Annotated in this window: 46 protein-coding genes and 7 tRNA genes; 17 read left to right on the forward strand and 36 right to left on the reverse strand. The window is 53.7% G+C overall.

Annotation, left to right across the window (positions count from 1 at the left end):
- Position 1: 1 nt before the first annotated feature.
- The 20 genes from ACCW76_RS19650 to sdhC all read right to left on the reverse strand — a co-directional run bounded on the left by ACCW76_RS19650 (position 2) and on the right by sdhC (position 19516).
- A tRNA-Lys gene (locus ACCW76_RS19650) sits at positions 2–74 on the reverse strand.
- Positions 75–239: 165 nt separating this feature from the next.
- Positions 240–1043 carry a cell division protein CpoB gene (cpoB, locus tag ACCW76_RS19655; protein ID WP_436339866.1) on the reverse strand — a complete coding sequence of 268 codons (804 nt, stop codon included), beginning with the start codon at positions 1041–1043 and terminating at the stop codon, positions 240–242.
- Positions 1044–1052: 9 nt separating this feature from the next.
- Positions 1053–1568 (reverse strand): peptidoglycan-associated lipoprotein Pal, encoded by a 516-nt coding sequence (gene pal, locus ACCW76_RS19660; protein ID WP_039330408.1) that lies wholly within the window; start codon positions 1566–1568, stop codon positions 1053–1055.
- A 64-nt stretch (positions 1569–1632) separates the two neighbouring features.
- Complete coding sequence (gene tolB / locus ACCW76_RS19665) at positions 1633–2928, reverse strand: Tol-Pal system beta propeller repeat protein TolB (protein WP_160867858.1); 1296 nt, start codon at positions 2926–2928, stop codon at positions 1633–1635.
- A 116-nt stretch (positions 2929–3044) separates the two neighbouring features.
- Positions 3045–4331, reverse strand: a complete 1287-nt coding sequence (gene tolA / locus ACCW76_RS19670; RefSeq protein WP_436339868.1) for a cell envelope integrity protein TolA — start codon at positions 4329–4331, stop codon at positions 3045–3047.
- A 25-nt stretch (positions 4332–4356) separates the two neighbouring features.
- Complete coding sequence (tolR, locus tag ACCW76_RS19675) at positions 4357–4785, reverse strand: colicin uptake protein TolR (RefSeq protein WP_034829164.1); 429 nt, start codon at positions 4783–4785, stop codon at positions 4357–4359.
- 13 nt (positions 4786–4798) lie between these two features.
- Entirely contained in the window at positions 4799–5485 is a 687-nt protein-coding gene (gene tolQ, locus ACCW76_RS19680; protein ID WP_034829162.1) for a Tol-Pal system protein TolQ, read from the reverse strand.
- Entirely contained in the window at positions 5482–5886 is a 405-nt protein-coding gene (ybgC, locus tag ACCW76_RS19685) for a tol-pal system-associated acyl-CoA thioesterase (protein ID WP_436339870.1), read from the reverse strand. The genes tolQ and ybgC overlap by 4 nt, the downstream gene beginning before the upstream one ends.
- Before the next feature lie 195 nt (positions 5887–6081).
- Entirely contained in the window at positions 6082–6375 is a 294-nt protein-coding gene (gene ybgE / locus ACCW76_RS19690) for a cyd operon protein YbgE (protein ID WP_045833524.1), read from the reverse strand.
- A complete protein-coding gene (cydX, locus tag ACCW76_RS19695; RefSeq protein ID WP_058962355.1) occupies positions 6375–6488 on the reverse strand; it encodes a cytochrome bd-I oxidase subunit CydX in 114 nt (37 codons plus the stop codon). Before cydX ends, ybgE begins: the two co-directional genes overlap by 1 nt.
- 15 nt (positions 6489–6503) lie before the next feature.
- Positions 6504–7643, reverse strand: coding sequence for a cytochrome d ubiquinol oxidase subunit II (gene cydB, locus ACCW76_RS19700; protein WP_045816494.1), 1140 nt, complete (start codon positions 7641–7643; stop codon positions 6504–6506).
- 11 nt (positions 7644–7654) lie between these two features.
- A complete protein-coding gene (cydA, locus tag ACCW76_RS19705; RefSeq protein WP_058962353.1) occupies positions 7655–9226 on the reverse strand; it encodes a cytochrome ubiquinol oxidase subunit I in 1572 nt (523 codons plus the stop codon).
- 706 nt (positions 9227–9932) lie between these two features.
- Positions 9933–10808, reverse strand: coding sequence for a succinate--CoA ligase subunit alpha (gene sucD, locus ACCW76_RS19710; protein WP_034829155.1), 876 nt, complete (start codon positions 10806–10808; stop codon positions 9933–9935).
- A complete protein-coding gene (sucC, locus tag ACCW76_RS19715; protein ID WP_034829153.1) occupies positions 10808–11974 on the reverse strand; it encodes an ADP-forming succinate--CoA ligase subunit beta in 1167 nt (388 codons plus the stop codon). The genes sucD and sucC overlap by 1 nt, the downstream gene beginning before the upstream one ends.
- 61 nt (positions 11975–12035) lie before the next feature.
- Positions 12036–13256 carry a 2-oxoglutarate dehydrogenase complex dihydrolipoyllysine-residue succinyltransferase gene (gene odhB / locus ACCW76_RS19720; protein WP_038648204.1) on the reverse strand — a complete coding sequence of 407 codons (1221 nt, stop codon included), beginning with the start codon at positions 13254–13256 and terminating at the stop codon, positions 12036–12038.
- A gap of 15 nt (positions 13257–13271) precedes the next feature.
- The gene (gene sucA, locus ACCW76_RS19725; protein ID WP_038648207.1) at positions 13272–16079 is read right to left on the reverse strand and encodes a 2-oxoglutarate dehydrogenase E1 component; all 2808 of its coding nucleotides are present in this window, start codon (positions 16077–16079) and stop codon (positions 13272–13274) included.
- Between the two features lie 208 nt (positions 16080–16287).
- Entirely contained in the window at positions 16288–17004 is a 717-nt protein-coding gene (locus tag ACCW76_RS19730; RefSeq protein WP_166933041.1) for a succinate dehydrogenase iron-sulfur subunit, read from the reverse strand.
- 14 nt (positions 17005–17018) lie between these two features.
- The gene (sdhA, locus tag ACCW76_RS19735) at positions 17019–18785 is read right to left on the reverse strand and encodes a succinate dehydrogenase flavoprotein subunit (RefSeq protein WP_034829148.1); all 1767 of its coding nucleotides are present in this window, start codon (positions 18783–18785) and stop codon (positions 17019–17021) included.
- On the reverse strand, positions 18786–19133 hold the full coding sequence (gene sdhD, locus ACCW76_RS19740; protein WP_034829147.1) for a succinate dehydrogenase membrane anchor subunit: 348 nt from the start codon (positions 19131–19133) through the stop codon (positions 18786–18788).
- The gene (sdhC, locus tag ACCW76_RS19745) at positions 19127–19516 is read right to left on the reverse strand and encodes a succinate dehydrogenase cytochrome b556 subunit (protein WP_034829146.1); all 390 of its coding nucleotides are present in this window, start codon (positions 19514–19516) and stop codon (positions 19127–19129) included. Before sdhC ends, sdhD begins: the two co-directional genes overlap by 7 nt.
- 632 nt (positions 19517–20148) lie before the next feature.
- Here sdhC and ACCW76_RS19750 point away from each other — a divergent pair.
- Positions 20149–21432 (forward strand): citrate synthase, encoded by a 1284-nt coding sequence (locus ACCW76_RS19750; protein WP_038648210.1) that lies wholly within the window; start codon positions 20149–20151, stop codon positions 21430–21432.
- Between the two features lie 93 nt (positions 21433–21525).
- Here ACCW76_RS19750 and nei read toward each other — a convergent pair whose 3' ends face one another.
- The 11 genes from nei to ACCW76_RS19805 form a co-directional block, all read right to left on the reverse strand.
- Positions 21526–22314 carry an endonuclease VIII gene (nei, locus tag ACCW76_RS19755; protein ID WP_436339874.1) on the reverse strand — a complete coding sequence of 263 codons (789 nt, stop codon included), beginning with the start codon at positions 22312–22314 and terminating at the stop codon, positions 21526–21528.
- A 15-nt stretch (positions 22315–22329) separates the two neighbouring features.
- Positions 22330–22977 carry a pyroglutamyl-peptidase I gene (gene pcp, locus ACCW76_RS19760; protein WP_038648216.1) on the reverse strand — a complete coding sequence of 216 codons (648 nt, stop codon included), beginning with the start codon at positions 22975–22977 and terminating at the stop codon, positions 22330–22332.
- 7 nt (positions 22978–22984) lie between these two features.
- On the reverse strand, positions 22985–24001 hold the full coding sequence (locus ACCW76_RS19765; RefSeq protein ID WP_045833520.1) for a DUF979 domain-containing protein: 1017 nt from the start codon (positions 23999–24001) through the stop codon (positions 22985–22987).
- Positions 24001–24729, reverse strand: a complete 729-nt coding sequence (locus ACCW76_RS19770) for a DUF969 domain-containing protein (protein ID WP_038648224.1) — start codon at positions 24727–24729, stop codon at positions 24001–24003. Before ACCW76_RS19770 ends, ACCW76_RS19765 begins: the two co-directional genes overlap by 1 nt.
- 60 nt (positions 24730–24789) lie before the next feature.
- Positions 24790–25527, reverse strand: coding sequence for a 5-oxoprolinase subunit PxpA (pxpA, locus tag ACCW76_RS19775; RefSeq protein ID WP_436339875.1), 738 nt, complete (start codon positions 25525–25527; stop codon positions 24790–24792).
- The gene (gene pxpC, locus ACCW76_RS19780; protein WP_436339876.1) at positions 25517–26449 is read right to left on the reverse strand and encodes a 5-oxoprolinase subunit PxpC; all 933 of its coding nucleotides are present in this window, start codon (positions 26447–26449) and stop codon (positions 25517–25519) included. The genes pxpA and pxpC overlap by 11 nt, the downstream gene beginning before the upstream one ends.
- Entirely contained in the window at positions 26443–27099 is a 657-nt protein-coding gene (gene pxpB, locus ACCW76_RS19785) for a 5-oxoprolinase subunit PxpB (RefSeq protein ID WP_045833517.1), read from the reverse strand. The genes pxpC and pxpB overlap by 7 nt, the downstream gene beginning before the upstream one ends.
- Positions 27100–27248: 149 nt before the next feature.
- Positions 27249–27992, reverse strand: a complete 744-nt coding sequence (locus ACCW76_RS19790; RefSeq protein ID WP_045816500.1) for a type 2 GTP cyclohydrolase I — start codon at positions 27990–27992, stop codon at positions 27249–27251.
- A gap of 22 nt (positions 27993–28014) precedes the next feature.
- Positions 28015–29442 (reverse strand): deoxyribodipyrimidine photo-lyase, encoded by a 1428-nt coding sequence (phrB, locus tag ACCW76_RS19795; protein WP_436339878.1) that lies wholly within the window; start codon positions 29440–29442, stop codon positions 28015–28017.
- 12 nt (positions 29443–29454) lie between these two features.
- Positions 29455–30411, reverse strand: a complete 957-nt coding sequence (locus ACCW76_RS19800; RefSeq protein ID WP_038648241.1) for a YbgA family protein — start codon at positions 30409–30411, stop codon at positions 29455–29457.
- Positions 30412–30563: 152 nt separating this feature from the next.
- A complete protein-coding gene (locus tag ACCW76_RS19805) occupies positions 30564–30764 on the reverse strand; it encodes a YbfA family protein (RefSeq protein WP_038648244.1) in 201 nt (66 codons plus the stop codon).
- Between the two features lie 245 nt (positions 30765–31009).
- Here ACCW76_RS19805 and kdpE point away from each other — a divergent pair, with 245 nt between their 5' ends.
- Entirely contained in the window at positions 31010–31684 is a 675-nt protein-coding gene (gene kdpE, locus ACCW76_RS19810; RefSeq protein ID WP_038648247.1) for a two-component system response regulator KdpE, read from the forward strand.
- An 83-nt stretch (positions 31685–31767) separates the two neighbouring features.
- Here the strand turns inward: kdpE and pgm are convergent, their stop codons facing one another.
- Together pgm and seqA are read right to left on the reverse strand one after the other, a co-directional pair.
- Positions 31768–33408 carry a phosphoglucomutase (alpha-D-glucose-1,6-bisphosphate-dependent) gene (gene pgm, locus ACCW76_RS19815; RefSeq protein ID WP_038648250.1) on the reverse strand — a complete coding sequence of 547 codons (1641 nt, stop codon included), beginning with the start codon at positions 33406–33408 and terminating at the stop codon, positions 31768–31770.
- A gap of 25 nt (positions 33409–33433) precedes the next feature.
- A complete protein-coding gene (gene seqA, locus ACCW76_RS19820; RefSeq protein ID WP_038648252.1) occupies positions 33434–33979 on the reverse strand; it encodes a replication initiation negative regulator SeqA in 546 nt (181 codons plus the stop codon).
- A gap of 248 nt (positions 33980–34227) precedes the next feature.
- Between seqA and ybfF the strand changes: the two genes are divergently transcribed.
- The 4 genes from ybfF to fur all read left to right on the forward strand — a co-directional run bounded on the left by ybfF (position 34228) and on the right by fur (position 36907).
- On the forward strand, positions 34228–34992 hold the full coding sequence (ybfF, locus tag ACCW76_RS19825) for an esterase (RefSeq protein ID WP_045833513.1): 765 nt from the start codon (positions 34228–34230) through the stop codon (positions 34990–34992).
- A gap of 168 nt (positions 34993–35160) precedes the next feature.
- Positions 35161–35436, forward strand: a complete 276-nt coding sequence (gene ybfE, locus ACCW76_RS19830) for a LexA regulated protein (RefSeq protein ID WP_034829114.1) — start codon at positions 35161–35163, stop codon at positions 35434–35436.
- A gap of 135 nt (positions 35437–35571) precedes the next feature.
- On the forward strand, positions 35572–36102 hold the full coding sequence (gene fldA, locus ACCW76_RS19835; protein ID WP_034829111.1) for a flavodoxin FldA: 531 nt from the start codon (positions 35572–35574) through the stop codon (positions 36100–36102).
- 355 nt (positions 36103–36457) lie between these two features.
- Positions 36458–36907 carry a ferric iron uptake transcriptional regulator gene (gene fur / locus ACCW76_RS19840; RefSeq protein ID WP_058962149.1) on the forward strand — a complete coding sequence of 150 codons (450 nt, stop codon included), beginning with the start codon at positions 36458–36460 and terminating at the stop codon, positions 36905–36907.
- A 61-nt stretch (positions 36908–36968) separates the two neighbouring features.
- Here the strand turns inward: fur and ACCW76_RS19845 are convergent, their stop codons facing one another.
- From ACCW76_RS19845 to nagE, 3 genes are all read right to left on the reverse strand, one after another.
- Positions 36969–37364: a hypothetical protein gene (locus ACCW76_RS19845; protein WP_034829107.1), complete on the reverse strand. Its 396-nt coding sequence runs from the start codon at positions 37362–37364 to the stop codon at positions 36969–36971.
- 234 nt (positions 37365–37598) lie between these two features.
- Entirely contained in the window at positions 37599–39266 is a 1668-nt protein-coding gene (glnS, locus tag ACCW76_RS19850; RefSeq protein WP_038648266.1) for a glutamine--tRNA ligase, read from the reverse strand.
- Positions 39267–39417: 151 nt separating this feature from the next.
- Complete coding sequence (gene nagE, locus ACCW76_RS19855) at positions 39418–41442, reverse strand: N-acetylglucosamine-specific PTS transporter subunit IIBC (RefSeq protein WP_045816530.1); 2025 nt, start codon at positions 41440–41442, stop codon at positions 39418–39420.
- A 342-nt stretch (positions 41443–41784) separates the two neighbouring features.
- Between nagE and nagB the strand changes: the two genes are divergently transcribed.
- The 11 genes from nagB to ACCW76_RS19910 all read left to right on the forward strand — a co-directional run bounded on the left by nagB (position 41785) and on the right by ACCW76_RS19910 (position 48587).
- Positions 41785–42585 carry a glucosamine-6-phosphate deaminase gene (gene nagB / locus ACCW76_RS19860; protein ID WP_034829102.1) on the forward strand — a complete coding sequence of 267 codons (801 nt, stop codon included), beginning with the start codon at positions 41785–41787 and terminating at the stop codon, positions 42583–42585.
- A gap of 60 nt (positions 42586–42645) precedes the next feature.
- Positions 42646–43794, forward strand: coding sequence for an N-acetylglucosamine-6-phosphate deacetylase (gene nagA, locus ACCW76_RS19865; RefSeq protein WP_436339881.1), 1149 nt, complete (start codon positions 42646–42648; stop codon positions 43792–43794).
- A 7-nt stretch (positions 43795–43801) separates the two neighbouring features.
- Positions 43802–45022 carry a DNA-binding transcriptional regulator NagC gene (gene nagC, locus ACCW76_RS19870; protein WP_224930088.1) on the forward strand — a complete coding sequence of 407 codons (1221 nt, stop codon included), beginning with the start codon at positions 43802–43804 and terminating at the stop codon, positions 45020–45022.
- A gap of 39 nt (positions 45023–45061) precedes the next feature.
- On the forward strand, positions 45062–45814 hold the full coding sequence (locus ACCW76_RS19875) for an HAD-IIA family hydrolase (RefSeq protein ID WP_034829095.1): 753 nt from the start codon (positions 45062–45064) through the stop codon (positions 45812–45814).
- A 330-nt stretch (positions 45815–46144) separates the two neighbouring features.
- A complete protein-coding gene (gene asnB, locus ACCW76_RS19880) occupies positions 46145–47812 on the forward strand; it encodes an asparagine synthase B (RefSeq protein ID WP_436339884.1) in 1668 nt (555 codons plus the stop codon).
- Positions 47813–48027: 215 nt separating this feature from the next.
- A tRNA-Met gene (locus ACCW76_RS19885) sits at positions 48028–48104 on the forward strand.
- Positions 48105–48111: 7 nt separating this feature from the next.
- Positions 48112–48196, forward strand: a tRNA-Leu gene (locus tag ACCW76_RS19890).
- 21 nt (positions 48197–48217) lie between these two features.
- Positions 48218–48292, forward strand: a tRNA-Gln gene (locus ACCW76_RS19895).
- A 34-nt stretch (positions 48293–48326) separates the two neighbouring features.
- Positions 48327–48401, forward strand: a tRNA-Gln gene (locus tag ACCW76_RS19900).
- Between the two features lie 28 nt (positions 48402–48429).
- Positions 48430–48506 (forward strand) — tRNA-Met (locus ACCW76_RS19905).
- A gap of 6 nt (positions 48507–48512) precedes the next feature.
- Positions 48513–48587 (forward strand) — tRNA-Gln (locus tag ACCW76_RS19910).
- Position 48588 lies beyond the last annotated feature (1 nt).

A 48588-nucleotide genomic window follows, 5' to 3' on the forward strand; every position in this document is an offset into this window, starting at 1 on the left:
GTGGGTCGTGCAGGATTCGAACCTGCGACCAATTGATTAAAAGTCAACTGCTCTACCAACTGAGCTAACGACCCATCTTCAGGCTGCCGGACGCTTTGTTAAACTGCCCGGGCAACGGCGGCATATATTACTGATTTAGCGGGAGGGCGCAACCCTTATTTATCACCAAATCACTCAATTGCTTACCTTTCATGCTGCAAGACCAGAAATCATACGAAATCCGGTCTCTGCTGCACAAATTACATCCCAGCCAGACGCTTTTGCGCCAGCTTAGCAGACTCGCTGGTCGGGAATTGTTTGATCACTTGTTGATAGACCGCTTTGGCTTTCGCCGTATCGTTCTTCTCTTGCATGATCACACCAACCTTAAACAGCGCTTCCGGGGCTTTCGGCGATTTCGCGTAATTTTTTACCACAGTGGCAAAATAGTAAGCGGCATCATCTTTCTTGCCCTTGTTGTAATACAACTGACCGAGCCAGTAATTGGCATTGGGCTGATAGGTGGAGTCGGGATATTTCTTCACCCACGCCTGCAGGGCCGTAATGGCCTGATCGAACTGCTTCTTCTCAAGAATCAGCGCGACTGCTGCGTTGTAATCGGTATTCGCATCGCCGGTTTGTGCAGGGGCAGCGGCACTTCCACTGGCATTGCTACCACCTGCATCAGCGTTTCCCGCTGCTGCACCAGCCGCTGCGGCATCACCGCCACCACTCGCCTGTGCACCCGCATTACCGCTGCTCAACGTATCGATCTGCTGATAGAGCTGCTTTTGGCGCTCAATCACCTGATTCAGTTGATAGCTGTTCTGCTGGATTTGGCCGCGCAGCGAATCGATATCGCTTTGGTTGTCACTCATCTGCTGCTGCAACTGCTGCAGAAGCTGAGCCTGGGCATTGGAGATACGTTCAAGATTGGTGACACGGTCTTCGACCGAGCCAGAGCCAACGCTACTGATTGACGCCTGGGCATTAGCGGCCCAGGGGGCCGCTACGCCAACCAGTAACGACAGACTCAATAGATGAAGTCTGAAGTTACTCATCATGTAATGCTCTTAGTAAACCAGTACGGCACGACGGTTTTTAGCGTAAGCCGCTTCGTCATGACCCAGTACAGCTGGTTTTTCTTTACCGTAAGATACGATAGACATCTGGTCAGCAGAAACGCCTTTACCCTGCAGGTACATTTTAACGGCGTTAGCACGACGTTCGCCCAGGGCGATGTTGTATTCTGGAGTACCGCGCTCATCCGCATGACCTTCGATGGTCACTTTGTAAGACGGGTTGCCACGCAGGAATGCTGCGTGCTGATCCAGCATCTGAGCGTAGTCAGAAGCCACATCATACTTATCCAGACCGAAGTAAACGATGTTGTTCTGCTGCAGCTGCTGCATCTGCAGACGCGCTTGCTCATCAGAAGACATGTTACCGTTCTGGCCAGCACCGTAAGCGCCGTTGTCTGCGCCCATACCAGTCTGGTCGTTGTTGTTGTTTTTGTGCGAGCTACATGCAGCTACCGCGATTACCGGCAGAGCCAGCATCAAACCCTTCAGCACTTTGTTCAGTTGCATTTCTTTATCCTATTATTTTGTTTGCTATACATTGTCATCCCCCGCTATGCAGGGGACTCATGCATTACAGATACGGCGACCAGGCAGGGAATTTGACCTGTCCATCAGTTGCCGGAAGACGCGCTTTGAAACGCCCATCTGTTGAAACCAACTGCAACACGGAACCCATCCCCTGAGTAGAGCTATAGATTACCATCGTGCCGTTAGGCGCCAGACTTGGCGTCTCATCCAGGAACGTGTCCGTTATTGTTTGAACGGCTCCCGTTACCAGATCCTGTTTGGCGACATGCTGAGCGCCACCGGCGCTGCTGATCATCACCATGGTTTTGCCGTCAGTTGACACATCCGCATCCTGGTTCTGAGAACCTTCCCAGGTAATACGTTGTGGCGCACCGCCGTTGATACCCACTTTATAAATCTGAGGCGCACCTGCCTGATCCGAGGTATAGGCCAGTGTCTGGCTATCCGGGAACCAGGTCGGTTCGGTGCTGTTGTAGCGACCGTCGGTCACCTGACGCGTCTGACCTGAGGCCAGATCCATCACGTACAAGTTCAGGCTGCCAGTTTTAGACAGCGCGAACGCCAGTTTTGAACCATCCGGCGAGAAGGCCGGTGCACCGTTGTGGCGCGGGTAAGAAGCAACCTGACGAATGGCACCGTTTGCCAGCGTTTGTACCACTAACGCCGACTTACCGCTTTCAAAGGTCACGTAGGCCACTTTGCTACCGTCTGGAGACCAGGCCGGTGACATCAACGGTTCTGGTGAACGGTGCACGGTAAACTGGTTGTAACCATCGTAGTCAGATACGCGCAATTCATACGGGAACTGGCCGCCGTTGGTTTGCACCACATACGCGATACGCGTGCGGAATGCGCCTTTGATACCGGTCAGCTTCTCAAACACTTCATCACTGGCGGTGTGGCCTGCATAACGCAGCCATTGCTTGGTGACTTTGTAAGAGTTCTGCGCCAGCACCGTGCCCGGTGCACCGCCGGTGTCCACCAGTTGGTAAGCGATCTGGTAGCTACCATCCGGGTTCGGCGTGACCTGACCCACGACAACCGCATCAATACCCAATGCGCTCCAGGCAGCAGGTTGCACTTCCTGCGCGCTGGTCGGCTGCTGCGGCAGACGTGAGCGATCCAGCGGGTTGAATTTACCGCTGTTGCGCAAGTCAGCCGCCACGATGCCGCCAATGTCTTCTGGCGCCGCGCCTGGGCCTGCCCATTTGAACGGCACCACACCAATTGGGCGTGCGGTATTCACGCCCTGCGTAATTTCAATGCGCACTTCTGCGTGCAGCATCGCCGCCCACAGCAGTACAAAAAAACCTAAGGTTACACGAAGTGCCTGCTTCATCTTTTCTCCCTTATCTGAACCTGAGTCCACGATAATTCGCACAGTTCCTGAAAAAACACGAGTACTCATAAAATACAGCAAGCTAACCTTAGTTCAACCTGCCGTGGGTTACTGCATTATTCCGGTTTGAAACGCATTGGGGCGTTTTTAAACACTTCATACACCGCTTGCGATGGCGGCTTAGGAATATGAGCCTGTTTTGCAGCCGTGATAGCAGCCTGGCACAGAGCCGGATCACCACCTTCTGCTTTCACATCAATCAGCAAACCATCCGGCGCCAATTTGATACGCAGGTTACACTCTTTTCCCTTATACGTATCCGCATCATAGAAGCGACTTTGAATCGCGCCAACGACCTGGCCCATATAAGAGTTAATCTCTGCGCCTGACGCACCCGCTTTCTTCTGATTCCCCTGCCCTGCCGCACCGCCAGAAGCCGTGCCACTTTTCGGTGCATTCTTACCAGACGAGAGTCCACCTAACAGGTCATCAACGTCACTTTCATTCTTCGCTGCCTCAGCTGCCGCTTTCTTTTTGGCATCCGCTGCGGCTTTTGCTTTTGCCGCTGCATCGGCTTTCGCTTTCGCCGCAGCATCTGCTTTGGCTTTCGCATCGGCAGCCGCTTTCTCTTTTGCTGCCTCAGCGGCTTTTTCTTTCGCTTCTGCCGCTGCCTGCTCTTTAGCTTCTTTCGCTTCCTGAGCCGCTTTCGCTTTAGCGTCCGCAGCAGCCTGTGCTTTGGCCTCGGCGGCAGCTTGCGCTTTCGCTTCGGCGGCGGCTTTGGCTTGCTCTACTGCTTTCTCTTTCGCCGCTTCAGCAGCCGCTGCTTTGGCCTGCTCATCCGCTTTCTTCTTCGCGTCTGCCGCTGCCTGCTTCGCCTCTTCTACCGCTTTGGCTTTGGCATCTGCAGCCGCTTTAGCTTGGGCATCTGCTTCTGCTTTCGCATCGGCTTTGGCTTTTGCCGCAGCAGCTTCCGCCGCTTTCTGCTGGTCTTGAGCCTGCTTGGCTGCTGCTTCAGCGGCTTTCTGTTGCTCAGCCTGCTGTTTCGCCTGTTCTTTGGCGTCCTGCTGCGCCTGTAAACGCTCTTTTTCCAGCTCTTTCAGACGCTGCTGCTCAGCGGCTTGCTTCTGCTGCAACTCTTCAGCCTGCTGCTGCGCCTGCTTCTGGCGCTGTTGTGCCGCACGCTGGCTGTCACGCTGTTGATTCTGCTGGCGATTGTACTGTTCAACCACCGCGCCGGAATCGACCATCACGGCATCAATGTCACTGCCGCCGCCACCGCCGCTGGATTCGATCTTTTCGTTAAACGAGCTCCAGATCAGCAGGGCGATCAGCACGATGTGCAGAATCACCGAAATGATTATCGCGCGTTTTAACTTGTCGTTCTGCTCGGTTACCTTCGACACTCTCGGATCCCAAAAACGGTTCGCTTTAAATCGGCTGTGTCATCAAACCGACAGATTTCACGCCTGCCTGATGTAACAGGTTCAACGCCTTGATGATTTCGTCGTAAGGCACGTCTTTCGCTCCACCAATCAGGAACACCGTCTTCGGATTGGCTTCAATGCGACGCTGTGCTTCACTCACCACCTGTTCCGGCGGCAGCTGCGTCATACGATCGTGATCCACTACCAGGCTGTATTGCCCGACGCCAGCCACTTCAACAATGACCGGAGGATTATCATCCGTTGAGACCGTTTTCGAATCGGTCGCATCAGGCAGATCCACTTCCACGCTCTGCGTAATAATCGGCGCGGTTGCCATAAAGATGAGCAGCAACACCAACAGCACGTCCAGCAGTGGAACTATGTTGATTTCCGACTTAAGGTCGCGGCGCCCGCGACCACGGGTTCTGGCCATCGTTAACCTCGACTTACTTCGTGTTGTCGGTGGAGAAAGCCTGACGATGCAGGATAGCCGTGAACTCTTCCATAAAGTTGTCGTAGCCCTGCTCCAGCTTATTGACACGCTGGTTCAGACGGTTATACGCCATAACGGCAGGAATGGCCGCGAACAAACCGATTGCCGTGGCGATCAACGCTTCGGCAATACCCGGGGCAACCATCTGCAACGTCGCCTGCTTCACCGCGCCAAGCGCGATAAAGGCGTGCATAATCCCCCACACCGTACCGAACAGACCGATATACGGGCTGATAGAACCGACGGTGCCAAGGAAAGGAATGTGGTTTTCCAGCGCTTCCAGCTCACGGTTCATTGAGATGCGCATCGCACGGCTGGCACCCTCTACCACCGCTTCGGGTGCGTGGTTGTTTGCACGATGCAAACGGGCGAACTCTTTGAAGCCCGAATAGAAAATTTGCTCAGAACCGCCCAGTTCATCGCGGCGCCCCTGGCTTTCCTGATACAGGCGCGATAATTCGATACCTGACCAGAACTTATCTTCAAAGGCTTCGGCTTCGCGACCCGCTGCATTCAGGATGCGCGTGCGCTGAATAATGATCGCCCATGAGGCAATAGAAAAGCCGATCAAAATCAACATGATAAGTTTGACCAGAAGGCTCGCCTTCAGGAACAAATCAAGAACATTCATGTCAGTCACTGCTTGAACTCCGCGACAATAGACTTGGGAAGCGCAATCGGCTTCATTAGATGTGGGTTGATGCAGGCAATCAGGACTTCTGCTTCATTCAGCACTTTGCCTTCTGCATTCACGATACGCTGCGAGAACGTCATGGTGGCGCGAGTCATGGCGGTCACTTCACTCTGGATATCCAGAAGATCGTCAAGACGTGCTGCGGCAACAAAGTCTATCGTCATGCGTCGTACCACAAACGCCACCTGTTCTTCCAACAGGGCTTGTTGATTGAAATGGTGCTGGCGCAACATCTCGGTACGTGCTCGTTCATAGAAAGCAAGATAACTGGCGTGGTAAACCACACCACCGGCGTCGGTGTCTTCGTAATAGACCCGAACCGGCCAGCGAAACAGCGTTTTACTCACTCTACATCCCGGTCTCATTTTAAACGTTGCTACTATACGCAAGTGAGATCGGCTTGGGAATGGTCCGCCAGAGCCAGGAGAAAATAATTATCACACGTTAACAACTGGAAGGAATTTCAGGATATTTCTTGACCAGGCACTGACATAAACTCACGTCAGCGCCCGAATAAAGCGGATAAAAACAGCATCGGGGACTCAATGATAGAACCAATAGATTCCCAGAATCAGTACGATCATCGCGGGCAACGGTGAAAACACGGCTCGCCAGCGCGTTTGCAATGGACGGAAGCCCGTACCATGAATCACCCCAGTGCACACCGCCCAAATCATCAATAATCCATGCCAGATGGCTAAGTCGCTGGTGCGGGCGGCAAAGCGTGACGGTTGCCAGATAACACAGCCCGCCAGCCACAGCGCCAGTATCAGCGAAAGGGCCCGTAACGGGCCCTTGTCCATCAGACGATACAGCGTCTGAATCAGTGTGCGCATCAGTGTTGTTTATCCTTTGCGCCACTCTCTTCTGCTTGCTCAATCGCCAGCGCCGTGATCACGCCAAACGCACAGGCCAGCAAAGTGCCAAGAATCCAGGCAAAATACCACATGCTCAATCTCCTTAATCAGTACAGGGAGTGCGTATTGCTCTCAATGTGTTCTTTGGTGATACGGCCAAACATCTTGTAATAACACCACGCGGTATAGGCGAGGATAATCGGGACAAAGATGATGGCGGCGAAGGTCATCACTTTCAGCGTCAGCAGGCTTGAGGTGGCATCCCACATGGTCAGGCTAATGCCCGGCACGGTGCTGGAAGGCATAATGAACGGGAACATCGCGATGCCTGCGGTCATGATGACGCATGCCAGCGTCAATGAAGAAAAGACAAACGCCCAGGCGCCCTTCTCCATGCGCGAACAGAGCACTGTCAGCAGCGGCAGTACCACGCCAAGCAGCGGGAACAGCCACAGGATTGGCGTCTGCTCAAAGTTCACCATCCACGCACCGGCTTCACGCACCACTTCTTTACCTAGCGGGTTGGATGCAGCGTGATGATCGATGACGCTTTTCACCACATAGCCATCAATACCGTATTTCACCCACACACCGGCTAATACGAAGCACACCATCATCACCAGCGCACTGATTTGCGCAGTGCCACGCGCACGCAGATGCAGTTCGCCGTTGGTACGCATCTGCAGATAGGTCGCCCCTTGCGTCAGGATCATCGCGACGCTGATCACCCCCGCCAGCAAACCAAACGGGTTCAGCAACTGGAAGAAGTTACCGGTGTAGAACAGGCGCAGATACTCATCCGCATGGAAAGGTACCCCCTGCAACAGGTTGCCGAAGGCCACGCCAATCACCAGCGGTGGAACGAAGCTGCCGATGAAAATGCCCCAGTCCCAGGTGTTACGCCAGCGCATGTCCTCAATCTTCGAACGGTAGTCAAAACCCACCGGGCGGAAGAACAGCGAAGCCAGCACCAGAATCATCGCCACATAGAAGCCGGAAAACGCTGCGGCATACACCATTGGCCAGGCGGCAAACAGCGCGCCACCAGCGGTGATCAGCCACACCTGGTTGCCGTCCCAGTGCGGGGCGATGCTGTTTATCATGATGCGGCGTTCGGTATCGGTACGGCCGAGAATGCGAGTGAGCATACCCACGCCCATATCGAAACCGTCGGTGACCGCAAAGCCAATCAGCAGCACGCCAATCAGCAGCCACCAGACAAAGCGCAATACTTCATAATCAAACATGGTTGCTCTCCTTATCCACGCACGGGCTGAGCAGCCGCTTTCACGGTCTCATGATGGTAGCGACCTGTTTTCAGGCTGCTAGGACCCAGACGGGCGAACTTGAACATCAGGTACATTTCCGCCACCAGGAAAAGGGTGTAAAGACCGCAAATCAAAATCATCGAGAACAGCAGATCGCCGACCGTCAGTGATGAGTTCGCCACCGCAGTCGGTAGGACTTCACCAATTGCCCACGGCTGACGACCATACTCAGCGACAAACCAACCTGACTCGATGGCAATCCACGGCAGCGGAATACCGTACAGCGCCGCCTTGAGCAACCAGCGGCTCTTGCCGATGCGGTTACGAATCACACTCAGGAATGAGAGCGCGATAATGCCGAGCAGCAGCACGCCACACAGCACCATGATGCGGAAGGCGAAATAGAGCGGAGCCACACGTGGAATCGAATCCTGCGTGGCCTTCTGAATCTGCGCTTCGGTCGCATTGGCGACATCCGGGGTATAGCGCTTCAGTAGCAAGCCATAACCGAGATCTTGTTTGCTGGCTTCGAACTGGCTACGCACCGCCGGGTCTTTGCTCCCCGCACGCAGTTCGTTCAGCAACGCGTAAGCTTTCATGCCGTTGCGGATACGCACTTCATGTTGCGACAGCAGATCTTTCAGACCGGTAACCGGCGTATCCACCGATCGCGTCGCAATCAACCCGAGCAAATACGGGATTTGAATGGCGTACTTGTTCTCCTGCGAATCCTGATCGGGAATACCAAACAGCGTGAAGGCCGCAGGTGCAGGCTGCGTTTCCCACTCAGCTTCAATTGCTGCGAGTTTGGTTTTCTGTACGTCACCCATTTCATAACCGGATTCATCACCCAGCACGATCACGGACAGGATCGCCGCCATGCCGAAGCTGGCGGCAATACCGAATGAGCGCTTAGCGAAAGCCACATCACGGCCTTTCAGCAGATACCAGGCACTGATGCCCAGCACGAACATCGCGCCAGCGGTGTACCCTGCCGCCACGGTGTGAACAAATTTCACCTGCGCAACTGGGTTGAGCACCAGCTCGGAGAAGCTCACCATCTCCATGCGCATGGTTTCGAAATTGAATTCAGAGGCGATCGGGTTTTGCATCCACCCGTTTGCCACCAGAATCCACAGTGCGGACATGTTAGAACCGAGCGCCACCAGCCAGGTCACCGCCAGGTGCTGGACTTTGCCGAGGCGATCCCAACCGAAGAAGAACAGACCAACAAAGGTGGATTCAAGGAAGAACGCCATCAAGCCTTCAATGGCGAGCGGCGCACCAAAGATATCGCCGACGTAGTGGGAGTAATATGACCAGTTGGTCCCGAACTGAAACTCCATGGTGAGACCGGTTGCGACACCCAGCGCAAAGTTGATACCGAACAACTTGCCCCAGAACTTGGTCATATCTTTATAAATTTGCTTACCCGTCAGGACATATACGGTTTCCATGATCGCCAACAAAAACGCCATACCCAGCGTTAAAGGGACGAACAGGAAATGGTACATCGCCGTCAGGGCAAACTGTAAACGCGACAGCTCGACAATATCTAACATGATGACTCCTTGCTCCTCGCATGAATTTACTCTGCGGCTGACAACGGTAAACAACGAACATTGACGTGCAGAATAAGATCCAGGAACGACTGATTATTGATTCCAGTTTTATTACTGACAGAACAGAGAAATCTGTAGCCCGAAATGAGTGAGTAACAGTGTTGAAAATTTCCCGAAAAACCGATCGCTTCAATCTGTTTCGAGCGGGAGTGTGATGCAAGGAGGCGACAGAATTGCGCTAACAACGCCTGGCTCAAACTCCTGAAAATTCGCGGAAAAGACTGAATTGATGCAGCGCAATTTATACCGTTTGTCGTGCGTGATGCCAGCAGTAAAGTTTGTTATATCTCACGCTTTATTGATCTGGATTAAGACAATATTTTTTCAGATATGTAGTGTTAGCGTTGTTGTTAATTAGTTGTCATGAACGCGTGATGCAATTAAGGAAATAATTACTTCTCCCGTATTTTTTTAACGTAAATACCGGATGCTAAGGTTTAATTTCTCATGTGAAATCACGCACATTTTCCTATCTTTACCTTACCAACTCAGTAAGCATAGCCGCAGATTTTATCTCCGTTACGGTTTTTCCCTGCTTTTTGTATGACTCTGCACAGGGCGTTGTTGCCACTGGCTTCCCCTGCCCTTTCAGGCATAAAAAAAAAAGCCACCCGAAGGTGGCTTCATGCGCATCACAAGTGACGGCTTATTTGATTGGCAGAACCGCTTTAACGGCGTCGCCGATGTCAGCCAGGCTGCGCACGGTTTTCACACCGGCCGCTTCCAGCGCTGCGAATTTCTCGTCAGCGGTGCCTTTACCACCGGCAATGATGGCGCCTGCGTGGCCCATACGCTTGCCTTTCGGTGCAGTCACACCTGCGATGTAACCGACAACTGGCTTGGTCACGTGCTCTTTGATGAAGGCTGCAGCTTCTTCTTCAGCGCTACCACCGATCTCACCGATCATCACGATCACTTCGGTCTGTGGGTCATCCTGGAACATTTTCAGGATATCGATGAAGTTGGAACCTGGGATCGGGTCACCACCGATGCCCACGCAGGTTGACTGGCCGTAGCCGATGTCAGTGGTCTGCTTAACGGCTTCATAAGTCAGGGTGCCTGAACGGGATACGATACCGACACGGCCTGGCTGGTGAATGTGGCCCGGCATGATACCGATCTTACATTCGCCTGGGGTGATCACGCCTGGGCAGTTCGGGCCGATCATGCGCACGCCAGCTTCATCCAGTTTCACTTTCACGGTCAGCATATCCAGCGTTGGGATACCTTCGGTGATGGTGATGATCAGTTTGATGCCTGCGTCGATGGCTTCCAGGATACCGTCTTTGCAGAACGGAGCTGGAACGTAGATCACGGTCGCGGTCGCGCCTGTGGCTTCTACCGCTTCACGCACGGTGTTGAACACTGGCAGACCCAGATGCGTGGTGCCGCCTTTGCCTGGCGTGACACCGCCAACCAGCTGCGTACCATAGGCCAAAGCCTGCTCAGAGTGGAAAGTCCCCTGGCCACCGGTGAAACCCTGGCAAATGACTTTGGTGTTTTTGTCGATAAGAATGGACATTATTTACCCTCCGCGGCAGCAACAACACGCTGCGCAGCGTCTGTCAGGCTGGTTGCTGCAATGATGTTCAGACCGCTGTCGGCCAGTTTCTTCGCGCCCAGCTCGGCGTTGTTACCTTCCAGACGTACCACTACTGGCACGTTCACACCCACTTCTGCAACTGCACCGATGATGCCGTCTGCGATCAGGTCGCAACGCACGATGCCGCCGAAGATGTTAACGAATACCGCTTTAACAGCATCGTCAGACAGGATGATTTTGAAGGCTTCGGTTACGCGCTCTTTGGTCGCGCCGCCGCCGACATCGAGGAAGTTAGCAGGCTGGCCACCGTGGTGTTTCACGATGTCCATGGTACCCATTGCCAGACCGGCACCGTTTACCATACAGCCGATGTTGCCATCCAGCGCAACGTAGTTCAGTTCCCACTGAGTTGCGTGTGCTTCACGTGGGTCTTCCTGGCTTGGATCGCGCATTTCACGCAGCTCAGGCTGACGGAACAGTGCGTTACCGTCGGCGCCCAGCTTGCCATCGAGGCAGATCAGATCGCCCTGCTTGGTGATCACCAGCGGGTTGATCTCAACCATCGCCAGGTCGCGCTCCAGGAACATGGTCGCCAGACCCATGAAGATTTTGGTGAACTGGCTAACTTGCTTACCGGACAGACCCAGTTTGAACGCCAGTTCACGACCTTGATAAGGCTGAGGACCGGCCAGTGGATCCAGCGCCATTTTGTGGATCAGGTGCGGGGTTTCTTCCGCCACTTTCTCGATTTCCACGCCGCCTTCAGTTGAAGCCATGAAGATCACGCGACGGGTAGCACGGTCAACCACCGCACCCAGATACAGTTCCTGGTCGATGTCAGTCGCTGCTTCAACCAGAATCTGGTTTACCGGCTGGCCATCAGCATCAGTTTGGTAGGTCACCAGACGCTTGCCCAACCAATGCTCAGCAAATGCACGGATATCTTCCTTGCTGTTCACCACTTTCACGCCACCCGCTTTACCGCGGCCACCGGCATGTACCTGACATTTTACTACCCACGGACCTGCGCCAATTTTAGAGGCGGCTTCTTCTGCTTCACGTGGCGTAGCGCAGGCGTAACCAGTTGGAGCTGGCATGCCATAGCGAGCAAACAACTGCTTCGCCTGGTATTCATGTAAGTTCATGATGTTCTATCCATTCAGATATGAGTTTGGGCGCACCGTTGTGCGATGCGCCCGGCGAAAATTAGACGTCCAGCAGCAGACGTGCTGGATCTTCCAGCATCTCTTTCACCGCGACCAGATAGCCAACGGATTCACGGCCATCGATCAGACGGTGGTCGTAAGAGAGAGCCAGATACATCATTGGCAGGATGACAACCTGACCATTGACCGCCATCGGGCGCTCTTTGATCGCGTGCATGCCCAGAATCGCGCTCTGCGGTGGGTTGATGATCGGGGTAGACATCAGGGAACCGAACACGCCACCGTTGGTGATGGTGAAGTTACCGCCGGTCAGCTCGTCAACCGTCAGCTTACCGTCACGGCCTTTCACCGCCAGTTCTTTAATTTTCTTCTCGATGTCAGCCATGCTCAGCGCATCAACATCTTTCAGCACTGGGGTTACCAAGCCACGCGGCGTAGAAACCGCGATGCTGACGTCGAAGTAGTTGTGGTAAACCACATCTTCGCCATCGATAGAAGCGTTCACTTCTGGATAGCGTTTCAGGGCTTCAACCACCGCTTTGATATAGAAGGACATGAAGCCCAGACGCACACCGTGACGTTTCTCAAACGCGTCGCCGTACTGCTTACGCAGATCCATGATCGGCTTCATGTTGATTTCGTTGAAGGTGGTCAGCATCGCGGTGCTGTTTTTCGCTTCCAGCAGACGCTCAGCCACACGCTTACGCAGACGCGTCATTGGTACGCGTTTTTCGCTGCGGTTAGCCACAGCAGCCTGTGGTGCCGCGGCCGCTGCTGCAGGCGCCGCTTTCGCGCCATCGGCTTTCTTCGCAACATGCTTCTCAACATCTTCACGCGTCAGACGACCACCCACACCGGTGCCTTTGATCTGGCTGGCGTCGAGGTTGTTTTCAGCGATCAGGCGACGAACCGCTGGGCTCAGCGCATCGTTGCTCTCATCTTCCAGAGACGCGGTTTTACGCTGTTCTGGTGTCGCTTCTTTCGTTTCTACTTTCGCAGAGGTCTCTTTACCACCGCTGTTGCCTTCCACCAGGCGGCCTAACAGCTGGCGCGAGAGCACCGTTGCGCCTTCGTCTTCCAGAATCGCTTCCAGTACACCGTCTGCTGAAGCAGGCACTTCAAGCACAACTTTGTCCGTTTCAATCTCAACCAGTACTTCATCGCGACTGACCGCATCGCCGGGTTTTTTGTGCCAGGTTGCAACCGTTGCGTCCGCTACGGATTCAGGCAAATCGGGAACCAGAATTTCTACGCTACTCATTTTCTTTCCTTTTAATTAACCAAGGTTCAGCGCGTCGTTAACCAGGTCTTGCTGCTGTTGTTGATGTACGGACATGTAGCCCACGGCTGGTGAAGCAGAAGCCGGACGACCTGCGTAACGCAGTGACGCACCGAATGGAACCACTTCGCGGAAATGATGCTGACTGCAATACCATGCGCCCTGGTTCAGTGGCTCTTCCTGACACCAGACGAAATCCTGCACATGCGCATAATTTTTCAATACGTCCTGCACCACTTTGTGCGGGAACGGATAGAGCTGTTCGATACGCACGATGGCGACATCGGTCTGCTCATTCTTGCGACGCTGTTCCAGCAGATCGTAATAAACCTTACCGGAACACATCACCACGCGTTTCACTTGTTTCGGATCCAGATCGTCAATCTCGCCAATCGCCGGTTGGAAGCTGCCATTGGCCAGTTCTTCCAGGCTGGAGACCGCCAGCGGATGGCGCAGCAGCGATTTCGGTGACATCACGATCAGCGGACGACGCATACCGCGCAGCGCTTGACGGCGCAGCATGTGGTAAACCTGTGCTGGCGTTGACGGCACGCACACCTGCATGTTCTGTTCAGCACAGAGTTGCAGATAGCGCTCCAGACGCGCAGAGGAGTGCTCTGGACCCTGGCCTTCATAACCGTGTGGCAGCAGCATCACCAAGCCACACATACGGCCCCACTTCTGCTCGCCAGAGCTGATGAACTGGTCGATGACCACCTGAGCACCGTTGGCGAAGTCGCCGAACTGCGCTTCCCAAATGGTCAGCACGCGCGGTTCTGCGGTGGCATAGCCATATTCAAAGGCCAGTACCGCTTCTTCTGACAGCACGGAATCCCAGACCTTGAACTGACCCTGGCCGTTATGGACATGGTGCAGCGGGGTGTAGGTTGAGCCGTTGGTTTGGTTGTGGATCACCGCATGGCGGTGGAAGAAGGTACCGCGGCCGGAGTCTTCACCCGACAGACGGACAGGAATGCCTTCATCTACCAGCGTGGCGTACGCCAGGTTTTCCGCGCCGCCCCAGTCAAATGGCTTGTTGCCTTCCGCCATCTCTTTACGGTCGTTGTAAATCTTCGCCACGCGCGACTGCACTTCTACCGCTTCCGGTACGCTGCTGATGCGGCGCGCCAGCTCTTGCAGGCGTTTGTACTCAACCGTGGCAGGATAGTTTTCATCCCACTCGTGGTTCAGGTACGGCGACCAGGTGAAGGAGTGCAGGCTCATCGGACGCCATTCTGGCACCACGCATTCGCCTTCATCCAACGCATCACGGTAGAGATTGACCAGTTCGGTCGCATCTTCTAACGTCGCCACACCTTCGCTTTCCAGCTGATCGGCGTAGATCTTACGTGGCGTTGGGTGTTTCTTGATTTTCTGATACATCAGCGGCTGGGTTGCACTTGGCTCATCCGCTTCGTTATGGCCGTGACGGCGGTAGCACACCAGATCGATAAACACGTCGCGTTTAAAGGTGTTGCGATAATCCAGCGCCAGGCGAGTCACGAAGGCCACCGCTTCTGGATCGTCCGCATTCACGTGGAAGATTGGCGCCAGAACCATTTTGCCGATGTCGGTGCAGTAAGGCGTTGAACGCGCATCTTTCGGGTTCGAGGTGGTGAAACCGACCTGGTTGTTAATCACGATGCGAACGGTACCGCCCACTTCGTAACCACGCGCCGCAGACATGTTCAGGGTTTCCTGCACCACGCCCTGGCCGATCACCGCCGCATCACCGTGGATGGTGATTGGGAGAACTTTGTTGCTGCTTGGCTCAGCCAGACGATCCAGACGTGCACGCACCGAACCCATGACCACTGGGCTAACGATTTCGAGGTGTGACGGGTTAAACGCCAGCGCCAGGTGCACTAAACCACCTTCGGTTTCAACGTCAGACGAGAAGCCCATGTGGTACTTCACGTCGCCGGTGCCGAGGTGCTCTTTGTGCTTGCCGGAGAACTCGTCAAACAGATCCTGTGGCTTTTTACCCAGTACGTTGATCAGGACGTTGAGACGACCACGGTGTGCCATTCCCAGTACCACTTCACGCGTACCGCTTTTGCCTGCATGGCGAATCATTTCGCGCAGCATCGGCACCAGTGCATCACCGCCTTCCAGTGAGAAGCGTTTTGCACCTGGGAATTTCGCGCCAAGGTATTTTTCCAGACCTTCAGCCGCAGTCAGCTCTTTCAGGAAACCTTTTTTCTCGTCGCTGCTGAATGACGCATGGCCGACCACCGATTCCAGACGCTGCTGAATCCAGCGTTTCTCATCGGTGTTGTTGATGTGCATGTACTCTGCACCAATCGAGCCACAATAGGTCTGCTGCAGCGCCGCGAACAGATCAGCCAGCTTCATGGTCTCTTTGCCAATAGCAAAGGAACCTACGTTAAAGCTTTCCTGAAAATCGGCGTCGGTGAGATCGTGATAAGAAGGTTCGAGATCCGCAACCCGATCCTGTTTCCACAGGCCGAGCGGATCGAGGTTAGCGTGCTGATGCCCGCGGAAGCGGAACGCATTGATCAGCTGCAGCACTTTAACCTGTTTGGAATTGGTGGCCGGATCGGTGACTGAGGATGTGTAGCGGGTCGCATCTTTTGCCAGGCGGCGGAAGTAATCACGCGTGGTGGAGTGAAACTGCTCAGGTTTCACGCCAGTGCCGGGCAGCTGTTGGAACAGCTCGCGCCACATTTCATCAACTGAGTCAGGATCGGTCAGGAAATCCTCATAGAGTTGCTCTATGTAGGATTGGTTCGCGCCGGCCAGCCAGGAGGAGTCCAGCCAGGGTTTCATCGCGCTGTTCTGCATTGTGATCCCTTAAGCATTAATCTGCTTTTTATGAGGTTTCATTTGTTGCCGCTTTCGCGGCTTGCCGTAGTGAGTTCAGCGATACGAACCTGTGCGCAACCGGCGCCTGGCCCGTAAGGGAACCTTTATAAGCGTGGTCAGTACCGCGCTTATAGAGGCTTCCGTAAACTGCCGGGAACCTAAGTTCCCGGACAGTGACTTCAGTGTGTTACGCCCCGCGTTGCAGCAGCATCGACTTAATATGGCCGATAGCGCGCGTCGGGTTTAGTCCTTTCGGGCACACGCTCACACAGTTCATGATGCTGTGACAGCGGAATACACTGAAAGCATCGTTCAGATTGTCCAGACGCGCATCAGTTTCGGTATCGCGGCTGTCGATCAGGAAACGGTAAGCGGCTAACAAACCTGCCGGACCGATGAACTTATCCGGGTTCCACCAGAACGATGGGCACGAGGTCGAGCAGCAAGCGCACAGAATACACTCGTACAATCCATCCAGGTGCTCACGGTCTGCCGGGGTCTGCAGATGCTCGCGTGCTGGCGGATTTTCCCCATTATTCAACAGGAAAGGCTTAATCTTCTCATACTGCGTATAGAATTGTCCCATATCAACTACGAGGTCGCGGATCACCGGCAAACCAGGCAGTGGACGTATAACAATTTTCTTGGTGCCATTACCCAGCGCGGAGATTGGCGTGATGCAGGCCAAGCCGTTTTTGCCGTTCATGTTGAGGCCGTCAGAACCGCATACACCTTCACGGCATGAGCGACGGAAGGCCAACGTTGGGTCCTTCTCTTTCAGACGAATCAACGCGTCCAGCAACATCATGTCACGACCGTCTTCTGACTCCAGCGTGTATTCCTGCATACGCGGTTTGTCATCGACTTCCGGGTTGTAACGATAGATAGAAAATTCGAGTCTCATGATGATCTCCGCAATTAGTAGGTACGCGCTTTCGGCGGGAAGGCCGCACGCAGTTTCGGTTGCATGTTCACCTCACGGCGCGTCATGCTTTCCGTTTGCGGAACATAGAGGCTGTGACACAGCCAGTTTGCATCATCACGTTCCGGGTAGTCGAAGCGGCTGTGTGCGCCACGGCTTTCGGTACGGAAGTTTGCGGCGACCGCCGTGGCGTACGCGGTTTCCATCAGGTTATCCAGCTCAAGGCACTCGATACGCTGGGTGTTGAAATCTGGCGAACGGTCATCAAGACGCGCTGACTTCAGGCGTTCACGAATCACTTTCAGCTCTTCCAGACCTTCACGCATCGCATCACCTTCGCGGAATACCGAGAAGTTGTTCTGCATGCAACGCTGCAGCGCTTTACGGATTTCAACCGGGTCTTCACCCGTGGTGTTGTTTTCCCAGCGGTTGAAGCGCGCCATGGCGGCATCGATGTTTTCCTGCGTAGCTTCGCGCAGTTCACCCTGCTCTTCCAGGCACTCCAGCAGGTGCACACCCGCCGCACGGCCAAATACCACCAGGTCCAGCAGCGAGTTACCACCGAGACGGTTAGCACCGTGTACTGATACGCAAGCAATTTCGCCTACTGCGAACAGGCCCGGAATCACTTCGTCTTCGCCCTGCTCATTCACGCGCAGCGCTTGACCGGTCACTTTGGTCGGCACGCCGCCCATCATGTAGTGGCAGGTTGGGATAACCGGAATCGGTTCTTTAATCGGATCGACGTGCGCAAAGGTACGCGACAGCTCAAGGATACCCGGCAGACGCGATTCCAAAACTTCTGCGCCCAGATGGTCGAGTTTCAGCTTGATGTGCGGGCCCCACGGACCATCGCAACCACGGCCTTCACGAATTTCCACCATCATGGAGCGCGCGACCACGTCACGACCCGCCAGGTCTTTGGCGTTTGGCGCATAACGTTCCATGAAACGTTCGCCGTGTTTGTTCAGCAGGTAGCCACCTTCACCACGGCAACCTTCGGTAACCAGCACACCCGCACCAGCGATACCGGTTGGGTGGAACTGCCACATTTCCATATCCTGCACCGGCACACCGGCACGCAGTGCCATACCTACGCCGTCACCGGTGTTGATATGGGCGTTAGTGGTGGACTGGTAAATACGGCCTGCACCGCCCGTTGCCAGAATGGTCGCTTTCGCTTTGAAATACACGGTTTCACCGGTTTCCATGCAGATAGCGGTACAGCCGACAATCGCACCGTCTTCGTTTTTCACCAGATCCAGCGCATACCATTCTGAGAAGATGGTGGTTTTGTTTTTCAGGTTCTGCTGATACAGGGTATGCAGCAGTGCGTGGCCAGTACGGTCGGCTGCCGCAGCGGTACGCGCCGCCTGCTCACCACCGAAATTCTTCGACTGACCACCAAACGGACGCTGATACACGCGGCCGTCATCAAGGCGAGAGAAAGGCAGACCCATGTGTTCCAGTTCCAGAATCGCTTCCGGACCGACGTGACACATGTATTCGATCGCGTCCTGGTCACCGATATAGTCGGAACCTTTAACGGTATCGTACATGTGCCATTCCCAGTTATCTTCATGGGTGTTACCCAGCGCAACGGTAATACCGCCCTGCGCCGATACGGTATGAGAACGGGTTGGGAAAACTTTGGATAACAGGGCACAAGTCTGGCCCGATTGGGAGATTTGCAGAGCCGCGCGCATTCCCGCGCCACCCGCGCCGATCACCACGGCATCAAATTCTCTGACTGGCAAACTCATTTACACACCCCACACAACAACGATTCCATAAATGGCATACGACAACAGCGCGACCACAATCACAAACTGCAGCAGCAAGCGGGTTGCCACTGGTTTAACGTAGTCGGTCAGGACCTGCCACATGCCAATCCAGCCGTGGATCAGAATCGAGAACAGCGTCAGTATCGTAAACACTTTAGTGAAGGCAGAGGCGAAGAAGCCGTGCCAGGCGTCATACGTCAGGGTGCCGGTCATCACCACAAAACCGAGAAGGTAGATGATGTAGAGCGTCATTAAGATTGCAGCAGCACGCAGTAACAGCCAGTCATGAATACCGTTGCGTCCTAATGCAGAAGCATTGCTTACCATACGAGGACTCCAGCCAAAATTGAGAGCACGACAGTGATACCAAAAGCCGCCTGCGCGGAACGGGTTCCCACCTGCAGGGTTTCTTCCATAAAGCCAAAATCAGCCAGCATGTGACGAATGCCGCCCACGACGTGATACGCCAGCGCAGTCAGGATGCCCCACATAATGAATTTGGCGAAGAAGCTATCCATGATGGATGCCGCTTGCTGGAAGCCTTCAGGAGAAGAGAGAGAGAGACCCAGTAACCAGAGCAGTATTCCGAGAGCGACAAAGGTGATCACGCCGGAGACGCGGTGGAGAATGGACGATATTGCAGTAACGGGAAACCGGATCGTCGAGAGATCCAAGTTAACAGGTCTTTGTTTTTTCACGGTTTTGCCCACACAGCTCTTTTTTATTTTGCTTCCTCCGGACCTGAGTCGCATCAGAGCACAGCGCGTGTTCAGACTGCAACCGCCACCAAAAAAGCAACATCCAGTGTTAAGTGAAGCGAAAAAAACGCTGGGTGGCTCCTGGTGTCAGGGTATTCCGGAGACCTGGCGGCAGTATAGGAGGATCACATTCTGATTACAATTCCCCTACAATCTCTTTGGTCACATTTAGGCTGAACAGTGATCCGACTCACGAATTTCACAATTCATACATTTTTAATTATCTGATTTGACAAAAGATCAACATTTCAGTTACAAACAAACGCATTAAAGCCCTATGATGCACAAAAGTTATGGGGATACACTTTCCCCTAAGCTCAAGTTATGTAACATTGCCTTTACGAGCAACACAAAGCATCAGGTTATTGGTTACCAAGAAGTTATGTCGTGACAGGATCTTTAACATCCGCGCTGTTCAGCATGTCATGCCCGAACGCCACCGACTGGCCCTAATACATCTCCCTGTAACCCTGCACGACAAACGTTACCGCAGAGTGATACTGTGAAGATTGTGGTTTTATACAACATGAAGGCTATTCTGGTGTCTAAGATCCTTACCTACTAAGGCGCTATGGAGACGAAAAATGACAGATAAAAAAGTGACGCTAACCCTACAAGATAATGCTTCCGTTGAACTGGATGTGATGCAAGGTACGCTGGGACAAGACGTTGTTGATGTCCGTACACTTGGCAATCATGGCCTGTTCACTTTCGATCCCGGTTTCACCTCTACTGCGTCATGCGAATCTAAAATCACTTTTATTGATGGTGATGAAGGCATTCTGTTACATCGCGGCTTCCCGATTTCCGAACTGGCAACCCACTCCAACTACCTCGAAGTGTGTTACATCCTGCTGAATGGCGAAGCCCCGACCCAAGCCCAGTTTGAAGAGTTCCGCACCACCGTTACCCGCCACACCATGATCCACGAGCAAATCACCCGACTGTTCCATGGCTTCCGCCGCGATTCGCATCCGATGGCGGTCATGTGTGGTGTCACTGGCGCTCTGGCGGCGTTCTATCACGACTCCTTAGACGTCAACATTGAACGTCACCGTGAAATCGCTGCCTTCCGCCTGCTGTCCAAAATGCCGACCATGGCAGCGATGTGCTACAAATATTCGATTGGCCAGCCGTTCGTTTACCCACGTAACGACCTGTCCTACGCAGGCAACTTCCTGCATATGATGTTCGCTACTCCGTGCGAAGAGTATAAAGTGAACCCGGTGCTGGAACGCGCCATGGACCGTATTCTGATTCTGCATGCCGACCATGAGCAGAACGCCTCTACCTCAACCGTGCGTACCGCCGGTTCTTCTGGTGCAAACCCATTTGCCTGTATCGCTGCGGGTATCGCTTCGCTGTGGGGACCGGCACACGGTGGCGCCAACGAAGCTACCCTGCGTATGTTGGAAGAGATCAGCACCGTTGAGCACATCCCGGAATTCGTACGTCGCGCGAAAGACAAAAACGATTCGTTCCGCCTGATGGGCTTCGGTCACCGTGTTTACAAAAACTATGACCCGCGCGCCACCGTGATGCGTGAAACCTGTCACGAAGTGCTGAATGAGCTGGGTATGAAAGATGACCTGCTGGAAGTGGCGATGGAACTGGAGCACATTGCGCTGAACGACCCGTACTTCATCGAGCGTAAACTCTATCCAAACGTCGATTTCTACTCTGGCATTATTCTGAAAGCGATGGGTATTCCTTCGTCTATGTTTACCGTGATCTTCGCGATGGCGCGTACCGTGGGTTGGATTGCACACTGGAAAGAGATGCACGACGAAGGCATGAAGATTGCGCGTCCGCGTCAGCTTTACACCGGTTACACCGAGCGTCCATTTACTTCGGCGCTGAAAAAGTAATCCACAGCTAAATGAGTGTGAAAGAAAGGCTGCCATTTCATTGAGATGGCAGCTTTTTTATTGATCGTATTTTGTTTCACACACCCTTGCGCGTCAAAACTGACATCCCGGGCACCAGTAAAATGGTCGCGACGATAGCGTACCCTTCTCAATCAGCGTGCCGCAGCGCCGACATGTCTTGCCCTGGCGATGAAACACCTCAAAGCGAAACGCCGCATCGGCATGGTATTTCTTCATACTGCCGCGCATCTGATACGACAAACGGGGCACCGCCAGCATCGCCTCACTTAATGCCTTGAGCTGTACCTCAGTGAGATCCTGCGCCCGATGCGACGCCAGCAATCCGGCATGCCATAAAATCTCCACGCGCAAATAATTACCCAATCCCGCCAGAAAGGCCTGATCGAGTAACAGTCCGCTGAACTGACGGCGACGAAAACGCGGCGATAGTAACCGCTCTCGCACCGCTTCCACCGATAATGCGGCATCCAGTACATCGGGACCAACACGCTGTAAAAAAGGGTGTGCGCCAAGGGTATCCGCATTGAGCAGTTCGATATCCGATGCGCTGTACAGCAGGATGGTCTGTTCGGCGTTTGACAGCCGCACGCGCAACTGCCGCGAAGTGTTGGGTTCAGTACCGGTCGATACAACCCGCCATACCCCATACAGTTGGTTATGGCTGTAAAGGATTAAGCCATTGGAGAAGTGCGTTAGCAGCGCTTTGCCACGTGTTTCAAAAGCCGTAATGGTTTCACCCATTAATGCCGGTTCATAGGTTTTCAGCTCAGGAAAGGCAAACCACACATCAGTGAGTGGCTTGCCTTCCATCGCCGCTGCCAGTTGATCCGCCGCACGGCGGATCTCCGGTCCTTCAGGCATAACTTCTCCTGTTAATTAATGCGTCGCTCCACCGACCACGCGGATGTCATTTTCAGTGCTCAACATCACCTGCAACGAGGTTTCCAGCGCCAGGATCACGCTGGCCGTCGCCATACTGGCGACGCCGGGATGATTCACCGCCTGCTCCGGCATATAGGGGATATGAATAAAGCCACCGCGTGCCTGGCTGTTGGTGGTCTTCAGCCAGTGCAGCAGGCTGTACATCACGTTGTTACAGGTGAAGGTTCCTGCGGTTTGGGATACCGAGGCCGGCACACCAACCTCACGCAGGGCTGCGACCATCGCCTTGATCGGTAATGTAGAGAAATAGGCTGCAGGGCCATCCGCAACGATCGGTTGATCAATGGGCTGCTGATTATCGTTGTCGGGAATACGCGCATCATCCACGTTAATCGCCACACGTTCGACGGTGATATCAACACGCCCACCAGCCTGTCCCACGCACAATACGCGGTCAGGTTGGATCTCATCCAGCGCTTGCGTTAGCACCTTTCCGCAGGTGGCAAACACCACGGGTAGCTGGCGCACCACAATTCGGGCTCCGGCAATCACTTTACCGTCAAAACTGCGCACCGCTTCCCATGAAGGGTTAATGGTTTCGCCACCGAACGGCTCAAACGCCGTCATCAATACCGTTTTCATTGCGACCTCACAAGAACATCAGGAAGTAGAGCAGGAATACGTTTACCACCAACAGTAGCACACCGGTTGGCACCTGAGCCTTGATCACCCCGTTTCGATCCGGCAACTCCAGTAACCGCGCGGGTACGATGTTGAAGTTCGCCGCCATCGGCGTCATCAAGGTGCCGCAATAGCCAGAGAACATGCCAATTGCCGCCATGACCGCCGGATTGCCGCCGTGTTGCAGCACCAGAATAGGAATCCCAATGCCAGCCGTCACTATCGGGAAGGCAGCAAACGCATTACCCATCACCATGGTCAGCAGTGCCATGCCAATCGCATAGACCGCGACCGCAATCAGACGATTGTCCACTGCCAGATACTGTTCAGTCAGATGTGAAATCGCGGTGCCGACGCCCGCGCTGGTGAACAACAGACCGAGCGTGGCAAGGATTTGCGGCAGAATAAATGCCCAACCCACCGCATCCAGCAGTCGGCGGGTTTCCTGCATCGACTGCAGCGGTTTTTCATGGGTGATTTGCAGCGCGATGATCCAGCCCAGCACGCAGCCGACCATCATCGAGAACAGGGTCACCAGCGTTGAATGATTACCCGGGCCAAACACGGCATCTTGCAAGCCAGGGATGTTGTTAAACGCCAGCACGCCGATCACGGTGACCACCGGAATCGCCAGCGCGGGCAAAAACAGCTTATTGCGCAAACGCTGCGCACTTTCACGCTTCTGCTGATCGCTGCGCTGATGATAGCTGCCGAGACGCACGCCACCAAAACCAGCTATCAACGCCATCAGCACCACGGCAACGCCCACGCCAATGTGCAGCATGCGTTTACCGGCGACAGCATCGCCCGCCCACTGCCCCATCAGTTGATAGGCACCCTCACCAATCAGGAACATCAGGCCATACAGCGCCCAGAATAAACCGGTCGTAAAGCGTCTTGGGTTAGCCGCATCGCGCCAGGAGAGAACGGCGACCACCAGCAGGATCACCCCTGCCAGCCACATCAGATATTGTTGCTGAAACATTATTTCCCGCCTTTGGCGTGCAACGCCTGCTGATTGATAGCACCCAATTCACGCGCCAGTTGGCGGTCAAGGCGCACCAGTCGCGCCGAATGGATCAGGAAGGCGCAGAGTGCGGTGGGAATACCCCACAAGGCGATATGCAGCGGCTCGGTGCTGATGCCTGCCGACTCCTGCATAAAGTTGTGCATGAAGATAATCGCACCAAAGGCGACAAAGATATCTTCACCAAAGAACAGGCCAACGTTATCGGTAGCCGCCGACATGGCGCGCAAGCGATGGCGCACTTCATCGGGCACTTCACCATAGCGGTTTTCCGTGGCGCCTTCCGCCATCGGAGCCAGCAGAGGACGCACCATCTGCGGATGGCCACCAAGGCTGGTTAAACCCAGTGCGGCGGTGATTTCACGCACGAACAGATAGACGATCAGTAAACGGCCCGCCGTCGCGGTTTTGATCTGCGCGATCCAGCTTTGTGCGCGTTCCTTCAAACCGTGGCGCTCCAGCAAACCGATCACGGCCAGCGGCAGCAGCAAAATCAGCGGCAGGTTGCGGGTATTCAGGAAGCCGGAACCGAGTTTCTCCAGAATATCGGCCAGCGGCAGATGCGCAGCCAGGCCGGTAACAAAACCGGCAACAATCACTACCAGCACCGGGTTAAAGCGCAACACAAACCCCAGTACGATGGTGGCAATGCCGAGTAACGGCCAGAGATTGACCACGTTATCCATTTATTTCCCCTTCATCTGAAAATAAAAAGCCCGACAGCGTGCCGGGCGAGTTGTTATTTTTTAAGCACTGGTGACAGCAATTTGATGGGTAGCAAACGCAGCACGCAACGTGCGCGCAAATTGCAGCGCATGTGCACCATCACCATGCAAGCAGACGGTCTCGGCATTCACTTTCACCCACTCCCCGCTGATACTCTGCACCTGACGCTGCTGCACCATGGTGAGCGTTTGTGCCAGCGCCTGCTCGGCGACTTCAATCATCGCCCCCGGCTGGCTACGCGGCACCAGCGCACCTGTTGCCTGATAGCCACGATCGGCAAACACCTCTTCTCGCGTGCGCAGACCATAATGCGCAGCCGCTTTGATCGAAGCACTACCTGCCAAACCGACCAGTATCAATGCGGGATCCACCGCCTTCACCGCGCGGGCAATGGCGTCGGCGAGCGTGGCATCCGCTGCCGCCTGGTTGTAAAGCATGCCGTGCGGCTTCACATGCACTAAACGCTCACCTTCACTTTCGGCGATGCTCTTTAATGCACCGATCTGATAGATCATCTGCGCATACACCGTTTCCGGCGGCAGCTGCATTGCGGTGCGACCAAAGTTCTCGCGATCCGGAAAGCTGGGGTGGGCGCCGATCGCCACACCTGAGGCTTTGGCCCAGCGCACCGATTGCAGCATGGTTTGCGCATCACCGGCGTGCAATCCACAGGCGATATTGGCTGAACTCACCAGCGTCAGCAGCTCCTGATCGCTGGCGCTGCCTTCACCGAGGTCAGCATTAAGATCAATCTTCATGTGCAAGCCCCCAGGCTATTTGGTCAAAGGAGCGCTGTTGATGCTGCTTCGCCAGCAGCGCTTCTTCCAGAGTGCAATGGATAAAGTGAATCGGTTCGCCGAGTCGAATCTGCGCCAGTTGATACAGGTCAGCTTCGATAACACAGGCGATACGCGGATAACCGCCGGTGGTTTGCGCATCGGCCATCAGCACAATCGGTTGACCATTAGGCGGCACCTGCACCACGCCGGGGACTAACCCGTGCGACAACAAATCACGCGTGGCTTTACGCTGCAGTTGACGGCCCTGCATGCGATAACCCATACGATTACTCTGCGGACTCAGCTTCCACGGGCTGCGCCAGAAACCTTCCTGCGCTTCGCGCGTGAACTCGTTATACTCCGGGCCCGGTAAGGCGCGAATACGGTTGCCCCACAGCAGTTGACGTACGCCCGCTTTGCCCTTGAACGTTCGTGAGGGTTTGCCCAACGGTAGCTGATCGCCATCCTGCAACTTACGGCCCTGGAAACCACCAAAAGCAGCTTTGAGATCGGTACTGTGCGAGCCGAGCATCTCATCAATGGCGAAACCACCATTGACTGCCAGATAGCTACGCATACCGCGCACCGGCATCGCCAGCGACAACACCTGACCTTTTTTCACCGGTAAGCGCCAGCCAGTCCACACCGGTTTGCCATCCAGATCGGCATTACAGCCCGCCCCAGTGAGTGCAAACCAACCGTCACGTTTAAATTCGGCTTTGAACTGGCCAAGCACAATTTCGAGTACCGCACTCTCCTCCGGATTGCCCACCAGCATATTGGCGGTACGCATCGAAGGTTGATCCAGCGCTCCGCTGACGCTGATGCCATATTGCCGCCAGCCGTTGCGGCCCTGATCCTGAATCGAGGTCATTAATCCGGCGCGTAGAATGTTTAACATACGCCCTCCTGTTGCGGCACAAAGCGCACGCTGTCACCCGGCCGCAGCAGTGTCGGCGGATGCTGTAACGGATCGAAAAGGCTGACCGGGGTATGACCGATCAGTTGCCAGCCGCCTGGTGCTGCCAGGGGATAAATGCCGGTCTGACTGCCACCGATGCCTACCGAGCCGCTGGGCACGATGACACGCGGTTCAGCACGGCGCGGCGTGTGCAAACGCTCATCTAACCCGCCCAGATAGGGAAAACCCGGCTGGAAGCCGATAAAATAGACCACGTAATCAACACTGCTGTGCAGTTCGACGACCTGTTTTGGCGACAGGCTGGCACCCTCGGCCACCACCTGCAGATCGGGGCCACCCGCGCCCCCGTACACCACCGGAATCTCTACCCGACGTGATTCAGGAATCTGTTCCTCACTCTCTTCCCACCAGCGCTGTAGACGCTCAATGGCATCCAGCGCATTCAATTGCGGATCGCGCAGTAGCAACGTCAGGTTATTCATTCCCGGAATCGCTTCCTGAACCTGGTCATTGTGCTGCAGGCGTTGGCACAGTCCCCAGATGCGCTGCTGGCTGGCGAGTGAAACGGGCGGTTCCAGCTCCAGCACGACGGCTCGCTCACCCAGTAGATAACAACGTGCTCGTTGCAAAACCCACCTCCCGGTCATGATTAACGCGGACAAAAAATGTCCACAAATCGCTTTGCTTATAATGAAAGTCAATAAGTTATGCGAAAGTGACAGAGATGTGTCAACAGATTTGCGTCCTTAACGTGGGTTAAGGACGCGAAGAGGAGAAATCAGGCAGGATTGTCGATATCAATAAAGGTCACGTCGAGGCCGTAGCTTTGCGCCAGCCATTCGCCCAGCGCCTTGATACCGGCACGCTCGGTAGCATGATGTCCGGCGGCGAAAAAGTGCAGGCCTTGTTCGCGTGCGCTGTGAATGGTTTGCTCTGAGACTTCACCGGTGATGAAGGCATCCACGCCAAAAGCGGCCGCGCTATCAATAAAGCCCTGTCCACCGCCACTGCACCAGGCGACACGTTTGATCAGTGCCGGGGCGTTATCACCACAGTGCAACGGTTTACGGCCTAAACGTTCGGCGATCTTCGCGGCCAGCGCTTCGCCGCTCAACGGTTCAGCCAGCTCGCCCCATGGCACTAACGGCTGAATTTCCCCTTTCACGTCAATATCAAACAATTTTGCCAGCTGTGCATTGTTGCCGAGTTGCGGATGGGCATCGAGCGGCAGGTGCCAGCCATACAGGTTGATATCATTGACCAGCAACGTGCGCAGGCGCTGGCGTTTCATTCCTTTAATCAGCGGCGATTCGCTCTTCCAGAAATAGCCGTGATGGACCAGAATAGCATCGGCATTACGCTTTACCGCTTCATCTAATAGCGCCTGACACGCGGTGACGCCCGTAATGACGGTTTTCACTTCCGCACGGCCCTCCACCTGCAAACCATTGGGCGCATAGTCGCTGAAGGCGCTGGTGTTCAGCTGCTGATTAACGATATGTTCTAACTCAACATGATTCATTTAGTACGGCTCCCTGATCGCCTCAGGCCGCGCTGCGCGCGCGCTCAAAGGCGTCTAATGTCTTTTTACGTGCGTCCTTATGTTCCACGATTGGCGCGGGATAATCGAGTTTCTTGTTGTTTTTCTTCGCCCACACCTGCGGCTGATGAATGTCACTCTCCGGCACATCTTTCAACTCTGGTAGCCACTGGCGGATAAATTCGCCTTTTCCGTCAAAGCGTTCCCCCTGAGTCGTAGGATTGAATATGCGAAAGTACGGTGCCGCGTCGGTGCCCGTTGAGGCCGCCCACTGCCAGCCACCGTTGTTGGCCGCCAGATCGCCATCAATCAGTTGTTGCATGAAGTAGCGCTCCCCCTCATGCCAGTCGATCAGCAGGTCTTTTACCAAAAAGCTGGCAACAATCATGCGCAGGCGATTGTGCATCCAGCCCAGCGTGTTGAGTTGACGCATTGCCGCATCGACAATGGGATATCCCGTTTTGCCCTGCTGCCAGGCCGTGAGATGTGCATCGTTTTTTTGCCACTGTACGTTATGCGTCCACTCCACAAACGGCTGGTGCTTACACAACGCCGGAAATGCCACCATCAGATGGCGATAAAACTCGCGCCAGATGAGTTCATTGAGCCAGGTAAAGGCTTTGCCTTCGTTCAACGCATCAGGATGCTCTTTCAATATACGATGTAAGCACTGGCGCGGAGACAGTACTCCTATGGCCAAATAGGGCGAGAGGCGGCTGGTGCCATCTAATGCCGGTAAATCACGCACGTCGGGATAGTGCTGCACGGATTGTTTGCCGAAATGGCGCAACTGCTTTAACGCGGCCTCTTCCCCAGCCGGAAACAGCGATGTATCGAACACTTCCAGTGGATAATCAAATGCTGGGATTTTCTGACCCGCACTGACCGGCGCATCCTGGCGCGCTTTCGGTGCATGATGGCACTCCGGTAATCCCTGATGCAGCCGACGGACAAAGGCGCGGCTGAACGGTGTGAAGACTTTAAACATGGTGTGATTGCCGGTCTGCACGCTGCCAGGAGGCAATAACAGGCTATCATCAAAGCCCTGACAAATTACGCCCTGGGCATCGAGACGCTTTTCGGCGGCCGCATCACGTTCGCGCTCGTTAATTTCATACTGATAGTTGTAATACAACTCATCCACCTGATGCTGGTCGCAAAACGCACTCAGGTAATCCACTGAAGCAGCAAAGTCATCGCACTGATGGTAATGCAACGGAATACCGCGCTCGGCCAGTGAATCTTGCAACGAACACAGATTCTGATGAATAAATGCCGCCTGCCTCGGTGCCATATGGTGTTGCTGCCACTGTTTGGGCGTGGAAATAAATAGCGCCAGCACCCTCGCATGGCTGTCGCGGCAGGCAGCAGCCAGCGCAGTGTTATCATTGATGCGCAGATCGTTACGCAACCAGACTAAGTGGGTGGTCATAATGCTCCGGGATTATTGTCCGTAGCGCAGACGCAGCGCTTCCGGGTAAGGATCAAAGTAACGTTGCTGCGCCAGCCACGGATGCGGATATTCCGCCATGTAGTGTTTCAGCATGGTGATAGGAACCAACAGCGGCTGGACGCCAGTGCGATAACGATCGATGAGCTGCGCCAGTTCCTGGCGCTGCGGTGACGATAACTGCGGGCGGAAGTAGCCCTGTACATGCATCAGCACATTGGTGTGATTACGGCGCGAAGCCTGATGGGACATCAAATGCATCAGGCGAATTCGGTATTCAAAGGCGTAATCATCCAGCGAATCCCACTGCTCCATTGCCGCCACAAAACGTCCCATCTCGCGATACTCATCCTGAGCGTGCGACAGCAGCAGCAACTTGTATCGACTGTGGAAGGCGATCAGCTTGTGGCGGGTTAAACCGCTGCGCCACATCTCATTGAACTCATGCAACGCATACACGCGCCCCATAAAGTTTTCGCGAATGGCGTCATCGTGTAAGCGGCCATCTTCCTCCAGCGGCAGCCAGGGCATTTCCTGCTGCAGGAATGAAGTGAAAACACCGGTGCCGGCTTTGCGATTATCATTGGTATCAGGTTGATAGACGCGCACGCGCTCCAGGCCACAGCTGGGTGATTTTGCACAGAGAATGTAGCCGCACAGATGATGCAGTGATTTCACCCGTTCGGCTGACCACCGCTGCATCTCATCCGTGACCTCCTGACCGCCATCTTTACTGAAACAAAGATGAATTTGCTCGTCCGACTCTTTGACCAGGCGCAGAGCCGGGCGGGGCGTAGGCAAGCCAATCGCCATTTCCGGGCAAACCGGTTCAAAGCGGATAAAGGGTGTCAGTTCTTCGGTTGCAAAAGCGAAACGCTTGTGGCCACCGTCAAAACGGACCTTATCCCCGAGCAGGCAAGCGCTGATACCGACAGGAATTTTTTCGCTCATACTTGTACAACCTCCAAATTCTTGTAGAGGTTTAAGTGTAGCTGAAACGGCAAGGGATAACAGCGGGTAAGCGGGGAATACAGACAAAGTTGAGAATAAAAAACCCGGCGCTTGATTTAAGCTGCCGGGTTCTTAATGAATCGTGAAAACACTTACCAGTGGATGCTGCCTACTGCTTCGGTCTGCGCCAGCCAGACGGGTTTGGTGCTGGTCTTACACCAGACGCGGTGCAGATAGCTGTAGAAACGCGCACGATCCTGGCGGAACAGCATGACAGGTAAGGCAAGTATGCCGACCAATACCGCCAGAAAACGGCGCAACACGATTTTATAAAGTGGATAAGCCTGATACATGATTGCCTCCTGGGGTAAATTTTGCGTTGAAATGTGATCTGCCTCAGATATTACGCTTGGTTGTGTAATTTTACTACTCATCCGACCACTAATTTTGGTCTTTTTTTGTGCTTTTCGGCGCTGCATGTAAGTAGGTTACATAATTGTAAACATAGAGATATTGCGAGGTTACAAACATCATGACGGACGCGGTGTCCGATTCTTGATAAAGTGCCGTGTTAACTTTACCTGTGGCAGGAGTCAGCGTGACGACCATCTTGATTGTTGAAGATGAAAAAGAGATTCGCCGTTTCGTGCGCCTGGCGCTGGAAAGCGAAGGCCTGAAGATTGTGGAAGCGGAGCAATTACAACGCGGACTGATTGAAGCGGCCACGCGAAAGCCGGATTTGGTTATCCTCGATCTCGGACTGCCGGACGGTGACGGCAACGACTTTATCCGCGAAGTACGCCAGTGGAGCAGTATGCCAGTGATCGTCCTGTCTGCACGCAGTGATGAGCAGGACAAAATCGATGCGCTGGATGCCGGTGCCGATGACTATCTGACTAAGCCGTTTGGTATTGGTGAGCTATTGGCCCGCGTGCGCGTGGCATTACGTCGGCATCAAAGCAGCCAGCCAGAGCCGGTGGTGAAATTTGGTGAAGTGAGTGTCGATCTGGCCGCACGCCGCGTGTTACGTAACGATCAGGAAATTCACCTGACACCTACCGAGTTTCGCCTGCTGAGTTTATTGCTGAACAACGCCGGGAAGGTGCTGACGCAACGTCAGTTGTTGAATCAGGTATGGGGGCCGAATGCGGTGGAGCACAGCCATTATCTGCGCATTTATATGGGGCACTTGCGGCAAAAGCTGGAAAGCAATCCGACCCAACCCAGCCATTTGCTGACCGAAACCGGTATTGGCTACCGCTTTATGCCATAAAAAAACGACCCACGTTGTCACGTGGGTCGTTTCAGGTATCGCGTGAAAAGGCGCACATTAATCAGCGCGCCTCAACGGTTCAGTTACGCGTTTTTCAGCACTTCGCTAACAATCTCTACCGCTTCTTTCTCGATCTGCTGGCGATGCTCAGCGCCAAGGAAGCTTTCACAGTAGATTTTGTAAGCGTCTTCAGTGCCTGATGGACGCGCAGCAAACCAGCCGTTTTCGGTCATCACTTTCAGACCACCGATTGACGCGCCGTTGCCCGGTGCTGCGGTCAGACGTGCAGTAATCGGATCGCCCGCCAGCGTGTCAGCACTCACCATTTCCGGTGACAGCTTAGACAGTGCCGCTTTTTGCGCTGAGGTCGCCGGCGCCTGCAGACGGTTATAGCTTGGCGCACCAAAGCGTTCTGCCAGTTCGTCATAGTGCTGTTGCGGGTTTTTGCCGGTCACCGCAGTGATTTCGGCTGCCAGCAGGCACAGGATGATACCGTCTTTATCGGTTGACCAGGCGGAACCGTCGAAGCGCAGGAAGGAAGCACCCGCGCTCTCTTCTCCGCCGAAACCGAAGCTGCCATCAAACAGGCCATCAACAAACCATTTGAAACCAACCGGCACTTCAACCAACTTGCGACCAATATCATTGACCACACGGTCAATCATTGCGCTGGAGACCAGGGTTTTACCCACTGCAACATCTTTGCCCCACTGCGGGCGATGCTGGAACAGGTAATTAATCGCCACGGCCAAATAGTGGTTCGGGTTCATCAGGCCTGCAGGTGTGACGATGCCGTGACGGTCGTAATCCGGGTCGTTACCGAACGCCAGATCGAACTTATCTTTATACGCCAGCAGACCCGCCATTGCGCACTCAGACGAGCAATCCATACGCACCACGCCATCTTTATCCAGATGCATGAAACGGAAGGTCTGATCGACAGCATCATTAACGATGGTCAGATCCAGCTTATAGTGCTCAGCAATACGCTGCCAGTAAGCGATACCGGAGCCACCTAATGGATCAACGCCGATTTTCAGGCCCGCTTTCTGGATTGCCGGGAAGTCAATGACCTCAGCCAGACCTTCTACATACGGCTGAATCAGATCCTGCTCAACGATATGGCCGCTTGCCCAGGCCTGATCCAGCGGCAGACGTTTCACGTCTTTCAGTTCGCCTTTGATCAGCTGGTTAGCGCGATCTTCCACCACCTTGGTAACGTTGGTATCAGCCGGACCGCCGTTTGGCGGGTTGTACTTGATGCCACCATCTTCTGGCGGGTTGTGTGAAGGCGTGATGACGATACCGTCCGCCTGCGCGCCACCGCGCTTGTTGTGTTCCAGAATGGCGTTGGAGATCGCCGGCGTTGGCGTGTAGCCATTGTCCTGCTGCACGATCACATCCACACCGTTCGCCGCCAGCACTTCCAGCACTGACAGAATGGCCGGCTCAGACAATGCGTGAGTATCTTTACCCACATAGCACGGGCCGGTGATGCCATTCTTTTTGCGTTCTTCCGCGATCGCCTGCGCAATCGCCAGAATGTGCACTTCATTGAAGCTTTGGCGTCCCGCGCTGCCGCGGTGGCCAGAAGTGCCAAATTTCACCGCATGGTCCGGGTTCGCCGCATCTGGCTTCAGGACGTAATACTGCGAGGTTAATTGTGCAACGTTAATCAAATCGCTCTGCTGGGCAGGCTGCCCGGCACGGGGGTGATTGGCCATTGGCGCTTCTCCCTGACGCTTCAGTTTAAATGGTGCCGCGAACTTTCTCTGTCAGTTCCTGAGGGAACTGCATCGCCAACATGATGTGTTCCACCATGCTGCATTTGCGGCCTGTATTGGTATTAGTGATCACCCAGTACGGTGTGCCAGGAACGTGCTTCGGCTTAGTATGGGTGCCATTTTGCAGCAGCGTGTGCTCGTCACCCGCAAAATAGACGCGAGTGCGGCCCTGCAGCGAGGCAGTAGCATCAGCAAAGGCTGCTGGATCAAGACGATAAAGCGTTGACAGTACCAGCATAAAGCGATTAACCGCCTTATTCTGCTCGGCATACTCATCAGAGAGCAGCAGTTCACGCACAGCGCGTACGCGATCCTGAGGACGCGCTTCGCTGCGCACTGGCTGCGCTTCCTTCACCGAAGCCGAAGCAGCAGCGACAGGTGCAGTCGGTGCAGTCTGGCCCGCGGTGAATTTCAGCATGCGGCGCAAAATATCGGAGGCGCTTTCACCAATGTGCTGCGTGTGGCTGGCAATATAACGGTAGAGTTCTTCGTCAACTTCAATCGTTTTCATCTTATTCCGTACAATTCTGGCAAATGACAGAACCACGCATTATTGCAACGGCCTTAGCAAAATCGAGCTGTGCAAAACGTGAGCGGGCTCTAACATAAGGATTATAAAGTTAAATCCGTGGCAGCCGATAGCGCTGGCGTTGTTTCAGGGCAAAAGTCGGAATATGCCCTAATGCCTGGCCGGCTGGCTCCTGGACAGGTGAATCCATGATACCCTAAGCCAAGGTCACAACCGTAAGAACTTTAGCCATGATTTTGAACGCCCGTCTGCAAACTGAACAATCTACCCCTGAAGCCCCTCCAATTCTGTTAATTCATGGCCTTTTTGGTAGCCTGGATAACCTTGGCGTGCTGGCGCGCGGTGTCCGGGATGCACGCCCCACGTTGCAAGTGGACGTGCGCAACCATGGTTTGTCTGAACGCAGTGAGGTGATGGATTATCACGCCATGGCGCAAGACATCGTGGAGACGCTGGATGCACATAAGATTGAACGTGCTGGCGTAATAGGCCATTCAATGGGCGGTAAAATTGCCATGGCGCTCAGTGCCGTGGCCCCCGAACGTATTGAGAAAATGGTGTTGATCGACATTGCGCCGGTGGATTATCAAACCCGCCGCCACGATGAAATCTTCGCCGGTATCCGCGCCGTGACAGCGGCGGGCGTGTCCCGTCGCAGTGAAGCGGCCGAGGTAATGCGCCAACATGTCGCTGAAGAGGGAGTGATTCAGTTTATCCTCAAGTCCTTTGTGGAGGGCGAATGGCGCTTTAACGTGCCGGTGCTGTGGGACAACTACACCACGATTTCTGGCTGGGAGGAGGTTCCGGCCTGGCCTCATCCCGCATTGTTTATTCGCGGTGGCGATTCCCCTTATCTGGACAATCAGCATCGTGATGCACTGCTGCGTCAGTTCCCTCACGCCCATGCGCACGTGATCAGCGGCGCCGGTCATTGGGTACATGCTGAAAAACCTGATGCGGTTTTGCGCGCAGTTCGTCGCTTTTTTAACCTGTAAAAGCAAAAGCTTGCCGTATGCGGTTTAGGGTTGGCGTCGCGGATGGTGCTGGAGTATGATGTCGCGCTAAAAATTTGCCGCGGATGATTTTTTCGCCGTGGTCGGGCCGATAATGTATAAATCGCGCAGCGCCTTTCCGCCGTTCGCGCCCACTCAGTTTCACAAATCATGGCAAAAGAACAGACAGACCGTACCACGCTTGATCTTTTTGCAGACGAGCGGCGTCCCGGTCGCCCCAAAACCAGCCTGCTGACACGCGACGAACAGTTGCGTATCAACAAACGTAACCAGCTCAAGCGCGATAAAGTGCGAGGGCTGCGTCGTGTTGAGCTGAAAATGTCCAGCGAAGCGGTTGACGCCCTGAACACGCTGGCCGAGCAACAAAACATCAGCCGCAGCGAATTGATTGAACAAATGCTGCTGGCGCAACTCAAACTGTCTTAGCGCGCTGACCGCACGCAGGTACACAAAGTTCAGGCTTTACTCGTTCCGCCCTTTTCAACGGTCTGCTATCATTCGCTAACATGTGCAGTCAATTGACTTACTTTCACAATCAGGCTTTAAGAGGTTACTAAACCCATGGCAATCGTAGGCATTTTCTTCGGCAGCGATACCGGCAACACTGAAAACATTGCAAAAATGATCCAGAAACAACTGGGTAAAGATGTCGCCGAAGTGCATGACATTGCTAAGAGCACCAAAGAAGATCTCGCAGCGTTCGACATCCTGCTGCTGGGCATTCCTACCTGGTATTACGGCGAAGCACAGTGTGACTGGGATGACTTCTTCCCTACGCTGGAAGAGATCGACTTTAATGGCAAACTGGTGGCGCTGTTTGGCTGTGGCGACCAGGAAGATTATGCAGAGTATTTCTGTGATGCGATGGGCACGATTCGCGACATCATTGAGCCCAACGGCGCGGTGATCGTGGGCCACTGGCCGACCGAGGGTTATCATTTTGAAGCCTCAAAAGGTCTGGCCGATGACAAACACTTTCTCGGCCTGGCGATTGACGAAGATCGTCAACCTGAGTTGACCAACGAACGCGTTGACGCCTGGGTGAAACAGATTTTTGATGAGCTGCAGTTGAAAGAGATCATCGAAGCCTGATGCATCGCCTCCCCAATGTGAGCGCTGGCTCACGTTGGGGCAAAGGAAATTCCTATAAAAATAATAGCTACGGTTTTTTAACTTTTCCCCGCAAATCTGTAGAATACCCGCAATGGTCATCCGCTTATTCCTCTGATTGTTGACTGAGGCTGAGTGAAATGGAAACCCAAACCACACCGTTCCGCGCTGGCGTAGGCGATATTTATCCTTACGACTTTTGTTGATTTGCGCGATACCCTGGTTTTCATTTCACTGCTTGAGTTCTATAATGAGACGCAAATGAGAATACGCGTGACCTAAACATTCAAGGCCCCTGCGCCGTAAGTGACATGCAAAGTAACAGGACAATATCCGAATGACTGACAACAACTCCGCATTGAAGAAGGCTGGCCTGAAAGTCACTCTCCCAAGATTGAAAATTTTGGAAGTGCTTCAGGGACCGGGCCCCGAGTCCCATCACGTCAGTGCGGAAGATTTGTATAAGCGCCTGATCGATATGGGCGAAGAGATTGGCCTGGCAACGGTATATCGCGTTCTTAACCAGTTTGATGACGCGGGTATCGTCACCCGTCATAACTTCGAAGGCGGCAAATCCGTATTCGAACTGACTCAGCAGCATCACCATGACCACTTGATCTGCCTGGATTGTGGCAAAGTGATCGAATTCAGCGATGAATCAATCGAAACGCGTCAGCGTGAGATTGCCACTCGCCATGGCATTAAACTCAGTAACCACAGTCTGTACTTGTACGGCCACTGTGCACTGGGAGACTGCCGCGAAGACGAGACGCTCCACGATAAGTAATTGAGTGTGCTATGCAATATAAAAAAACCGGTGCTGGTCACCGGTTTTTTTATGCCTGTTATCAAGCGATAAAGGTCTCGTGGAGGTAGCGCCAGCGAGGAATGGTGGTGCTGCAATCCAGCACAGCCAAAGAGATGCGCGTTTGATTGGTGCCGTTCAACATCTGCAGTTCACGATACTGAATCGTCACTTCCTGGCTCTGTTGAGAAATGATGGCATGCTCACTGGTGGCAATGCGCAGCCCTTCCCGCTGACCGTGAAGTTTGCGAAACAGCACTTCGGTCTCATTCAGATCCAGCTGCTTACCCAGCGGCGTCACCATTTTGAAATCCGGGTGAAAGTGTGACAAAAGCAGTTCCATGCTGTCATCACTGCCTTCTACCTGGTTAAAAACACGTTCAATAAGCTGATGTAAAACCACCACGCTATGCTTAGCTTCCAGGGCGAGACTTGTCATTTTTTTTCCTTTGATAACCCGCAGAGCTCTATTTAGAGCGCATAGCCTACCTGAAATACAATTTTTCACACTCGCAAATGGGTTAATTTTGCTAAAGTCAGAATTGTCGCAAAATAGACAACAAGCACAGCTTGCCGCCTTCAGCATAATGCATTGCCCGTGGCGAATTACAGGCAATAAAAAAGGGCGATTGCTCGCCCTTTCATGATCATATTGTGCTATCGACGAAAGATATTACTCGCCAATCTTCGCGAAAGTATCACGCAGTCCAACCGTGCGGTTAAACACCAATTTACCCGGCTGTGAGTAGACGCTATCGGCACAGAAATAGCCTTCACGTTCAAACTGATAAGCTGCGGTAGTGGCCGCTTCACGCAAACCTGACTCCACGAAGCCCTGTTTGATCTCCAGCGAGTTCGGGTTAATGGTGGTGAGGAAATCCTCAGCCGCCGCTGGGTTTGGCACGCTGAACAGACGGTCGTAAAGACGGAACTCAGCTGGCAGTCCATGAATGGCGGAAACCCAGTGGATCACACCTTTTACTTTGCGACCATCCGCCGGATCCTTGCTCAGGGTATCGACATCACAAGTGGCATAGATGCAGGTAATGTTACCCTCTTCGTCTTTCGCCACACGCTCAGCACGAATCACATAAGCATTGCGCAGACGCACTTCTTTGCCCAGAACCAAACGTTTGTACTGTTTGTTGGCTTCTTCACGGAAGTCAGCGCGATCGATCCACACTTCACGGCTGAACGACACTTCACGCGTGCCCATCTCCGGCTTGTTTGGATGATTAGGCATGGTCAGCGTTTCTTCGTGGCCGGCGGGCAGGTTTTCGATCACCACTTTCAACGGGTCGAGTACCGCCATCGCGCGTGGTGCGTTCTCATTGAGATCGTCACGAATACAGGATTCCAGCGATGCCATCTCAACGATGTTGTCCTGTTTAGTCACGCCGATGCGGCGGCAGAATTCACGAATCGAGGCCGCGCTGTAACCACGACGGCGCAAACCTGAAACGGTCAGCATGCGGGGATCGTCCCAGCCTTCCACCACTTTCTCGGTGACCAACTGCGTCAGCTTACGCTTCGACATCACCGCGTACTCCAGATTCAGACGCGAGAATTCGTACTGACGCGGATGCTGCGGAATGGTGATGTTGTCCAGCACCCAATCGTAGAGGCGACGGTTGTCCTGGAACTCCAGCGTACACAATGAGTGGGTAATGCCTTCGATCGCATCCGAAATGCAGTGCGTGAAGTCGTACATCGGGTAGATGCACCACTTGCTGCCGGTCTGATGGTGATCGGCAAACTTAATGCGGTACAGTACCGGATCGCGCATCACAATGAAGCTGGATGCCATGTCGATTTTGGCACGCAGACACGCTTTACCTTCCTCGAAACCGCCATCACGCATCTTCTGGAACAGCGCGAGGTTCTCTTCCACGCTGCGGTCGCGGTACGGGCTGTTTTTACCCGGCGCAGTCAGAGTGCCGCGATATTCACGGATCTCTTCCGCCGACAACTCATCAACGTAAGCCAGACCTTTATTAATAAGCTCAACGGCGTAGTTAAACAGTTGGTCGAAATAGTCTGAGGAGTAACGAATGTTGCCGCTCCACTCAAAGCCCAGCCATTGCACGTCACGCTTGATGGATTCAACGAACTCCAGGTCTTCTTTCACCGGGTTAGTATCGTCAAAACGCAGGTTGCACTGTCCTTGATAATCTTGGGCGATACCAAAGTTCAGGCAGATAGATTTCGCATGGCCAATATGCAGATAACCATTGGGCTCAGGCGGGAAACGGGTATGCACACTGCTGTGCTTACCGCTCGCCAAGTCTTCGTCGATGATCTGACGAATAAAGTTCGTTGGGCGGGCTTCAGCCTCACTCATCTCAAAATCCTCAAAACAATAGCGGGTGATTTGTACCACGAAGTAACGGAGTATGATCCACAAAGCGCAGGAGGGAAACAACCGTTTGTTGGTCGTTTTAAAACAAAAAAGGCAGGAATTGCTTCCTGCCTTCTGGCTAAATCACAAGGACTTAGTTTTTCACTTCATACAGCGGTGTCACACCTGCAACCACTGAACCGCTTGCCAGCAGATTCAGTCCGGCGAAATCATCGCTGTTGCTGACCACCACCGGGCTAATCATTGAGCGCGCGTTGGCGTTGAGGAAGTCCAGATCCATCTCCAGAATCGGCTGACCGGCAGTGACGGTTGCCCCCTCTTCCACCAGACGTGTGAAGCCTTTTCCTTCCAGCGCCACGGTGTCCAGGCCCATGTGTACCACGATCTCAACGCCATTCGCGGCTTCCAGACAGAACGCATGGTTGGTGTTGAAGATTTTCACCACGGTACCGGCAATCGGTGCCACCACGGTTTTGTCCGTTGGCTTGATTGCCAGACCATCGCCCACCGCTTTGCTGGCGAACGCCTCATCCGGGACTGCGTCCAGCGCGACAATCTCACCGGTCACCGGTGCCACCAGCGTAGCAATCACCGCTTTTTCAGTGTTCAGCACGGCCTGGGGTTTAGTCGCGACCGGCGCAGCGGCGGCAGGAGCGGAAGCCGCAGCAACCGGGCCTTTGCTCAATACCGTTTTCATTGCGGAGGCGATGCTTTCAGCCTGAGTGCCGACAATCACCTGCACGCTCTGTTTGTTCAAACGAATCACACCGGACGCACCCAAACGTTTCGCCACGCCTTCATTCACCTGGGCTGAGTCTTTGACGTTCAGACGCAGACGGGTAATGCAGGCATCGATGTTGGTCAGGTTGTCTGAACCGCCGATGGCAGCAATGTAGCGGCGTGCCAGTGATTCAGTCTGGCTTTCACCATTACCGCTATGGTCGACGTTAACGTCATAACCATCAGTTTCATCACCCGCAGACAATTCGCGGCCCGGGGTCATCAGGTTGAATTTCTGAATAGTGAAACGGAACACCACATAGTAGATGGCGAAGAACACCAGACCTTGTGGGATCAGCATCCACCAATTCACCGCCAGCGGGTTACGCGTTGACAGCACCATATCCACCAAACCGGCACTGAAGCCGAAGCCTGCAATCCAGTGCATGCTCGCAGCAATAAATACCGAGATACCGGTCAATACGGCATGGATCACATACAACACCGGCGCCACGAACATGAAGGAGAATTCCAGCGGTTCAGTGATACCCGTGAAGAAGGCCGCGAAGGCCGCAGCCAGCATGATACCACCGACTTTCGCGCGGTTTTCTGGACGTGCGCAGTGGAAGATAGCCAATGCTGCACCCGGTAAGCCAAACATCATGATCGGGAAGAAGCCCGCCTGATAGCGACCGGTGATGCCCGGGATACCCGTACCATTCGCGATAGATTGTGCACCGCCAAGGAACTTAGGAATATCGTTAATGCCTGCCACATCAAACCAGAATACGGAGTTCAGTGCGTGATGCAGACCGACCGGAATCAGCAAACGGTTAAAGAAGGCGTACACCCCTGCGCCCACCGAGCCCATTTTCTGAATGTGCTCACCGAAGTTCACCAGGCCGCCGAAGATGATTGGCCAGATGTACATCAGGATAAACGCCACAACGATCATCAGGAATGAGACAAGGATCGGCACCAAACGGCGCCCGCTGAAGAACGACAGCGCTTTGGGCAGCTCAACATGGCTGAAGCGGTTATACACTTCAGCAGAGAGAATACCGACCAGAATACCCACGAACTGGTTGTTGATCTTGCCGAAGGCAGCAGGCACCTGATCGACCGGAATCTTCTGAATCATCGCCACCGCAGCAGGTGAGCAGAGTGTCGTCACCACCAGGAAGCCCACGAAGCCGGTTAACGCGGCCGCACCATCTTTATCTTTGGACATACCGTAAGCCACACCGATGGCAAACAGCACTGACATATTTTCGATAATGGCAGAACCGGACTTGATCAGCAGAGCGGCCAGCGCATTGCCTGCACCCCAGCTGTCTGGATCAATCCAATACCCTACCCCCATCAAGATTGCCGCTGCCGGCAGTGTCGCTACCGGCACCATAAGCGCGCGGCCGACCTTTTGCAGATATCCTAAAATACTCACCTTTTTCTCCCCCTATGAGACTGGCGTTTGCCGTAGCGTGGGTTGATTTTATTATCCCTACGCCCGGTACCTTGATGACATCTTTCACCACGAGGCGCAGTGTAAAGATAAATTAATTCGCCTCGCAAATTAAAACCACAGTAACTGTGACTTTAATCACCATAATGGACGTTTATCACTGCGAAATGCTAGCCACCACCACAAACTTATTTTATGATGAAAAATATCAAGTCGCACTTTTCCCTGCTGGTTGCGCTTAAACAGATTACGCTTAATGGCAGCAACCTAAACCAGCATCGGCGACAACATTTTCCTAATCTTAATTGAGGTGAAGACATGAGACTGATCCCTTTGGCCACACCGACCCAGGTGGGTAAATGGGCTGCACGCCACATTGTTAACCGCATTAATGCGTTTAAGCCTAGCGCAGAACGTCCCTTCGTGCTGGGCTTGCCAACCGGTGGTACGCCACTGGAAGCTTACAAGCACCTGATTGATATGCACAAAGCGGGCCAGGTTAGTTTCAAGCACGTGGTGACGTTCAATATGGACGAATACGTGGGCCTGCCAAAAGAGCATCCGGAAAGCTACCACAGTTTCATGTACCGCAACTTTTTCGATCACGTTGATATCCAACCAGAAAATATCAATCTTCTGAATGGCAATGCGCCAGATATTGACGCAGAATGTCGCCAGTACGAAGAGAAGATTCGCTCTTACGGTAAAATTAATCTGTTCATGGGCGGCGTGGGCAACGACGGACACATTGCCTTTAATGAGCCGGCTTCTTCACTCTCTTCCCGCACCCGCATTAAAACCCTGACGCACGATACCCGCATCGCCAACTCGCGTTTCTTTAACGGCGATGTCGATCAGGTGCCAAAATACGCTCTGACCGTGGGTGTGGGTACGCTGCTGGATGCCGAAGAAGTGATGATTCTGGTGACGGGCCATCTGAAAGCGCAGGCGTTGCAGGCCGCTGTAGAAGGTAACGTTAATCATATGTGGACCATCAGCTGCCTGCAGCTGCATGCGAAATCTGTGGTGGTGTGTGACGAACCGGCCACCATGGAACTGAAAGTGAAAACCGTGAAATATTTCCGCGAAATGGAAGCGGAAAATATGAAAGGTGTGTGAGAACACGTTGTGAAAAACCTGCTGCCTTAAGGTGGCAGGCTTAGCCGGGAGAGAAAAACGATGTACGCATTAGTGAACGGCCGGATTTTTACCGGTCATGAAATTCTGGACAATCATGCAGTGGTGATTGCAGATGGCCTGATTGAGCGCGTGTGCCCACGAGATGCGCTTGATGCAACGATGACACAGCAGGATGTGGCTGGTGCGTTTATCGCTCCCGGATTTATTGATTTGCAGTTAAACGGCTGCGGCGGCGTGCAGTTTAACGATGATATCGATGCGCTGAGCGTGGAAACGCTGGAAATCATGCAGCGCGCCAACGAAAAATCAGGCTGCACCAGTTATCTGCCAACGCTGATCACCAGCACTAATGCGCTGATGAAGCGTGCCATCGAAACCATGCGCGCCTATCTGGCAAAACATCCGAATCAGGCGTTAGGCCTGCATCTGGAAGGCCCATGGTTGAACAAAGCCAAAAAAGGCACCCACAATCCAGATTTGATTCGTCTGCCCGATGCGGAGATGGTCGATTTCCTTTGCGCTAACGCGGATGTTATTACCAAAGTGACGCTGGCGCCAGAAAACGCCGGTGCCGAAGTGATTGGCAAGCTGCGCAATGCCGGCATTATTGTTTCTGCAGGCCATTCAAACGCCACTTATGAAGAAGCCAAAGCGGGCTTTAGTGCGGGTGTCTCTTTTGCCACTCACCTTTATAATGCCATGCCGACCTTCGCCGGTCGTGAGCCTGGACTGATCGGTGCGCTGTTTGATTCACCTGATGTATACTGCGGCATTATTGCGGATGGTTTACATGTCCACTACGCTAACGTGCGCAATGCAAAGCGTATCAAAGGTGACAAGCTGGTGCTGGTAACGGATGCAACCGCACCTGCCGGCGCGTCGATTGATAAATTCATTTTTGCAGGCAAAACAATATACTATCGCGACGGCCTTTGCGTTGACGAAAACGGTACCTTAAGCGGTTCTGCGCTCACCATGATTGAAGCGGTGCAAAACAGCGTAGAACATTGTGGTATCGCGCTGGATGAAGCATTGCGTATGGCAACGCTCTACCCGGCCCAGGCAATGGGTGTGGAAAAACAGCTGGGTTCAGTGACAGCAGGAAAAGTCGCTAATCTCACTGTCTTTACCCGCGATTATCAAATCACTAAGACGTTAGTCAATGGAGACGACGTCCTCAGCGAGTAAGTACTGAATGACCACTGGCGGCCAGACTCAAATAGGAAATGTCGATCTTGTCAAACAACTCAATAGCGCAGCCGTTTATCGGCTAATTGATCAACAAGGGCCGATATCGCGTATACAGATCGCCGATCTCAGCCAGCTTGCGCCCGCCAGCGTCACGAAAATTACCCGCCAGCTTATTGAGCGCGGCCTGATCAAAGAGGTAGAGCAACAAGCCTCTACCGGTGGTCGCCGCGCCATTTCCATCATTACCGAAACTCGCCATTTTCATACCATTGGCGTTCGCTTAGGACGCAATGATGCCACGCTGACGTTATTCGATCTGAGCGGCAAATCGCTGGCGCAGGAAGATTATCCCCTGCCTGAGCGCACCCAGGAAACGCTGGAGAATGCGCTGTTCAATGCCATCACGGCATTTATGGCGGCGCATCAACGCAAGATTCATGAATTAATCGCGATCGCGGTGATTCTGCCGGGCCTGGTAGACCCGATTAACGGCATTATTCGCTATATGCCGCACATTACTGTCAGCCACTGGCCGCTGGTATCCAGCTTGCAGAAACGCTTTAACGTCACCAGCTTTGTCGGTCACGATATCCGTAGCCTGGCGCTGGCGGAGCACTATTTCGGTGCAAGTCGCGACTGTGCAGACTCCATTCTGGTGCGTTTACACCGCGGTACCGGCGCGGGCATCATCGCTAACGGCCATATTTTCCTCGGCAGCAACGGCAACGTGGGGGAAATTGGCCATATCCAGGTTGACCCATTGGGCGAGCGCTGCCACTGCGGCAACTTTGGCTGTCTGGAAACTATTGCCGCCAACGGCGCGATTGAAAATCGCGTGCGCCATCTGCTCAACCAGGGCTATCCCAGCACGCTGACGCTGGATAACTGCCTGATGCCGCAAATTTGCCGTGCCGCTAACCAGGGCGATGCGCTGGCCTGCGAAGTGATTGAGTATGTAGGGCGTTATCTCGGGAAAGCGATTGCGATTGCCATTAACCTGTTCAACCCACAAAAGGTGGTATTGGCAGGGGAAATCACCGACGCAGACAAAGTGCTGTTCCCGGCGATTGAAGGCTGCATTAATACCCAGGCGCTGAATGCCTTCCGCAAAAACCTGCCGGTGGTGCGTTCCGAACTGGATCACCGTTCCGCTATTGGCGCCTTTGCCCTGGCGAAACGTGCGATGCTGAATGGTATTTTGCTGCAGCACCTGCTGGAAGAATAATTGAAGCCTGCCGTCTGGCGGGCCCGACCGGAAACTAATATGACCATCAAAAGCGTAATCTGTGACATCGACGGCGTGCTGATGCACGACAATACCGCCGTGAAAGGCGCGAATGAGTTTCTGCAGCGCATCCTTGAAAAAGAGATGCCGCTGGTGGTGCTGACCAACTATCCGTCGCAAACCGCTCAGGATCTAGCAAACCGTTTTGCCAATGCGGGTGTCGAGGTACCGGATTCGGTGTTCTATACTTCGGCGATGGCGACCGCCGATTTTCTACGTCGTCAGGAAGGCAAAAAAGCCTACGTGATTGGCGAAGGCGCGCTGATTCACGAACTGTATAAAGCCGGATTTACCATCACCGATGTGAATCCCGATTTTGTGATTGTTGGGGAGACGCGCTCCTTTAACTGGGAAATGATGCACAAAGCGGCTTTCTTTGTGGCCAATGGCGCACGCTTTATCGCCACCAACCCGGATACCCATGCACGCGGTTTTGTGCCAGCCTGCGGTGCACTCTGCGCCGGTATCGAAACCATCTCTGGTCGCAAACCGTTTTATGTCGGCAAACCGAGCCCGTATATCATGCGCGCTGCGCTTAATAAGATGCATGCCCACTCGGAAGAGACGGTGATTGTCGGCGATAACCTGCGCACCGATATTCTGGCCGGATTCCAGGCGGGACTGGAAACCATTCTGGTGCTCTCCGGGGTTTCGACGCTGAGTGACATTGATGCGATGCCTTTTCGCCCTGACTGGATTTACCCTTCAGTGGCCGATATCGACCTGTTCTAAACCTGCTCTTATCGCGTTTACTTATCGCCCTGCCCGCACGCCCTGTGAGCAGGGCGTTTGTTTTTGCCCCCCTTTATCATGATTCAGTGCAACGTTAATTGCGCAGGAAATCATCCAAAACGCCAATTCATTAGACACCATCTAATTTAATCGACATTAAATTAGATAAAATTCAATTTTTAAGCCATCACAACAATCTTTTTATCAAAAGATCGCAATTTCACTTGCGTTAACACCACCAGATAGCGCATTTTCTTATACATCACGCAGTCAAGGCTGCCAGACAAACGTAGAAATAACATCGCCGCAAGGTGAGATCAGGAGTCAGTTATGTGTTCGATTTTTGGTGTGCTGGATCTGAAAACCGATCCTGTTGAATTGCGCAAGAAAGCGCTGGAGTGTTCCCGTCTGATGCGTCACCGTGGCCCGGATTGGTCTGGTGTGTATGCCGATGACAAAGCCATTCTGGTGCATGAGCGCCTGTCGATTGTTGACGTTAACAACGGTGCACAGCCGCTGTACAACGCTGACCACACCCACGTACTGGCCGTGAACGGCGAGATCTACAACCATCAGGCTTTGCGTGCTGAACTGAGCGATCGTTATGCGTTCCAGACCGGTTCTGACTGCGAAGTGATCCTCGCGCTGTATCAGGAAAAAGGTCTCGATTTCCTCGATGATCTGCAAGGTATGTTCGCCTTTATTCTGTGGGACAGCGTGAAGCAGCAGTATCTGATTGGCCGTGACCACATCGGGATTATCCCGCTGTACATGGGCAACGATGAGCACGGCAACCTGTTTGTCGCCTCTGAAATGAAAGCACTGGTGCCGGTTTGCCGCACCATCAAAGAATTCCCGCCGGGAAGCTTCCTGTGCAGCAGCGATGGCGAAATCCGTCGTTACTGGCAGCGCGACTGGATGGATTTCGCTGCCGTTGCCGAGAACACCACTGACGCTGCGGGCCTGAAGCATGCACTGGAAGAGTCAGTGAAAAGCCACCTGATGTCTGACGTGCCTTATGGCGTGCTGCTGTCTGGCGGCCTCGATTCCTCTATCATTTCTGCCGTGACTAAGCGCTTTGCGGCAAAACGTGTGGAAGATGAAGATAAAAGTGATGCCTGGTGGCCACAGCTGCACTCTTTTGCGGTAGGTCTGGAAGGCTCACCTGATCTGAAAGCGGCCAAATCAGTGGCGGAACATCTGGGCACCGTGCACCACGAGATTCACTTCACCGTGCAGGAAGGTCTGGATGCGATTCGCGATGTGATTTACCACATCGAAACCTATGACGTCACCACCATTCGCGCCTCTACGCCGATGTATTTGATGTCGCGTAAAATCAAGGCAATGGGCATCAAAATGGTGCTGTCTGGTGAAGGTGCGGACGAAGTGTTTGGTGGTTACCTGTATTTCCACAAAGCACCTAACGCTCAGGAATTCCACGAAGAGAACGTGCGTAAACTGCTGGCGCTGCACATGTTTGACTGTGCGCGTGCCAACAAAGCGATGTCGGCATGGGGCGTTGAAGCGCGCGTACCGTTCCTCGATAAGAAATTCCTCGATGTGGCGATGCGCATCAACCCGGAAGACAAAATGTGCGGCAGCAACGGCAAAATGGAGAAACACATTCTGCGTGAATGCTTCTCTTCTTACCTGCCGGAAAGCGTGGCATGGCGTCAGAAAGAGCAGTTCTCTGATGGCGTAGGCTACAGCTGGATCGATAGCCTGAAAGAAGTGGCCGCGAAGCAGATCACCGATCAGCAGTTGTCTACCGCGCACTTCCGTTTCCCGTACAACACGCCGAACTCGAAAGAAGCGTATTTGTACCGCGAAATCTTTGAAGAGCTGTTCCCGATTGCCAGTGCAGCAGAGTGTGTTCCGGGCGGTCCATCTGTTGCCTGTTCATCTGCCAAAGCGATTGAGTGGGATGAAGCTTTCAAAAACATGGATGACCCATCTGGTCGTGCTGTCGGCGTGCATCAGTCCGCCTACAAATAAGCTTGTGAATGAGTAGGATAAGGGGTCTGTAAAGGCCCCTTTTTGTTTTCATCGTCGATGTGACGATAGAAAACTGCTGAATAAATCGCCACCCTGGTTACAAGCCAGTCAAACAGGCGTTTTAAGGCAAAAAACGGCAAAAAACTTGTTGACGCTACAAAGCTCAATACGCATAATGCGCCCCGCAACGCCGATGAAGGTTAGCGAAAAAAGATGGCTACGTAGCTCAGCTGGTTAGAGCACATCACTCATAATGATGGGGTCACAGGTTCAAATCCCGTCGTAGCCACCATCTTTTCGCGGGAGTGGCGAAATTGGTAGACGCACCAGATTTAGGTTCTGGCGCCGCAAGGTGTGCGAGTTCAAGTCTCGCCTCCCGCACCATTTCAGTCTTCGGCAGCCGGATGGGGTATCGCCAAGCGGTAAGGCACCGGTTTTTGATACCGGCATTCCCTGGTTCGAATCCAGGTACCCCAGCCAATCCGATATTTACTCGTGGATGCGAGTCGACAAATGGGATATCGCCAAGCGGTAAGGCACCGGTTTTTGATACCGGCATTCCCTGGTTCGAATCCAGGTATCCCAGCCATTATCGGATGCAGTAAGCAGTAAACTCAGGCTACGTAGCTCAGCTGGTTAGAGCACATCACTCATAATGATGGGGTCACAGGTTCAAATCCCGTCGTAGCCACCAAATTTTTGGGGTGTCGCCAAGCGGTAAGGCTCTGGTTTCTGATACCAGCATTCCGGGGTTCGAATCCCTGCACCCCAGCCAA

Source organism: Pantoea sp. C8B4 (genome assembly GCF_051336905.1).
GTDB classification, from domain to species: domain Bacteria; phylum Pseudomonadota; class Gammaproteobacteria; order Enterobacterales; family Enterobacteriaceae; genus Pantoea; species Pantoea rwandensis_B.

Excerpts from the sequence above, each read along its gene's own strand:
- cpoB (WP_436339866.1), bottom strand. The coding sequence starts at position 1,043 with ATGATGAGTAACTTCAGACTTCATCTATTGAGTCTGTCGTTACTGGTT.
- pal (WP_039330408.1), bottom strand. The coding sequence starts at position 1,568 with ATGCAACTGAACAAAGTGCTGAAGGGTTTGATGCTGGCTCTGCCGGTA.
- tolB (WP_160867858.1), bottom strand. The coding sequence starts at position 2,928 with ATGAAGCAGGCACTTCGTGTAACCTTAGGTTTTTTTGTACTGCTGTGG.
- tolR (WP_034829164.1), bottom strand. The coding sequence starts at position 4,785 with ATGGCCAGAACCCGTGGTCGCGGGCGCCGCGACCTTAAGTCGGAAATC.
- ybgE (WP_045833524.1), bottom strand. The coding sequence starts at position 6,375 with ATGCGCACACTGATTCAGACGCTGTATCGTCTGATGGACAAGGGCCCG.
- cydX (WP_058962355.1), bottom strand. The coding sequence starts at position 6,488 with ATGTGGTATTTTGCCTGGATTCTTGGCACTTTGCTGGCCTGTGCGTTT.
- cydB (WP_045816494.1), bottom strand. The coding sequence starts at position 7,643 with ATGTTTGATTATGAAGTATTGCGCTTTGTCTGGTGGCTGCTGATTGGC.
- cydA (WP_058962353.1), bottom strand. The coding sequence starts at position 9,226 with ATGTTAGATATTGTCGAGCTGTCGCGTTTACAGTTTGCCCTGACGGCG.
- sucD (WP_034829155.1), bottom strand. The coding sequence starts at position 10,808 with ATGTCCATTCTTATCGACAAAAACACCAAAGTCATTTGCCAGGGTTTC.
- sucC (WP_034829153.1), bottom strand. The coding sequence starts at position 11,974 with ATGAACTTACATGAATACCAGGCGAAGCAGTTGTTTGCTCGCTATGGC.
- odhB (WP_038648204.1), bottom strand. The coding sequence starts at position 13,256 with ATGAGTAGCGTAGAAATTCTGGTTCCCGATTTGCCTGAATCCGTAGCG.
- sucA (WP_038648207.1), bottom strand. The coding sequence starts at position 16,079 with ATGCAGAACAGCGCGATGAAACCCTGGCTGGACTCCTCCTGGCTGGCC.
- ACCW76_RS19730 (WP_166933041.1), bottom strand. The coding sequence starts at position 17,004 with ATGAGACTCGAATTTTCTATCTATCGTTACAACCCGGAAGTCGATGAC.
- sdhA (WP_034829148.1), bottom strand. The coding sequence starts at position 18,785 with ATGAGTTTGCCAGTCAGAGAATTTGATGCCGTGGTGATCGGCGCGGGT.
- sdhD (WP_034829147.1), bottom strand. The coding sequence starts at position 19,133 with ATGGTAAGCAATGCTTCTGCATTAGGACGCAACGGTATTCATGACTGG.
- ACCW76_RS19750 (WP_038648210.1), top strand. The coding sequence starts at position 20,149 with ATGACAGATAAAAAAGTGACGCTAACCCTACAAGATAATGCTTCCGTT.
- nei (WP_436339874.1), bottom strand. The coding sequence starts at position 22,314 with ATGCCTGAAGGACCGGAGATCCGCCGTGCGGCGGATCAACTGGCAGCG.
- pcp (WP_038648216.1), bottom strand. The coding sequence starts at position 22,977 with ATGAAAACGGTATTGATGACGGCGTTTGAGCCGTTCGGTGGCGAAACC.
- ACCW76_RS19765 (WP_045833520.1), bottom strand. The coding sequence starts at position 24,001 with ATGTTTCAGCAACAATATCTGATGTGGCTGGCAGGGGTGATCCTGCTG.
- ACCW76_RS19770 (WP_038648224.1), bottom strand. The coding sequence starts at position 24,729 with ATGGATAACGTGGTCAATCTCTGGCCGTTACTCGGCATTGCCACCATC.
- pxpA (WP_436339875.1), bottom strand. The coding sequence starts at position 25,527 with ATGAAGATTGATCTTAATGCTGACCTCGGTGAAGGCAGCGCCAGCGAT.
- pxpC (WP_436339876.1), bottom strand. The coding sequence starts at position 26,449 with ATGTTAAACATTCTACGCGCCGGATTAATGACCTCGATTCAGGATCAG.
- ACCW76_RS19790 (WP_045816500.1), bottom strand. The coding sequence starts at position 27,992 with ATGAATCATGTTGAGTTAGAACATATCGTTAATCAGCAGCTGAACACC.
- phrB (WP_436339878.1), bottom strand. The coding sequence starts at position 29,442 with ATGACCACCCACTTAGTCTGGTTGCGTAACGATCTGCGCATCAATGAT.
- ACCW76_RS19800 (WP_038648241.1), bottom strand. The coding sequence starts at position 30,411 with ATGAGCGAAAAAATTCCTGTCGGTATCAGCGCTTGCCTGCTCGGGGAT.
- ACCW76_RS19805 (WP_038648244.1), bottom strand. The coding sequence starts at position 30,764 with ATGTATCAGGCTTATCCACTTTATAAAATCGTGTTGCGCCGTTTTCTG.
- pgm (WP_038648250.1), bottom strand. The coding sequence starts at position 33,408 with ATGGCCAATCACCCCCGTGCCGGGCAGCCTGCCCAGCAGAGCGATTTG.
- seqA (WP_038648252.1), bottom strand. The coding sequence starts at position 33,979 with ATGAAAACGATTGAAGTTGACGAAGAACTCTACCGTTATATTGCCAGC.
- ybfF (WP_045833513.1), top strand. The coding sequence starts at position 34,228 with ATGATTTTGAACGCCCGTCTGCAAACTGAACAATCTACCCCTGAAGCC.
- ybfE (WP_034829114.1), top strand. The coding sequence starts at position 35,161 with ATGGCAAAAGAACAGACAGACCGTACCACGCTTGATCTTTTTGCAGAC.
- fldA (WP_034829111.1), top strand. The coding sequence starts at position 35,572 with ATGGCAATCGTAGGCATTTTCTTCGGCAGCGATACCGGCAACACTGAA.
- fur (WP_058962149.1), top strand. The coding sequence starts at position 36,458 with ATGACTGACAACAACTCCGCATTGAAGAAGGCTGGCCTGAAAGTCACT.
- ACCW76_RS19845 (WP_034829107.1), bottom strand. The coding sequence starts at position 37,364 with ATGACAAGTCTCGCCCTGGAAGCTAAGCATAGCGTGGTGGTTTTACAT.
- glnS (WP_038648266.1), bottom strand. The coding sequence starts at position 39,266 with ATGAGTGAGGCTGAAGCCCGCCCAACGAACTTTATTCGTCAGATCATC.
- nagB (WP_034829102.1), top strand. The coding sequence starts at position 41,785 with ATGAGACTGATCCCTTTGGCCACACCGACCCAGGTGGGTAAATGGGCT.
- nagA (WP_436339881.1), top strand. The coding sequence starts at position 42,646 with ATGTACGCATTAGTGAACGGCCGGATTTTTACCGGTCATGAAATTCTG.
- nagC (WP_224930088.1), top strand. The coding sequence starts at position 43,802 with ATGACCACTGGCGGCCAGACTCAAATAGGAAATGTCGATCTTGTCAAA.
- ACCW76_RS19875 (WP_034829095.1), top strand. The coding sequence starts at position 45,062 with ATGACCATCAAAAGCGTAATCTGTGACATCGACGGCGTGCTGATGCAC.
- asnB (WP_436339884.1), top strand. The coding sequence starts at position 46,145 with ATGTGTTCGATTTTTGGTGTGCTGGATCTGAAAACCGATCCTGTTGAA.